Here is a 57,671-nt window from a genome sequence, read left to right on the forward strand (position 1 = left end):
GGCCAGCGCCTCTTCGTACTTGTCCATCTTCCGATAGGTCTCTCCGCGTTGCATGATTGTCCAGGCATCTTTCTCATCGAGTGCGATGGCGCGCGTGAAGTCGGCCAGTGCCTCCGCGTGCTTGCCTATCCCCTGATAGGTTAATCCGCGCCACCAAACATTCTTCTCATCGAGTGCGATGGCGCGCGTGAAGTCGGCCAGCGCCTCCGCGTGCTTGCCCATCTCCTGATAGGTCTCTCCGCGATTCGTGATTGCCCAATCATCCTTCTCATCGAGTGCGATGGCGCGTGTGAAGTCGGCCAGCGCCTCCTCGTACTTGCCCATCAACCGATAGGTCTCTCCGCGATTCGTGATTGCCCAAGCATACTTCTCATCGAGTGCGATGGCGCGCGTGAGGTCGGCCAGCGCCTCCTCGTACTTGCCCATCTTCTGATAGGTCTCTCCGCGTTGCATGATTGCCCGAACATACTTCTCATCGAGTTCGATGGCGCGCGTGAGGTCGGTCAACGCCTCTTCCATTTTCTCCACCGACAGATACATCTCACCTCGCAGGGCATGGATCACGCAGCGAGCGGTAGTCGTCAGATCGTTTCGCCGTTCGAGCAAGCTTAGTTTTTCAATGCCAAGCTGAAACTCATCCTGATCATAAGCTCGATGAATACCCACCAGCGTTTCCGCTAAATCCCGCATTGACTGCGATCCTTTTTCGCGCCCACACTGTTGGCAGCACTCTGCAAGCTTTTCGGAAACTCTCCTACGCCAGCGAAACGCATGAAGAAATGCATTCACTGCTGCACCACTGTTGCGATCCGGCTGGGCGCTGAGGGCGTGATAAACGCGCTCACATTCAGCCTGCCGCCACGTCTCGCTGTCATACGCTTCCTTGTTTTCGAGCTTGAGATCGGCTTGCGTTTGCGCGAAGTAGTCCGCCAAGTGTGCATGCGCTCCGTCCGCATCCTTAGGCGTCGTGTTGCGCAAATGGCGCAACATCAACTCGCGCACTTTCTCGTGATAGAACCAGCCGTCCTCGGTATTCCTGCGCACGAAGCTCTGTGTGGCGAGCCAGTTGAAGGTGACAGTTGCATCACTGCCCAATGCGGCGCTGAGAATGTCGCGATTGAAGCGGCGCGGCACGGCGGCCAGCAAGGCTGCCCGCCGGCGCTCTTCCTGCTCGACCCATTGCAGAAAGCGTTCGACCGCATCCTTGCTGACATCGCGCAGTGGCACGCCGGGTTGCGGATTTGTGGCGGCCAGCAGTTCGACCAGCACCGGCAAGCCGCCGGTGTCTTCGTGAATTTGCGCGACCACATGGTCGTCGGTGATCTCGCGGGTGAGCAGATAGGCGCGCGTCTCTTCCGGCGTGAACGGTTCGAGCGGCATGTGACAGATGTCGCCCGCCAAGTCCGTCCAATGCTGCTCCAGCGGCTCGCGCCCGGCGATGACGAAGCTGAGATTGGTGTTGAAATCGCCATGCTCGAAACCGCAAAGCGCCAACAACCACGGAGTCAACGATGCGCTGGTGCGCTCGAAAACATCGAAGAGCAGTAGCACGCGGCGGGAAGCGGTGGCTTTAGCTATCAGTTCCAGCCAAAGCGGCGTGAGAATGCGTTCCGGCTCGCGCAGCAGGCGGACTTCATCTTTGTTGCCCCAACGATCAATTGCGTAATGAGCAAATTGCGACAGCGTTTCGCCCGCCGCTTTTTCATCTACGTGTTCCAGCAGCGGCGAGGCCCCGGGAAAGTGGCGTGCTGATTTGATGGCGGCATCCGTCACCCCGCGCGCAATCAGATCAATGACACCGCGCGGAGCTTTCGGGTCGCCTTCGACCTCTTGCCGCAGTTTGCGGTATTCCTTGTACCGTTCGTCGAAAGCGTTGTGCGTGAATTTAGCTTTGGCTAGCTCTTCGGCTACGCGCCCCATCACGGCGGCGGGCGACGTGTATTCGTCATCGCAAGTGATGACGATGGCGTTGCGCTTGCCAGCGAGATTCTCGAATTGTTTGAGCAAAGTGCTTTTGCCGACACCGCCTTCGCCCGTTACCGAGAGGATCAAGAGCGGGTCGTCGTCCCGCAGGTTTTCCTCAAATTTCCTGAGTTGCTCGCTGCGTCCGACAAAATTCTCTCTGCGGCGGCGTTCGCGCGCCTCTTTGCGCGATTGTGGTTTGTGATTCATGCGTGGCTCTATGTGAAAGCTGCTGATTGAAAACGCGAAGAGGAATGATTTTGGGGCGGAGGCAATATAGTTTCAGGCTGACGCGATTTCAATGGTTGTCCGGCGATGAGCCAGTTGGCTTGCTTGTGGCGAATTGTCACCTGCCCCAGTACAATGCGATTGAAAGGGGTGAAAACGCTATGTCAGTGCTCACAACTACTCAAATCGAAGTACCCCACGAAACGGCACAATTGCTGATGGCGAAGGCCGCCGTGCGCCAACTCTCGCTGGATGAATACCTGCGCATAATGGCGGAGAGCGATAGCTCACCACGGTTGAAGACGCTGGATGAAATCCTTGCGCCCTTCCGCGCTGAAGTCGAGGCGAAAGGTTATTCTGAAAACGATCTCGATGAACTGTTTACTGAGGCTAGAAAAGAGGTCTCTCAGGCCAAACAGGGGTAGGCCAACTGGCGGTAAAAACAGGAATGACCGATGAACACGCAGCCGAAAGAGATCGAATACTACCAAACGCGGGAGGGCGACTCGCCCTTTCGGGATTGGTTTGACGCTTTGAAGGATCGGGCGGCGCAGATGCGTATAGACGCGCGGTTGGCGCGTTTGCGCGGCGGCAATCCGGGCGATGTCAAAGCCGTGGGCGGCGGAGTCTCGGAGTTGCGGATTGATTACGGGCCGGGCTATCGTGTTTACCTCGCAATGGCGGGAGCGACGCTGGTCATCCTGCTCTGTGGCGGCGATAAACGCACGCAAGTTGCCGACATCAAACTGGCAAAGAAATACTGGGCCGATTATCAAAAACGCGCCCCTGAACGTGAGGAACAATGAAGATGGAAGCGAGAGCGGCTGTGAGTTACAAAGAAGATTTGTTGGTGCGGTTGCGCGACCCGGAATACGCCGCAGGTTATCTGAATGCGGTGCTGGAAGAGAATGATGAGGCGGCGTTTCAATTGGCTTTGCGCGATGTGGCGGAAGCCAAACGCATGCCTTTGCCTGCGGCGCAACTGCAGTGGACGGATGTCACCGGCTTGCTGAACGCGCTCGGCATTCGGTTGCGGCTGGATTGGAAGCGCGCCGCATAAGTCGAGCGTTCCGCCAAACGCCGCTTCGTCGCCACCCGAAGCCAAACTTTTCGATTCATCAACACAGGAGCCATTTATGCAGCCACTCATTCGCCTTTTCCCTTTTGCCCTTTGTCTCGCACTCGCGCCCTTCGTTCACGCCCAGGCGCCCGAAGCCACGCGCACTCTGCTCGCCAACGTCGCCAATGCCGACATTGACCCGACGCCGTATCTGGTCAGCGAAAAATATGACGGCGTGCGTGCGCTGTGGGATGGCAAGGCGCTGCGTTCGCGCGCGGGTAACGTGTTTGCCGCGCCTGCGTGGTTCGTAGCCAAACTGCCGCAACGATCGCTTGATGGCGAGTTGTGGATTGGACGCGGGCAGTTTGAAAAGCTGTCGGGCGCGGTGCGCAAAACTACGCCGCTGGATGAGGAGTGGCGGCAGATCAAATACATGATCTTTGAATTGCCTGATACGCCTGGCACGTTTGCCGAGCGTTACGAACAGATCAAACGCATTGTCGCCGCCGCCAACTTCGCGCAACTTGTCGCCGTGGAGCAGTTCCGGTTGCCTGACAACGCCGCGCTCAAACGCAAGCTCGCCGAAATCGTCCGCGCGGGCGGCGAAGGCTTGATGCTACACCGCGCTGATGCGCCTTACGTCACGGGGCGAAACGATGCGCTGCTGAAATTGAAACCATTGGATGATACCGAGGCGACGGTGATTGGCTACGTGCCGGGCAAGGGCAAATACGCGGGGATGATGGGCGCGTTGCAAGTCGAACTGGCGGATGGCAAACGCTTTCAGATTGGGACGGGCTTCACCGATGCGGTGCGCGCGCAGCCTCCGGCGGTTGGCACGTTGATTACGTTTACCTATCGCGGGTTGACGAAAAACGGCTTGCCGCGCTTTGCGAGTTATCTACGGGTGCGGGAAAAGTTCTGATCGTTTGGATGGAGGGTTGGTACGGTACCGCGCGCGTGAGCAAGCGGTGCGTCAATGTTGCGCCATTGGCTTCATTGTGACAGTTCCGCTTGCTCACGCGCGCGGTACCGTCTCGGCGCGCAACCTTTACGCCGCGCGTGGTTCGACTGCGCGCTCTGACCCAACGAAGACTTCCAGCCCACGCGCCGAGGCTGCCACATAAACCGGTGTGAGCGCCTCTGCCAGCGTTTCCGATCCGCGCCAGAACGGGAAGTTGCCCAGCCGTTGCAAGACAGCGGCGTTGACCGGCGGCGTGCGCGCTTCGCCCAGCCAATCGGGTGGCAGCGGCGCGGCTTGCCAAAACGTGGTGGCGTTGAGCGGTTCGGGCGGCCTGGCAAGCACAGCTTCTTCCGCTGCTGCTGCTGGCGTGGCCGCGCCCAGTAATTTGGTAAACGCCGCGCGTTCCATCCCGCGCAATTTGAACAGCAGAAACGGATCGCGGTCGAACTCTTCGCCAATCAAATAATAGACTGCCGCGATGTGTTTGCACGGATTCGACCAGTCGGGACAGGAACAGTCCGTGTGCAAGTCCCCTGACTTGGCGGGGAAGAGCGCGAGATCGGCGGCTTTGAAAACGTCTTCGATTTCCGGCGGCATCTCGCCCGCCAGCAGCTTGGCGGCGAAGATGGCCTGGGTCGAGAGTGCCTTGGCCAGCTTGCGCCAATCGCTATCGGGCATGGCTTTGAGCTTGATCGAGATTTTGTAGGGCTGCGGATAGGAGCCTTGGACTTTGGCTTTGACTTCGCCGGACGCGATGTCAATCGCGAGCACCGAACCGTTGCGCGCATACGAACGGCCCCGGCCCATGCGCGCGCCGATGTCGAAACTTTCCAGCGTGGCGACCCAGCGTTTGCCCCACCAGGTTTCACCAAAGCTGCCGCGTTTGGATTGCGCGCGGATGCCGCCTTTGGCCTTGATGCGCGGTTTGTAATTGCTCCAGTCGTTCCAATAACCCATCTTGATTCCTTTCTGACTTTTTGAGTTCTCCCACGAAGGCACACGAAGAAGCACTAAGAAAACCAGACAATACTTCGTGCTTCTTGGTGTGCCTTCGTGGGCAAGTTTTTTATTCGCTCACTGCTTCCTGCCGCAACGCAAACAACTCTTTCAACGCCTCGTTGGAAAGCTCGGTTAGCCAGCCTTCACCCGTGCCGACGATGCTGGCGGCGAGGGCTTGTTTGCGTTCGATCATCTCGTCAATGCGGTCTTCGAGCGTGCCCGCGCAGAGGAATTTGTGCACCTGCACGTTGCGGCGCTGGCCGATGCGGAAGGCGCGGTCAGTCGCCTGATTCTCGACCGCAGGATTCCACCAGCGGTCGAAGTGGAAGACGTGATTGGCCGCCGTCAGATTCAAGCCGGTGCCGCCCGCCTTCAACGAGAGGATGAACAGAGGCGGGCTTGTTGCGTCAGCTTGTTGAAAGCGTTCGACCATGCGGTCGCGTTGTTTTTTGGCGACGCCGCCGTGCAGGAACAAGACCTCACGGCCAAAGCTTTCTTGCAGATGTTTGCGCAACAGTTCGCCCATTTCAGAAAACTGTGTGAACACCAACGCGCGATCATCGGCGGACAAAGCTTCTTCCAGCATTTCGGTCAAACGCGCCAGCTTGCCCGAACGGCCCGGCAGCGCCGAATTGTCGCCCAGGAATTGCGCCGGATGATTGCAGACCTGTTTCAGCTTGGTCAGCGTTGCCAGCACCATCCCCTTGCGCTGAATGCCTTCGGCGTCGTTCAGCGACTTGCTCATGTCTTCGACGACGGCGGCATAGAGCGAAGCCTGCTCTTTGGTCAGCGTGCAGAAGACTTTCATTTCGAGCTTGTCGGGCAGGTCGGAGATGATCGTCTTATCGGTTTTCAAACGGCGCAGAATGAACGGCGCGGTCGGCCGTTTGAGTTGCTGCGCGGCATCGGCGTCGCGTTGCGCCTGAATCGGGATGAAGTAGTTGCGCTTGAACGCGGCCTGCGTACCGAGGAAGCCGGGGTTCAGGAATTCCATCAACGACCACAGATCGCCGACGTTGTTTTCGACGGGTGTGCCGGTCAGCGCGATGCGGTAATCGCTCTGGATGGCGCGGGCGGCGCGGGCCTGGTTGGTTTCGGCATTCTTGATGTTCTGCGCTTCGTCTAGGATCACGCCCGCCCATTCGACTTGGTCAAACAGCGTCTGATCGCGGTGCAACAACGCATAGCTGGAAACAACAACGGCGTGTTTCTTCGCTTCTTTTTTGAATGCGGCGGCTTTGCTGCGCGTGGTGCCGTGATGCACCAGCACGGGCAAATCGGGCGTGAAGCGCGTCGCTTCTTTTTGCCAGTTGCCGACGACGGACATCGGACAGATCAGCAAGACCGGCTTCTTTGCAGATGGGCCATTCGCGTGCCAGTCGCGCTCGCTCAGCGCCAGCGTCTGCACCGTCTTGCCCAAACCCATGTCATCAGCCAGACACGCGCCCAAACCCCACTGCCGCAAAAACGCCAGCCACGAATAGCCGCGCAATTGATAAGGCCGCAGCGTGCCGTTGAATTCACCGGGCACCGCTTGTTCGTTGAAAGCCGCGCGCCCGTCCAGTTGCGCCAGAAACTCGCCCATCCAACCTTCGGCTTGCACACCTTGCACCGCAATGCCGCCGGGCAATTGATTTGCGCCCAACGCCATTTGCACGACCTCGCGCACGGTCGCCTCGCCGGTCGGATTCTTCTTCCAGAAGGCGAGCGCGGCCTGAATCTCTTCGGCGTTGAGTTGCACCCATTGGCCGCGAATTTTGACGAGCGGCGCTTTGAGCGCGGCCAGCGCGGCGAGTTCTTTCACCGTGAGCGTCTCGTCGCCCAGCGCCATCTGCCAATCAAATTGCACGATGTCGCTGAGCGTCAGGCCGCCGCCCCCCGCCAGCTTCGGACTTTTGACACTGGCGCGCGCCGTCAGCCGCAGCTTCGTCCCCTTGCGCGTCCACCACGCGGGCAACAGCACGCCAAACCAGCCAGGCTTTTTCGGTCAGGAACTGATGCGCGCCCGTCGCGTCGAGTTCATAACCAGCGGGCGCAGCGGTTTTCAAACTCCCTTCGATTTGCGGGCTGAGCGTGCTGGCCTGACCCAACGCCGCCAGCAAGTATTCACGCGCATTGAAGCCGCCGCGTTTCAGCACCGCCGCCGCGCGCCCTTTCGCTTGCCATGCCTCAGCGACCGGCACCAACAAACTCTGTTCATCGGCGGCTTGCAATAAGTAGCGGACTTGCCACGCTGTTGAGGCGCGGCCACGCGGCGACGGAGCTTCAGTTTCATCGCCCGGCTCTTCCAACCGAAAGCACAGGCGGAAAGGTGTGGCAGTCGTGATGGTCAGCGGACGCTGCCAATCGCGCACCTGCGCGGCCAGTTGCCGCAATTCGGCGGGCTTGCCGCTGAGGATGGCCGATGTGCTGCGCAGCGCGTGCAGCCATTGATCGTGCAAGCTGTCGAATTCGCGTTTGGTTTTGCGCGGCGTTCGTGTGCGTGGTTCAGCAGCGACGCTGAACCGCGCCAGATGATCCACCAGCGTGTCGAGCAACTCTTGCAACACCTCCGTTGCCGCCGGAGCCTGCGCCCCATCTTCTGTCATCGCCCGGCAACTGTGTGGCAACGCGCGCGCCAGTTGTGTCACGCGCTGCGCATCGCTCCCAGTCAACAGCGGTTGCCAGCAAGCGCGATACTCCTCGTCTTCCAAGCGCACGCCCGGCATTATCTGTTGCCGTGCCACCAGCGCGCCCGCGAACCGCAAGACCGAAGCGCAATAGGCCAGGTCATTGCCGATCAACACGCCTGGCACCAGCGTCGTTTGCCCTACGCAATGGCAAAGCAACTCGACGGCTTCAATAGTGGCCAGCGGTAACGCCGTGACCGTCCACTTCGTCAACACGGCTTTCGCCGCGTCCACAGGCGGTTCCGCAATCAACGGACTGGAAGCCAGCGCCGCTTGCCCCAGCGCAGGCAGCCAGATGGTTTGCGGCAACGTGTCTGCCGTTTCCAGTTCCAAGTCCGAAAAGACGTCGCCCAGTGCGGTCAGCAAACGTGCGCTGCCCGCGTCATACGGCCAGGGCGCGGCGTTATCCTTTTTGCGTTTAGCTTATGCCAGAACAGTCTTGGCGGGAACCTCGCCCCACAAGAGCAATTGGCCCTGTTGCAGGCTCGCGTGCAAGATCAGCAAGGTGATGTTTCCTTTATGTTTGGGATTGAACGGATCGTGCGGGCATTTCAACATAGCCGCGCACGGCTGCCAAGCGGGCGGCGGCAAGAAGGTGTAAATACGCAGAAATGCAGCCTGGGTACGCACCGCTTCCAGCGTGCAGACTTGGCGTGTGACGGATGGAGGCCGCAGGCAAACCCTCCGGCATGGTCACATCCGCTGCCAAGCCTGCACGCTGACAGCGGCACGCATCAGATAACACCTACGCTTGGCCAGCCAGCGCCAATCAAGTTTCAAACTATCTCCGAATCAAATGGCCGGAACTCTGCGAGAAGCTGGAAATCGCCTGGATTTTTCGTTTGAACAGTGAAGCCGTGGCTGGCGACGGACATCGCAATCAGCGCGTCATTTGTCAGGCGCGCCCTGCCGACCAGATTGAACCCATACTTCTGCCCGACTTTGGCAAGCACCTGTCCGGCGCTCGTCCAATCGCGGCGGTCTGGCACCAACAGCCGCCCAATCTGCAAGAACTCGCGTTCCATTCGTTGTAAATCCCATCGCACCTTTGCATCCACCGCGCCGACGTAAAGCTCTTCCAGCACGACCACGCTCAACCACAACGGACGTGTTTGCCGATCGCCGGTGCGCACCGCCCGCCGCAGTCCAAGGATGGCGGCATCACCCTGCCGCAGCGCCGAAATATAGACCGAAGTATCAAAGAGGATGCCGGACAAAGCTTATCCCTCCGCTTCGCCAAGTCTGCCAAAGACATCCTTGATGACGGCACCGCTTTTGATGAAGCGCTCCGTGGCCGTCCAGGCGCGCCGCTGGCGTTCGTGCTCGGAGATCACTTCTTCGAGGGCGCGTTCGATGGTTTCAGCCTCGGTCTGGGTGCCGAGCACCTTCTGAGCGCGTTTGATTTTGGTTTCGTCAAGCGCGTAGCGCTTCTGCTTGATCGCTGAATTGCGTGCCATGCTGAAATGCTCCTTTCGCGAGCAGCATACGGCGAAGGGTATGTGCCGGGCAATGAATCTTTTGATGGCTCGTCCGGCTTATTCTTGGCGGCTTAGATCGGTTTTCACTTCAGTGTAGGGGAAATTGCGCCACGAGACGGTACCGCGCGCGTCAGCAAGCGGAGTGTGGGATGGCAGCCAATGATCTGGCAGTGATGCGCCGCTTGCTGACGCGCGCGGTACCGTCTCAAGGCTTCGCCCATCACGTACACGCGATTGCAAACCGATCTAGCGGCGAGGACACCGCTACAGCTTAGGCGGGCAATTGCGCGCAAGTGATGCTGGTAATTCAGCTCCAAGCAAAAGACAATGCCGGCCAATGAAGTAACCACATTCAGTTTTCGGAAGAGAAATAAGGTCATGAACCATTCCAAACGTATTTGGCTGCCCGCCGCCGGACTTGCTCTTGCATTCACCTTGCTGCCGTTTTGGACAGCCGCACAACAACCTCGCCCCCAGCCTCAACAATCCTTGGCGCAAGCTCCCGCTGACGATGTCTTGCGCGCCGCGCCGCCGCTGGCGCGCTTGTTCGCCTTGGATGCCTACACGCAATACGAATTGCTGGATGATCCTGAGTCGCACGCCTTCCGCATCGTCTTCTTGCCGCAGGAGACGCGGGCCGGGGCGACGCTGCTCATCAATGGCACGCGGCACGGGAGTGATGGCGGGGGCATTGAGGTCTACGATCCGCGCACGGGCGAGCCGTTGAAGTTCGAGTATATCGGCGGTGAAGAGGCGCAGGCGCGCAAGCTGCCGGGCCAGTTCGTGCCGGAAGATCATTACATCGTGGCGCAGTTGCCGCGGCCTGTGCCGGTGGGCGGCGAGGGGCGCGTGTTGATTATAAAGACGTACAAGGATGCGCGGACGTATTACGCCGAGGGCGGGCAGATTGTCTGGGTGCGGGCGCTGAGCGCAATGCGCTTTGGTGTCGTGTTGCCGCGCGGGTATGCGTTCGCTTCAGCCAACATCGCATCGCAGGTGACGACGCTGCCGGATGGGCGGTTGAAGCTGTCGTTGACCAATCCGAGCGGCGGCGGTTCGCCGATTACGATTCGGGCGCGGAAGACGGCTGTGACGTTTGAGGGGCTGCCGGATTGGGAGAAGAGCCGCGACAAGGCTTGGGATGACAGCCGGACGCTGTACGATTTGGACGCGCCGGAGACGCATCGGTTCCGCGTTGAGCAAACTTACAGCGAGATGCGCAAGGGCGAGCGCGTCCGGCTGAACAATGCGCCTGCGCTTGATTTGAAGGTCATTGATTTGGACACGGCGCAAGCGTTGAAGTTGGCGAAAGAGGGCCGGGCAGTCGTCGCCAAACTTGAAGTGCCTATCGTGAATGAGCGGCAGAGCGCGCGATTGAAAGTGGGCGGCAGCGTCGCTGATCCGTTGGCGTATAGCGTGGCGAAAGGGACGTTGCGCTTTCAACGCACGGTGACAGGCTTGCGCAATACGATCTTGCTGCCTGCGGGTTGGGAGGTGGCGAGCGTGTCGCAGCCGTGTACATTGGGGACGTATCAGGGGCGTGCGTTTGTGGCTTTGGTGAACATTCAGCAAGAGGATGCGGTGAAAGTCGGTCTTACCGCGCGCCGGGAAGGCGGCGAGGGCCAGCCACGTTAGGTTTCAGGCCGTCGCCCACGCTTGCGCGCCGCCGCTTTTGAGATTTTTGCGGGCGGGCCGTGAAAAATTGAGGCGCATGATTGCGCCGCCGCTTCGCTGCTTGACAGAGATGCGGAGCGTATGGAAAACTCCGCCTCTCAAATTCGGGAATTCACAAACTTCGAGTTTGCCAAGCTAGTCCAGATAACTTAAACGCAACGACAATCCGCGAAGATGGAGGCTTTTCTATGCCGCAACTCTTTCGGCGCAGCAGTAACACGCTTGCGCGTTTGAGTCTTGTGCTCGTCGTGTTGGCGGCGGGCGGCGCCGGGTGGGCGCTACTTGAATTGCAACGTTCGTCCTATATTACACAGGCATTTGTGGCCCGCGATCAGCCGGTTCAGTTTTCCCATAAACACCACGTGGGGGATGACGGCATTGATTGCCGTTATTGCCATCTCACGGTTGAGACGGCGGCCAGCGCTGGTTTGCCTCCGACAAAAACGTGCATGAATTGCCATTCTCAATTGTTTTCCAATACCCAGTATCTGGAGATCGTGCGCGCCAGTTGGAGAAATAATCAGCCCATCAAATGGACCAAAGTGCACGACTTGCCCGACTTCGCTTATTTCAATCACAGCATTCACGTCAACAAAGGCGTCGGCTGTTCGACCTGCCACGGGCGGATTGATGAAATGCCCGGCATTTGGAATGTTTCGTCGTTGCAAATGGAGTGGTGCATTCAATGCCACCGCAACCCCGAAGCGGTGCTGCGTGACAAGAAAGACATCACCAATATGGAGTGGCAGGCCGGACCCGATCAGGCCGTCAAAGGCAAAGAGCTTGCCCAAAAATACAACATTCAGTCGAAAGAAGTGCTGACGAGCTGTTCGACTTGCCATAGATAACAGTTGTCGGTGGGCGGTATTCGGCTGTGTAGGCGCAGCACCGGCTACCGACGACTGAAGACTGACTACCGAGTTGGAAAACAATGTCTCATCGAGAACATCATCCTGAACTTGAGCCGATTCGCGCAAAGCTCAAAGAGGCCAAAGGCCGTGAATTCTGGCGCAGCCTGGAAGAACTGGCCGACACCGAGCGCTTCAAAGAGTTTTTGCACCGCGAGTTTCCCGCTTTGAATGCGCCGGAAGGGGATCCGTCCTGGCTTGATCCGGCTGGTCGGCGCAGCTTTTTGAAGCTGATGGGCGCTTCGATGGCGTTTGCCGGCTTGACCGCTTGCACGGTGCAACCGACCGAACTCGCCGTGCCGTATGTGCAGAACCCGGATGGATACTTGCCGGGCAAATCCTATTTCTTTGCGACGGCGATGCGTTTGCACGGCGTGGCCGAGGGCCTGCTGGTCGAAAGCCACGAAGGCCGTCCGACCAAGATCGAGGGCAACCCCGAACACCCGGCCAGCAAGGGCGGCACGAGCGTGCTGTCGCAGGCTTCGATTTTGAACCTCTATGATCCTGATCGCTCCCGGTCGGTGCTTTATAAAGGTTCGACGGCGCGCTGGGGCGATTTGCTGGATGCCTTGCGCGGTGTGCTGGACACACAGCGTCCGAAGAAAGGCGCCGGGTTGCGCATCCTGACCGAAGCGACGACCTCGCCCACGCTGGGCGCACAGTTCAAAGCGCTGCTGACCGACCTGCCCGAAGCCAAGTGGCACCAGTACGAGCCGGGCGGCCCGAATGAAGCGCGGCTGGGCAGCAAGCTGGCGTTTGGGCAGATGCTCAATACCGTTTACAAATTCGATCAAGCGGATGTGGTCTTGTCGCTCGACGCCGATTTTCTAGTCGAAGGGGCGGGCAATTTGCGCTATGCGCGTGACTTCATCAATCGCCGCCGGTTGGTTGATGGCAAGACGGAAATGAATCGCCTGTACGTGGCCGAAAGCACGGTGACGCGTACCGGGGCCAAAGCCGATCACCGTTTGCCCATCAAAGCCAGGGAAGTCGAAAACCTTGCGCGGGCCGTGGCTGCCGAAGTCGGCGCGCCAGGCGTCAGCGGCAGCTTGAGCGGGGAAGCCGATAAATTTGCCAAGGCCGTGGCCAAAGACTTGAGCGCCCACAAAGGCAAATGCATTGTGGTTGCTGGTCAGCACCAACCCGCTGCGGTGCACGCCTTGGCGCATGTCATCAACGCCGCGCTTGGGAATGTTGGTCAGACGGTAGTGCACACCGCTTCGCTTGAAGCCGCGCCAGCCGACCACGGCGCTTCGATCTCTGAGCTAACCGCCGCCTTGAACGAAGGCAAAGTCGAAGTGCTGGTCATCATCGGGGCGAATCCGGTTTACACCGCGCCGCACGATTTGAAATTCGGCGACGCGCTGCAAAAAGCCGGGTTGCGCATCCATATGGGTTCGCATCACGACGAAACCGGCGAGCTTTGCCATTGGCATATTCCCGAAGCGCATTACCTGGAAGATTGGAGCGATGCCCTGGCTTACGATGGCACTGTTTCGATCATTCAGCCGCTGATCAAACCGCTTTACGAAAGCAAATCGCCGCACGAACTGATCGCGGCGCTGGCCGGGTATGCGACCAAAACCAGTTACGATCTGGTGCGCGACACTTGGAAGGCGCGGCTCGGCGCGGACTTTGAAGCCAAGTGGAAAAAAGCCCTGCACGACGGGTTGGTCGAAAACACGGCCTTGCCCGCCTTGCCGCTCGATCAAGTCGCGCTCAAGAGCGATTGGTCGGCCAACGCCAAGCCCACTGCCCAGAATGACCGCGAAATTGTCTTCCGCCTTGACCCAAGTGTTCACGATGGCCGTTATGCCAACAATGGCTGGTTGCAGGAAACGCCCAAGCCGCTTTCAAAAGTAACCTGGGACAACTACGCGATCATCAGCCCGAAGACAGCCACTGAATTGGGACTGGCCCCCGATAAAGAATGGCATGCCACCAAGGCGAACCTGATCAACCTCAAGCACGGCACTGAAGAGTTGGCGCTGCCAGTCTGGGTTCAACCCGGGCAGCCGGATAATTCGATCACCGTGTTTTTGGGCTACGGACGCAAGCGCGCGGGCAATGTCGGTACCGGGACGGGCTTCGACACCTACCGGCTGCGCACCAGTGCCGAGCCGTGGATTGCCACCAATGGAGTCAGCTTTGCAGCCGCTTCTGGCACTTATGTCCTGGCGACGACGCAAGAGCATTTCAACATTGACACTTCCGGTCTGGAAGAAGGCGACTTGCAACCGCGCCACATCGTCCGCACCACGGTGCTTGAAGAGTACAAGAAAGACCCGCAGAGCGTGCATCACGGCGCGCATAAGCCGGGCAAGGAACTGACGATCTACAAGCCGGAGCAGTACCCATACAATGGTTATGCCTGGGGCATGACGATTGATATGAATGCCTGTATCGGTTGCAATGCCTGCATCGTGGCCTGTGTCTCTGAAAACAACATCGCGGTCGTGGGCAAAGATGTCGTCACACGCGGACGCATCATGCATTGGCTGCGGATTGACACCTATTTCAAAGGCGACACGGTCAACCCGGAAGTCTACTTCCAACCGATGCTCTGCCAGCATTGCGAACAGGCGCCTTGCGAGGTCGTTTGTCCGGTCAATGCCACGGTTCACGATGCCGAAGGGTTGAACGTCCAGGTTTATAACCGCTGCGTCGGCACGCGCTATTGCTCGAACAACTGCCCCTACAAGGTACGCCGCTTCAACTATCTGTTGTACGGCGATTGGGAGTCGCCGAGCTTGAAGAATGTGCGCAATCCGGACGTGACCGTGCGCACGCGCGGTGTGATGGAGAAGTGCACTTACTGCACGCAGCGCATTCAGCAGGGCAAGATCGAAGCCGAGAAACAGAACCGCAAAGTGCAGGATGGCGACATTCAAACCGCCTGCCAAACCGCCTGCCCGACGGAGGCGATCATCTTTGGCGACATCAATGATCAGAGCGCGCGCGTCCATAAGCTGAAGAACGAAGCGCGCAATTACGAAGTGCTGGCTGATTTGAATACCCGGCCGCGTACCAGCTATTTGGCTGAAATCCGCAACCCGAACCCTGAATTAGCCGGGTCGGCGAGTGGCAGCCACGGCTCAGCAACTACGGGCGGGGAGGCAAAACATGGCTGAAGAAGTGATGAGAAACAAAGACGTTGATCCGCGTCCGCCGTTGATCGGGCCGGGACACGACGTCCGTTCGATTACCACGAAGATCATAGATATGGTCTTCATGCGTGGGTTCAAAAAGGGCTGGATTTTCGGCTTCGCCATTTCGTTTTTGGGCGCGTTGATGTTGTTCAACACGATTGCCTACCTGGTGCTAAAAGGTGTGGGCATTTGGGGCAACAACATCCCGGTCGGCTGGGCCTTCGACATTATCAACTTTGTTTGGTGGATCGGCATCGGCCACGCGGGCACTTTGATTTCGGCGATTCTGTTGCTGCTGCGGCAAAACTGGCGCAATTCGATCAACCGCTTTGCCGAAGCCATGACGCTCTTTGCCGTGGCTTGCGCGGGCTTGTTCCCAGCGCTGCACACGGGCCGTCCGTGGGTTGACTATTACCTCTTCCCGCTGCCGAACACGATGGGCATGTGGCCGAACTTCAAAAGCCCGCTGATGTGGGATGTGTTTGCGGTTTCGACCTACGCCACGGTGTCGGCGATTTTCTGGTTCATCGGTCTGATTCCGGATTTTGCCACGATGCGCGACCGGGCGAGCGACAAATGGAAGCGGCTGGTCTTTGGCCTGTTGGCGATGGGCTGGCGCGGCGATGCGCGGCACTGGCATCGTTATGAAACGGCGTATCTGCTGCTGGCCGGGCTTTCGACGCCGCTGGTGCTTTCGGTGCACACCATCGTTTCATTCGACTTCTCGATTGGCATCGTGCCGGGCTGGCACGCGACGATCTTTCCGCCCTACTTTGTGGCGGGCGCGGTCTATGCCGGATTTGCGATGGTGCTGACCATCGGCTTGCCGCTGATCAAGTTTTATCACCTCGAAGATTTCATCACCAAACGGCACATCCGCAATATGTGCAAGGTCATGCTGACCACTGGGCTGATCGTGGTTTACGGCTACGGAATGGAAGCCTTCTTTGCGATGTATGCGGGCAGCACCTGGGAAGATTTCATGTTCAAGAATCGCACGATGGGGCCGTATGGGTGGGCGTACTGGCTGCTACTCTTGTGCAACTTCCTGGTGCCGCAGTTGCTGTGGTTGAAGCGCTTCCGCGACAATCAAGTCGTGCTCTTCGTCATCTGCATGTTCATCAACGTGGGCATGTGGCTGGAACGCTTCGTCATCATCGTGACCAGTTTGAATCGGGACTTTCTGCCGGGTTCGTGGCGGATGTACCACCCGACGCCTTTCGATTTCTCGATGTTCTTCGGCACGATTGGCTTCTTCCTGACGTTGATGTTCTTGTTCATCCGGTTCGTGCCGATCATCCCGATTTTCGAGATGAAGGCGCTCTTGCCTGAAACCAAAGTGGACGAACACACGGTGGCTGAGAAAGAGAAGAGCATCGGTGGCGCGGTTGTGCCGTCACCCTCGTATGGAGATTGATATTTAGTGGTCAGTGGTCAGTGGTCAGTGGTCAGTTCAACCGGCCACTGACCACTGACCACTGACCACTGACCACTGCCTTATGAACAAATCAGAAGAAAAAGGCATCTACGGCGTCATCGCGGAATTCGACGATCCGAATTCGATTGTGGCCGCCGCGCGCAAAGCGTATGCGTCGGGCTATCGCCGCCTCAACGCTTATTCGCCCTATCCGATTGAAGAGTTGTCCGAAGCGATTGGCTTTCATAAAGACCGTGTCGCGCCGGTCGTGTTTGTGTCGGGCCTGCTGGGGCTGATCGGCGGATTTACGATGATCTATTGGATGACGGCGATTGATTATCCGCTCAACGTGGGTGGCCGTCCGTTGCTGAGTTTGCCGGCGTGGATTCCGATTATGTTCGAGTGCACGGTGCTGCTGGCCGCGTTCGGCGCGGTGATCGGGATGCTGGCGATGAACCGGCTGCCGCAACCTTATCATCCGGTATTCAACGTGCCGAGTTTCAACCGGGCTTCGACGGATCGCTTTTACCTTTGCGTGAAAGCTGATGATCCGAACTACAGCCATGACGGCACGCGAGCCTTTCTCGCCAGTCTGGGCGCGCGGGAGGTGAATGATGTCGCAAACTGAGAAAGCAAAAAGCAAAAGTCAAAAGTCAAAAGTCAAAAATGGTTTGCCTTGTGCTGCCCTTTGCCTGGAAGCGCGCGGCCACTTCAGGCGCAAATCATTTTTGCTTTTTGCTTTTTGCTTTTTGCCTTTTGCCTTGACTGCCTGCCGCCAGGACATGCACGACAACCCGAAATACAAAGCCTACCGCGATGGCGGGATGCGCGAGTATCCGGCAGGCGTAGTAGCGCGCGGTTCGATAGCCGCCAACCCGGCTGCGCCGCCTTCCGCGATGGGGAATGCGCAGCAAGTGCAAACCGTCAACGCCGTGGTGGCCGGTGATCCGAGCGCCGCACCGACGCCGATTGTGATTCCCAAAGGCGAAGATGCGTTCCCGTTCAAGGTCACACAGGAAATTCTGGATCGCGGCCAGGAGCGGTTCAATATCAATTGCGCGCATTGCCACGGCAAACTGGGCCGGGGCGACGGCATGATTGCGTTGCGCGGCTTCAAAAAACCGCCGTCCTATCACGATGATCGCCTGCGCCAGGCACCCGCCAGCTATTTTTACGATGTGATGACGAACGGCTTTGGCGCGATGTCGGATTATGCCGCGCAGGTCACGCCGGAAGATCGCTGGAAAATCGCCGCCTACATTCGGGTGTTGCAATTGAGCCAGCGCGCCGATTTCAACACGTTGCCCGAAGCCGATAAGGAGAAGGTGCGCGACGCCGCGACACAGAAACCGGCGGCGACCGGGCACGGCGCAACCGCCGAACACGGCGGGGAAAAGAAAGCGGAAGAACACGCGAAGTAATCGCAGTCCGTATTGAACCCGCATTGAAGAGGACGAATTTAAGCATGAACGAGAACTATGCTCCTCCGGCAGAACTCGGAGGAATTCAAACCAAAGCCTTGATCGTTGGCCTGCTGGGTTTGGTCATTGGGTTGGGCGGCGCGGCGGCCACGGGCGGCAAGGAACTGGCGTTGCAAGCCTATCTGGTCTCTTACGTTTTCTGGGTTGGCATCTCGTTGGGCAGTCTGGGGCTGCTGATGGTGCAATACCTGGGCGGCGGCGGCTGGGGCTTGGTGATTCGCCGCATTTTAGAAGCGGGCGCGAGTACGCTCTGGCTAATGCTGGCGGGCTTCCTGGTGGTGATTTATGGGATGCTCAATGGCGGACTGTATGAATGGGCGCATCCCGTCGGACATCTGGCCGAGTTGATGCAAACCAACAAGCAGTGGGCCTTCAAAGCCAAGTGGCTGACGCCGACCGGCTTCATCGTGCGCGGGCTGATTTACTTCGGCATCTGGCTTTTGTTGACGACGAAGCTGCGCGGCAATTCGCATAAGCAAGACCAGACGGGCGACCGCGCCTATTTGCAAAGCTCGCAGAATTGGAGCGGCCCCGGCTTCCTGGTCTTCGCGTTGTCGCTGACCTTTGCGGCGATTGATTGGGTGATGTCGCTGGATGCCGAGTGGTATTCGACCATTTTCGGAATGTTGATGCTGGCGGGTTGGGGCGTGGCGACGATTGCGTTGATCATCTGGATTTGCGTAACGCTGGCCAAGCGGGATGATCTGCGGCACGTTTATCAATCCAAGCTTTTCCACGATCTGGGCATGCTGCAACTCGCGCTCGTGATGGTCTGGGCGTATTTCTCTTTCTCACAATTGGTCATCATCTGGTCGGGCAACTTGCCGGAAGAGATTCCCTGGTTTCTAGAGCGGTTCAAAGGCGTCTGGCGTTACTTGGGAGTGGCGATCATCCTGCTGCATTTCGTGATGCCGTTCCTGCTCTTGCTCTCGCGCGATTTGAAGCGCCACGCCAACCGCTTGAAGTGGGTGGCCCTGTTGCTGCTGGGCATGCGCTTCTTCGATTTGATGTGGATAATGGTGCCCGAATTCCAGAATCGCCACGACCACGTCAATGACCATTTTGTGGATGGCCTGTGGTGGTATGTCGCCATGCTGTTTGGCATGGGCGGCATTTGGCTCTGGTGGCTGGTGGGGCAGTTGCGGCAACGTTCGCTGTTGCCGGTCAATGATCCGCAGTTGCAGGAAGCGTTGGCAGCGGGCGGTCATCACTAACTCGAACACCAGTGCGGTACCGCGCGCGTCAGCAAGCGGGTGATTTTGCAAGGTAGCCGCTTGCTGACGCGCGCGGTACCGCACCGATCCTGAAAAGTATGAGCACACCTAACGACAAACACGGAAAAGACCTGCTGCCAGAGGATAGTGGCGTAGTCATTAAGCCGATTGCCTGGTTTTTGATCATCTTGACGCTGGCGACGGCTATGGTTTACGTCATCATCAAAGGCATGACGGTGGTTTTCAATCGAGTTGATCAGGCCACCTATCCGGCTGCCCCGCCGCTGCCAGGCGGCGGCCAACGCACGCAACGCGAACCGCTTTTGCAAGGCGCGCCTAAAGAGCCGGGATCGAAAGATGCCTCGCTGCTGCCCCTGGACGAAATGCGTGAGTATCGCAAAAAGACCGAGGCCGATCTCACGTCCTATGGTTTTGTGGCGGGCAAAGAAAATGTCGAAGCGCACATCCCGGTCGAGCGCGCCAAACAGTTGCTGCTCGAACGCGGCTTGCCGGTAAAAGCCGAGGCGGCGGTGTCTGAGTTGGCTACGGCAGAAAAGACGCGCGCGCAATTGTCGAGTTCAGATGCGAGCGCGGGCCGGTTAATCGGTAAGCAATAGTTGTTGGGGTGGCACAGCATCACTGGCTGTGTCTGAAAGCAGATTTAGCAGTATGAAAACCAAAATAGGACTTGCGCAGAGCACGAGCGAGATTGCCACAGAGGCACAGAAGCACAGAGCTTTATTACAAGTCTGGTGGGGTTCTCTGTTTTTCTCCGTGTCTCCGTGCCTCTGTGGCAAACCCTTGCGTAAGTCCTACAAAAGATCATTGTGGATGGTGCGCAGCCTCCTGCTTTCGCTCTTTGTAAATGGAATCGTTTGGGCGCAACCGGCGGGCGTGCGACCGCCGATGTTGCGCGATGTCGGCATTGACCAGTTGCTTAATAACCAGGTGCCGCTCGACCTGGAGTTTGTGGACGAAACCGGCAAGGCGGTGAAACTGAAAGACTATTTCACCGACAAGCCGGTGCTGCTGACCTTGGTTTATTACGATTGCCCGCAGTTGTGCAATCAGGTGCTCAACGGCGCGACAGGCGCATTGAAGACGCTGCCGATGACGCCGGGCAAAGATTTTATATGGCTGACGGTCAGTTTCGATCCGCGCGAGCAACCCGAACTGGCGGCGGCCAAGAAAGATAGCTATTTGCAACGCCTGGGTAAAAAAGAAGCTGCGGCGGGCTGGCATTTTCTGACCGGTAGTGAACCGGCGATTAAAGCGCTGGCGCAAGCGGTCGGCTTCCGTTTCTTGTGGGATCCGGCGAAAAAGCAATATGCGCACGCCAGCGGCATTATGGTGCTGACGCCTGAAGGCAAGGTTTCGCGCTATTTTTATGGGATCGAATTTGCGCCGCGCGATTTGCGCCTGGGTTTCGTGGACGCTTCGCAGGGCAAGGTCGGATCGCTGGCCGACCAGATCATCATGTACTGTTACCAGTACGACCCTGAGTCCGGCACCTACAGTCTGGTGTTGATGCGGGTCTTGCGCATCTTCGCCAGTCTGACCTTGCTCACGTTAGTCGCATTATTTTTTTATCTGCGCCGGAAGACGAAACAGAAAGAGGCGCAATGGGCACAAGCAGCGCACTGAGCGTTGCGACAGTAGTATTTCAAACCTAACGGACATTATGAATCCAGTGGCGTTACTTCAAGTGCAGTTAATTCCCGATCAGGCTTCGACCTTTGCGGTTGAGGTAGACCTGTTTTACATCGCGTTGTGGCTGCTGACCATTGTCTTCTCAATTGGAGTGGCGGCGGCGGCGGCCTATTTGATGCACAAATACAAACGGCAGCGCACGGATCAGATCGGGGTGAACGTGCACGGCGCCATGATTCTGGAAGTTACCTGGACGGTGATCCCGTTCATCATGGCCATGGGCATTTTCCTGTGGGGCGCGAAACTTTACTACGAGATGTACAAAGACCCGCGCGATGCGATGGAGATTTATGTCACCGCCAAACAGTGGATGTTTCGCGCGCAGCATCCCGATGGCCGCCGCGAAATCAACGAATTGCACATCCCGATGGGCCGCCGCATCAAGCTGACGATGACGAGCGAAGATGTCTTGCACGCCTATTTCATCCCGGCCTTTCGTACCAAGGCCGACATCGTGCCGGGCCGTTACACCTCGACCTGGTTCGAGGCGACCAAGCCGGGCAGTTATCATCTGTTTTGTGCGGAGTATTGCGGCACGCAGCATTCCGGTATGGTCGGTACGGTTTACGTAATGGAACCCGCCGAGTATCAAGCCTGGCTGGCGGATGGCAGCGGCAATATCGCTCCCGCCGAAGTGGGCAAAAAAATCTTTGCCACGATGGGCTGCAACACCTGCCACAAAGAAGACAACAGCGGACGCGGCCCCTCGCTCTTGGGCGTTTATGGCAGCCAGGTCAAGTTGACCAGCGGGCAAGCGGTTTTGGCGGATGACGCGTATGTGCGCGAATCCATTCTGCGCCCGCACGTGAAAATCGTGGCGGGGTATCCTTTGATGATGAGCACTTATCAAGGTCAGTTGACCGAAGAACAAATTGTGCAGGTCATCGCCTATCTGAAATCTATCGGGAAACAGGAAGCCAATGCGGCTGGGGCTGCGGCTCCGGCTGCTCCCGCGACAGGCGCGCCAGCACTGGCTGCTCCGGCAGCGGGTGCGCCTGTGCCACCGGCTGGGGCGGCTGCGAAACCTGTGACCAGACCGGCGACCAAACCGGCCAACTAAGCTTGGTCAAGCGGATTGATTCGGGCACTTATGTGGCCTGAGTTTGTATAGTCATTATTTCTTTCAAGCGGATTTGTGCGCTGAACGTGGCAGCCTGAAGAAGAGGCCGCCGCCGCCGCGCTGAAGCACTACAAAAGGGCATTGCTATGGAAATCGCCGCAAACATTGGGCCTGTAAACGCGGAAGCCGAAGAGCGTGTGACATATCTGAACGTCGACCATACGGTTAAATCCTGGTTGTTGACGCTGGATCACAAACGCATCGGTCTGCTCTATCTATTCGGTATTTCGTTTTTCTTCATGATCGGCGGCATCTACGCCAGCATCATCCGGTTGGAATTGATCACCCCGAAGGGCGATTTGTTGACGGCAGAGACCTATAACCGTGTCTTCACCATGCACGGGGTCATCATGATCTTCTTCTTCTTGATCCCGTCCATTCCGGCGACGCTGGGGAACTTTCTGTTGCCGCTGATGCTGGGCGCCAAAGACGTGGCTTTCCCGCGCCTCAATCTGATGAGTTGGTATATCTACATGATCGGCGGCGCGCTGATGATGTACACGCTGATCAATGGCGGCATTGATACCGGCTGGACGTTCTATCCGCCCTACAGTTCGATCTATTCAAACAGTCAGGTCACGCTGGCGGGCGTTTCGATTTTTATCACCGGGTTCTCGTCCATTCTGACGGGGCTGAATTTCATGGTGACGATCCACACGATGCGCGCGCCAGGGCTGACCTGGTTCCGCTTGCCGCTGTTTGTGTGGGCGCATTATGCAACCAGCTTGATCCAGATTCTGGGCACGCCGGTCATCGCCATCACAGTGCTGGCGCTGGCGTTTGAACGCACCTTACAGATTGGCATTTTCGATCCGAAGCTCGGCGGCGATCCGGTTTTGTTCCAGCACATGTTCTGGTTCTATTCGCACCCGGCGGTTTACATCATGGTGTTGCCGGGCATGGGCGTGATCAGCGAGATCATCGCCAGCATGTGCCGCAAGCCGATTTTCGGTTATCACTTCGTCGCCTTCTCGTCGTTGGCGATTGCGGTGTTCGGCTTCCTGGTCTGGGGGCATCACATGTTCACCAGCAGCCAGTCCATGTATGCCGGGATGGTTTTCTCGCTTATCACTTACGCCGTGGCGATTCCGTCGGCCATCAAAACCTTCAACTGGACGGCGACCATCTACAAAGGTTCGGTCTCGTATGACACGCCGATGATCTATGCCCTAGGGTTTCTGGGCTTGTTTACCGTCGGTGGCATGACGGGTTTGTTCCTGGCGGCCATGGGCTTGGATGTGCATTTGCACGATACCTACTTCGTCGTGGCGCACTTCCATTACGTGATGGTAGGCGGTCAGGTCATCGCCTATTTGGGTGGCTTGCATTTCTGGTGGCCGAAGATCACGGGCCGGATGTATCCCGAAGTTTGGGGGCGTATCTCGGCAGTTATCGTTTTTCTGGGGTTCAACCTGACTTTCTTCCCGCAATTCGTGCTGGGCTATTTGGGCATGCCGCGCCGCTATCACGCCTACTCGCCCGAATTTCAGGTGATGCATATTCTCTCGAGCGCGGGGGCTTCGATCCTGGCGGTAGGATTTTTGATGCCGCTGGTTTACCTATCCTGGTCAATCAAGTACGGCGAAAAAGTGGGCGACAATCCCTGGGGGGCCTGCGGGTTGGAATGGGAGACTTCTTCGCCGCCGCCGCCTGAGAATTTCACCTATACGCCCGTGGTCGAACACGAAGCGTATTCCTTCGAGCACGTCAAAGCGATCAAGGAAGCAGGGAACAAAGTTATCGTTTCGGCTTAACTGACGTGCGTTGTACAGCAGGCTGCCAGCCTGCTGCGGCCACCGGCGCTAGTTTTTATCGGTTGCCAGGGCGCACACGTTCCAAGCTGCAGCAGGCTGGCAGCCTGCCATACATTTTCTCAAGGAGAATCACCTTGTCTGAACACGCAGCACACGTACCCGGACTGCAACATCATTTCGCCACGATGGAGCAGCAGAAAGAGGCGGGCACCATCTGAATGTGGGTCTTCCTGCTGACCGAATTGATGTTCTTTGGCGGCCTGTTTCTGGCGTATACCATCTTTCGGGCCACCTATCCGGAAGGGTTTCTATTCGGCAGCCACCTGCTCAACGTCCCGCTGGGCGGCACGAATACGGTCGTGCTGATCGTCAGCAGCTTGACGATGGCGATGGCCGTTTACTATTCGCAACTCGGCGATAAAAACAAAGTCGTGTTTTTTCTGGTCATCACGTTAATCCTGGGCTGCACGTTTTTAGGGATCAAGTATGTCGAATACAGCGCGAAGTTCGAGGATCATCTCTTCCCGGCGCTGACCTGGTATCACCCGCCGACCGAAGGTCCGCACGGCATACCGCTCGAATTGCAGCAGCAGGTGCGGGTGTTTCTCTGGATTTATTTCATGATGACCGGGCTGCACGCCTTGCACATGATCGTCGGGGCGGGGATTCTGATTACCTTGATTGTGATGGCCCAGCGCGGGCGTTTCAGCAAAGAGTACAACATTCCCATCGAGATCAGCGGCTTGTATTGGCACTTCGTTGACATCGTCTGGATTTTCCTGTTCCCGCTGCTCTATCTGACCGGCTTTCACGTCGGCGGGGGACACTAATCAGGCCACTAACCAATTGAGGCTGGCAGAAAGTTTATGGCAGAGCATAGTTCCGCACATTCATCCGAACATCATCTGGTACCGCTCAAATATTACTTTGGCGTATTTGCGCTGTTGATGGCGCTGACCGCGCTGACGGTTTTTGTGGCGAGTTTCGACTTAGAGAAAGTCTGGGGGCCGCTCAACGTCATCGTCGCGATGACCATCGCCGTCATCAAGGCCACCGCCGTTGTGATGATCTTTATGCACGTGCGCTGGAGTTCCAAGCTGACGCAACTCATCATCATCTCAGGCATTTTTTGGCTGGTGATTTTGCTGGTGCTGACCTTTACCGATTATTCGGTGCGCATCAAGCACGGCTGGCCGACGCCGCTGGGGCAGGTGGAAAAGACGGCGCAGCGTTAGCGCACCTTTGCAAGCAAAGTAAAAGCCCGCCGATGAATTTCATCGGCGGGCTTTTCTATTTGGTGTTTGTGAGCATGTTCGCTGCCGCGCCAGCAAAACAAAGCCGGAAATAACCCCGTCCGTCAGGGCGGGGATGCCTGAGCGAACAGACTGACTGCGAGCGGCGCAACGGGGCACCAGTTACATGGAAACCGTTGCAGCTCGAGCATTCTGCCGTCCGCGTCGCCCTGACGGGCGGTGTCATTTCCGGTCAAAGAAAACCAAATTGTGAGGGGGATTGGATGAACCGCATCTTCAATCAGCGGCGCGGAATTGTCAACGTTCCAGTTGCGCTCGGCAGAAGTGTCTTGCTTTAGCAAGTGTTTTTGCTAGACTGCGCGCGCTCGCCAGCACGGGCGTCCTGCCCGTTGCGCAATTTCGCCTGGTTGTAAGGAGTGGTGATGGAGATGAAACAGACAACCCACCTTAAATTTTCGCCCGCCTTGAAACGCTATCTGCTGCTCTTTGCGGTGTTCACGGCCATGTTGTCGGTCAAGCGCATTGTCACTTCAGTGACGACCTTTTGGATTTACAAGAAAGACATCCTCTCCGGCTATTTGCTCGCCAAAGCGATGGTCTCAGGCGTCAATCCGTATCTGCCGTTGACTGACTTGGCCAATCTCTGGCTGCCCGCACATAACATCACCGATTTGAATCATCCGACCCCGCATCCGTTTGCGATTGGCTGGCTCTGCTTGCCACTGGCCTGGTTGCCTTATGAGACGGCGGCGCGCGTCTGGTTGTTATTTGAGTTGTGTTGTTTGGGCATCGCCGTTGCGCTCTTTTTTCGCGCGCTGGAATTGAAGTTTCAATGGCGGCAATGGGCGCTGGCATGCTTTCTGGCGCTCGGTTGGGTACCGGTCTTGGACGACCTGTGGCTGGGTCAATTCAGCCTTTGCCTGCTGGCGTTGTTTATGGGCGCTTGGGTGGCGTTGCGCGAAAACAAAGATTGGCAAGGCGGCTTGCTGCTCGGATTATTGATGACCTTGAAACTGGCGGGTTGGCCGATTGTGCTGTTTCTGGCGCTGCGGCGCCGTTGGCGTAGCGTCTTCGCGGCAGGCGCTTGTTTCGTAGGGCTGCATCTGCTCGCCATTGCCGTCCACGGCTGGGCGCTGGTGCGGGATTACTATTTGAAGATCGGCCCGCAACTGAGTGCGCATTACCGACCGCACGACGCCAACTTTTCGGCCTGGACGATTGGAACGCGCTTGTTTACGGAATCTGGGCTGAACTTTGCCCTGACGCCGCTTTATTCCGCACCACTGCTGGCCAAAGCCGTCAATGTCCTGGTTCCGGTTGTGCTGTTGGCGCTGGCATTGTGGCTGGCGTGGCGGTTGGAAACACAGGCGCGCACGTTCGACGCGGCGTTTGCGCTGCTTTTGGGAGCGGGTTGCGTGCTCAATCCGATTGCCTGGACGCATTACCTGATGCTGACCGCGCCCGCGCTGGCATTGCTCATTCGCCGCTTGCACGAGTGGCGTTGGCCGCGCCGGCTGACTTACCAAGCGTTGTTTTGGGTTTGGCCTTTGTTACTCGCCGAATTGACGTATGTATCTTTGGCGTTGCGCTTTGCCAGCGGTGTCAACGCGGCGGGCAAAGCCATTGTCGGCCCCATGCCAGGTTTGCTGACATTGATTCCCTTGGCGGCATTGTTGGGCTTGCTGTGGTGGTTTGCGCGGTTGCACTTGCAGCCGCAGCCAGCAGAAGCCTTGCATTGGCAGGAGGGGACTGCGCCGGAGAACGCGGTCACGGCGAACTGAAAAGGTCTGACGGCTATTCGACAATCACCAACACCTCGCCAGCATTGACGGTTTGGCCTTCGCTCACACGCAGTTCCGTTACTTTGCCAGTTTTCGGCGACTGCACTTCGTTCTGCATCTTCATCGCTTCGACCACCAGCAAGCCTTGTTCGGCGGCGACCTCCTCGCCCACAGCACAGAGCACGCGGACGACTTTGCCCGGCATCGGGGCCATGAGCGTGGCCTTTCCGCCCGCCGTCGCCGCGCCTGTCTGACCGCGCAAATGTTTTTTGTCGTGTACGGCGATAGGGAAATGTTGGCCGTTGACGACGACTTCGGTCTGGCCGTTTGGCAATTCGTCGAGCACGCAGTTATAGACGCGCTGGTTGAGAATGATCGTGAACAGGCCCGGCTCCGGCGTCGCGATTTGCGCCGCGTAGTTTTGCTGGTCGAATGAAAGCCGCGCTGTGCCGTCGCTGGCGCTGAATTCTGCGTCGAGTGTTTGCCCGCCGATAGCGATTGCAAGTTTCACGTTGAGTCCTCGGAAAAAAAGCACGGCAGGCTGCCAGCCTGCTGATTGACGAAGGCCGTTAACGATTGTTGAGCGCGGCGGCCCGGCCCGCCTGCTTCCAGCGACTTGCCTGCTGATTGGAATTGCCATTGCCCGTCGCTGGCTTACGTGCTCGTTGCGTGAAATTGAATGCTGCCGCCAAGGCTGCCGCAATCTGTTCGTTATTCAGCGAAGCTGTTTCATCTGCCGTCGGCAATTTGTTTCGCTCCAAAAAACGCGCGATGTAGCCGGTGTCGATCTCACCTTTTTTGAACTCTTCGTCTTCCAACACGGCGCGGAAAAAGGGAATCGTCGTGCGAATGCCGCCGATGTGATACTCGCCCAGCGCGCGCTGCATCCGCGCAATCGCCTCGGCCCGCGTCGCCCCCCAGGTCGCCAGCTTCGAGATCATCGGGTCGTAGTAAATCGGCACTTCCCAGCCTTCATAAACGCCGCTGTCGTCGCGCACGCCGGGGCCGCTGGGTATCCGCAAGCGCGTGATGCGACCGGGCGAGGGCAGGAAGTTCTTGGCGGGGTCTTCGGCATAGACGCGACATTCCAGCGCCGAACCCGTCCAGCGCACGTCTTCCTGCCGCAGGCCCAAGCGTTCACCGGCGGCGATGCGGATTTGTTCGCGCACCAGGTCAACACCCGTGACCAATTCGGTCACCGGATGCTCGACCTGCAAGCGTGTGTTCATTTCCAGGAAGTAAAAATTTTTGTGCGCGTCCACCAGAAACTCGACCGTGCCGACGCTGTAATAGTTGGCCGCGCGCGCAATCTCGACCGCCGCCGCGCCCATCCGCGCGCGCAACTCGGCATCGTTGAATGAAGCCGGGCATTCTTCGATGACTTTTTGATGGCGGCGTTGGATCGAGCATTCGCGTTCGCCCAGGTGAATGACGTTGCCGTGGCGGTCGGCGGCGATTTGAATTTCGATGTGGCGCGGCTTTTCGATGAATTTCTCGACGTAAACCGCCGGATCGCCAAACGCGGATTGCGCCTCGGACGAAGCCATCTGAAAAGCGGCATTCATCTCGTCAGCGGCGCGTACCACGCGCATGCCTTTGCCACCGCCACCCGCCGCCGCTTTCAGCATCACCGGGTACCCGACTTCGCCTGCCACACGGCGCGCTTCAGCGGCACTGGTGAGTTTGTCAGTGGTGCCGGGCACAATCGGCGCACCGGCGCGCAGGGCGGCTTCGCGCGCGTTGATCTTGTCGCCCATCAGTTCGATGGTCGCAGGCGCGGGGCCGATGAAGGTGATACCCGCATCTTCGACAGCGCGCGCAAACCATTCGCGTTCGGACAAAAAGCCATAGCCGGGATGGATGCCTTCCGCGCCTGCTTGCTTGGCGGCGTCAATCACGCGCTCGCCAACCAGATAGCTTTCTGCCGAAGGGGCCGCACCAATGAAATAGGCTTCATCGGCCAGCCGCACATGCAGCGCGTGGCGATCCGCTTCGGAATAGACGGCGACGGGCGAGATGCCCATATCGCGACACGCGCGGATCAACCGCACGGCAATCTCTCCACGATTGGCAATTAGGATTTTGCGAAACATAGAAGAAGTAGTCAGTAGTCAGTAGTCAGTAGTCAGTAGTCAGTAGTCGGTAGTCAGTAGTCGGTAGTCAGTAGTCGGTAGTCGGTGGTCGGTAGTCGGTAGTTAGAAATCAGCCGAGAGATGCGGCATAAAGCTTCTTGTGGATCCAAAGCTACTGACTACTGACTACTGACTACTGACTACTGACTACTGACTACTCACTACTCAATCATCGAACTGCCTGGACTGCGCGGGTCATAGCGCACGGTGATGGACGCGCCGGGCACGTATTTGTGTTGGCGTTCCATTTGCTCGTCATTGAGCCGGTAGGAGGTTTCGTATTGCACGTTGGCGAGGCTGTAGTGAAAAAAGATCGTCAGCCCGCCATCCAGTTCCGGCAGCGTTTCCACTACGCGGCCCTCAGTGATACGGCCAAATTGGCGTAGCCAGACTTGGTATTCGGCTTCCAGATCGCGTCCGCGCATGCGTGCGATCAGCCTTTTCAGAAAACTGGTTCGCATGGAAATTCCGGCTTCGTGATATGGGCAACGGAGCGTGCAGTAGTAGAAACGATTGGCCCCAGACACGCCATGCCGGTTGAGCCGCGTCTGAGGCCAAAACTGCTGCCTAAACTTCTCGGAAACGGGCTGCGCAACTAGCGGCGCGGCTTCTTTTCAGGGATGAGCAAACTCGCGGGCAATTCCGCTTCGGCCGGTTTGTCCACCACGACGCCGTCAATCATCAGGATGTCGTCACTCGTGCCGAATTCGCCATCCGGCCCAGCCGAGGTCAGCGTGTAACTGCTGAACGCGGAAACCCCACGTGCCGAGGCAATCGTGCCGAACGGCGCATATTTGAATTGCTGTTCCCAATAATCCGCTTGCGGCGCGGTATTGGTGCCCAACCGCACCAAGTCAGTGCCTTCGCGCGGGAAGGTACCGTATTCGTAGTAGTAATGCTGCAAAGCCTGCGCGTGTTCATACATCAGTGCGCGCGTGGCCGCCGCGTGGCGAATGCGTTCGCGTTCAATGGTGTCCGGGATGCCGTTGAGGCCCGCAGCGCTGAACGCCACAAACAAAACGCAAGCCAGCCCCAGCGAAAGTTGCGCCGTGCGCAGTCCGCCATATTCGACAGGTTTTTCCTTGGCTAGGCGCAGCGCGCGCCAGGCGGCGCGGATGCCAAACAGTGAGAGCGGTACAACAGCGGCGGAAACGAAAAAGGCCAGCCGTGACATGTCCCACGCAAAAATGCGGTAATACGGCAGATGATTATCCGCGTTCAGCAAATCTTTGGTGAACTTGTAACCGTCGCCTAGGAAGGTGACCAAAAGCGCGCGGCCCACTTTCATATTGTTGGCGAAGAGCCAAACCGCCAAAAAGCCAACGACGATCAAGCAGACCAACCCAATGGCCAGCATAGCCGGGCCTAGTTTGGGCAAAATAATGTCAGGTTTCGCCAGCGGTTCGCCGACCGGGCGCGCACCACAATGAAGGCATTCGAGTGCGGCCAAGTCATGCGGATTGCCGCAGCACGGGCAAGGTAAGGAATTGGTTTGAAGAGCGTGAGCAGATGAAGAAAGAGCAGAGCGAGATTGTTCGTGCATAATTTGAATGTCTTATCAATTCAAGCAAGCGCCATCAATTTCTGGGGGAATTTGAACACGCGACAAGCAATAAGACCGGGGCATTAAATTGGATCAGGTCCAAGCCGCAACCGCTGACCTTCTGACTTCTCCTGTTTTTCAGCGGTCTTGATCGGGCTGGGCTGCGTGACCTTTTTCAAGGGTGTATTCGTATCCCGCAACTCAACCCAGGTGTGATAGAGCCGATGGCAAAATGTCCAAAACGACAACACCGCCATCAGCCAGATGGTCGGTTCCAGCTTTGCCAGCAGGGAACCGAGGATGAGCAGCACCACGCGTTCGGGGCGCCGCAAAAATCCCACATCGCATTTCGGAATCAGCGATTCGGCGCGCGCGCTGGTGTAACTCACCATCACCGAACCGATCAGCGCCACGCCCGTGAGCAACACATAAAGCGCACTCTGCGGCGTTCCCAAACGCGTGTAGTAAAACATAATGCCCAGAAAGACGCCCATATCCGAGATGCGATCCAGACTGGAATCCAGAAACGCGCCGAATTTGGTAGTGCGGCCCATCAGCCGCGCCACGCGCCCATCGAGCATGTCAAAGAGATTGGCCAGAATCATCACCAGGCCGGCCTGCCAAAATTGGCCGAAGGCATAGTGAATCGCTGCCCAGACATTGATGCCCAACCCGATCAGCGAGAGCAAGTTGGGATTCGGATTGAGACGCGCCAGCATGCGCACGATGCCGTTCAGCACCCGTTGGCACGCTTCGCCGATATATCCGCCAACCATAGCTTAGATAACTCCTGCTAACCGCTTGAGGCTGGTTCCCGTGCTGTTACCATCTCTTTTCCGCAACGCCTGGTCAGCCCTGTTTGGCAGGCGCAATTGCTGCGGTTGAGTGGTGCGTTGTTGCTTCCGCTCCGGAATTCTTCACGTCCTGCGTGAGTCGCTTTGTGCATGGGAATCTCAAGGGCCGCATCATAGGGTTGGCTCTTGGCGAAGTCAAGAAAGCCTAGATTTGACGGCGATTTCGCGCGGCTATTCTTCCAGCGCACGCTGGACTAGAATCCCCGCCTGGCGCTTTTCCCGAACCCTCTCTGACCAAGGAATGACATGAAAAGAAACATCCTGCCTCTTTTGGTTTTTCTGTTGCTGACCGCTGCGGCCCAAGCGCAAACGGGCGCACTGACGCGCACTGTCCGTTTGAAACTGTCAGCCGGCGACCTCGCCAGTGGTGCGCACGCGGCGGAAGATTACAAGCTGAAAACCGGCGTGGATGCTGAATACCTCGATGCCGTCGGCTGGCTCGCGCGTGGTGCTGAGATGCTGCGGCAATATGACGCCGCCGCCCAATACGTCGCGGAACTGCGCCGCGAAATCAAGGAGGAGAAAAGCGAACTGCTCGCCCCACTCGGCGCGGCCATCGAAGTCGAAGGCCGCCTGTTGGCCGTCCACAAAGGACGCCAGGCCGCGAAGGAGTTTTGGGAGAAAGAATTTGCCGTTGCCAAGAACATCGGATTACGCGCGCGCCTCCGCAAAAACATCAACCTGCTTTTTCTGACAGGCCAGCCCGCGCCCGAACTCAACCCCACCGATTTCGCCGGGCCGCAGCCGCCCACTCTGGCCAGCCTGAAAGGCAAACCCGTCTTGCTGTTTCTGTGGGCGCACTGGTGCGGCGATTGCCGCGCGCAGGCCGCCGCGTTGAGCCGGGTTTATCAAAAATACGAAGCACAGGGCCTGGTGCTGCTCGCGCCAACGCGCTTTTACGGCACGGGTGCACAAGACAAGTCGGCCACCCCTGCCGAAGAGAAAGCGCACCTCGCCAAAGTCTGGGCCGAAAGTTACACCGGGTTAGAAGGCGTGCCGATTCCTATCGAAACCGAAATGATGGTGCGTTATGGCGTCGCGGCAACGCCGACATTTGTGTTGATTGATCGCAAAGGAATCGTGCGGCTATACGCGCCGACGCGTTTGTCCGAGGCCGAGCTTGCGCGGCAGATCGAAGCCATATTAAAGACCTCTCCCTGAATACGGACAGGCTTGGCGTGTGAGAGCTTGGCGGCGTAAGCCAAGACTTATGCCTGTCCTACGCCGCAACCCCTTTCTGCCCACACTGGCGAACGATCCTATTGAGGATGGCAGGCCAGCAGTGGCGTATCGCCCGCCTGCCCGTGCTGATGGACGCGGATGTCCTGATTGCCGCTCAGCCGCACATACCATGTGCCTTCGGGTTCACGCCAGACGGCCAAGTCTGTGCGGCCATCGCCATCGTAATCGCCCGGCACCGGCACATCGCCAACCCGCGCCGCGCCCCAGGCGGTGATTTGATACTTGCCATCCACGCTGCGCAACACGTACCAATTGCCTTCGCCGCCGCGCCAGACCGCGAGGTTGGTTTTGCCATCGCCGTCGTAATCACCCGGCACCGGCACATCCGTCGCGTTGCCCCACGCTTGCACCAGCGCGCTGCCATCAGATGAGCGCCGGATGTACCAGGTGCCGGTGCCGCGCCGGTAAACCGCCAAATCAGTTTTGCCGTCGCCATCGTAATCACCCGCCACCGGCACATCAAAATATGGTGCGTCGCCCGCGCCCCATTGCAGCGTCAGCCGTTGACCGCCACTGCCCTGAATTAGCCACATACCGCGCGCCGCTTGCCACACGGCGAAATCGGTCTTGCCATCGCCATCGTAATCGCCCGGCACCGGCTCGTCTTTGCCCGTGCCGAGCGCTTGCGTGATGACCGCGCCGGTGGCTGAACCCCGGACATAAAACGTCCCGTTACCGCGCCGGTAAACCGCCTGATCCGCCTTGCCATCGCCATCGTAATCGCCCGGCGCGAGCACGTCGTTATATGGCGCGTACTGTGCGCCCCACGGCGTTAGAGCAAGCCGGTCATTCGTGCTGGCGAGTACCAGCCAGTCGCTCTGTTGCCCGCGCCAGACAGCGAAATCGGTCTGGCGGTCGCCGTCAAAATCACCCGGCACCGCTGGCCTGGCCGCATTGCTGGTGGGTAATGCTGAACCGCCGCCGCAAACCACCGTTGCAACGGGCGCATCTTCAATCGCCGGACTGCCGTTCTGGTTGAGCGGCACGCTGACTTTGAATTCCCGCCGCGTGACGTTCCCGGCGGCATCCTGCACGCGCAGCCGCACGGAATAGACGCGCCCATTGCCGCCGCCCGCACGTTCGGCGCGTAATTGCACAGCTTTGCAATCCGGCGCAATCACGATGTCGTTGGCAGTATCGCCATCACCCAGGCCATTGTCCGGCTCGTCGCTGGTGACTTGTTCGATCACCACCTGGCCGGGGTTCAAGCTGGCGCAACTGTCGCTGACGCTTTGCACCATCTGCGCCGTGGTGACGGTGGTGTATTTGTGGTTGGGCGGCCAGAGGCTGAGGGCGGGTTTGAGTGTGAGCGTCGGCGCGGTGTTATCCACAACCGTGACGGTCGCCGCGCATTGACTGGACGCGCCGTTGCTGTCGGTCACGGTCAGCATCACGTTCGTCGTGCCGAGCGGATAAGGGCCAGCGGGCGTTTGCGTGATGGTGATGCCATCACCGTCAGGATCGTAGGAGCCATTGTTGATGGAAGCAGCGGCGGTACAGTTGACTCCGGCTGCGACGGTCACGTTTTGGCAGCTTGCCATGGGCGCTTGGTTTGCCCCAGGCTTGCACTTGCCCGCGCTGCCCGCGTTGTAGATGGCTTGGATTTCTAAAGCAGAAAGGGCGCGGTTATAGATTTCGACTTCGTCTATAAGCCCGCCAAAAGTTAAGTATGAGTTACCGCTGGGATCACAAAAACCTCCAATACAGAAATGATGGTTGTCAGTCCAAGCAGGGTTTGTATTGGTTCCGGAAGCTTCCAGTGTTCCATCAACATACAGGCGTTGTGTCGTACCATCAAAAGTGGCCGCGATAAAATGCCACGCTCCATCATTGATGTTTGAAGTGGAGATCAGTTGCACAGCGTCTGCTGCTAAGGTTGCGCAATCTGGACTACACACAGTTAAATCGACTTTTCTTGGGTCAAATTCGTTCGTTCTTAGCGCCCAAGAACCACCCAATGACCAATTTTTTGCGATGATCGCTTTATTGCCCACCGTAGAGGTAGTTCGAATCCATGCATCCAGTGTAAAACCTCCATTTAGGCCATCCAAGATATCACCAAATTGGACGTAATCGTCCACCCCATCCAGAGCAAATGCCTGCGCCACCCTACCCGGCGCAAACGTCGCCCCATTTTGCAGCGTGCCATGATTGCCATTTGCTATATCCATGGCATTTCCATCTCCCGTCCACCAACTGACCATGCCTGACGGAGCAGGCACGCAAGGAGTCTGGAGATTTGAAGCCGGAGTAGTGCGTTTGACACTCGCCTCATTTAGTACCACTCCACGGCTAGCCGCAGCCTGTTCTCTTCCCATGCCACTGAGCACCAGCAGGGCTGCCACTGCCAGTAAAGTTATGAACTTCATCATCGTTCGCCTCCTTTGACGAGTTGCTGGCTCTTCTCAAAGAGCTATTCGGTTATTCGGATGAACCTGTTATTGCCAGCGGCTGACGGCGATGCTAGATTGCCGACCTCTTCAAAAGTCAGACAATTCATTACACTGCCGCCCGCCGTTTTTTGGCATCACTGGCTTAATGCGCAAAGCGAGGCTGGCATGGTGGTAGCCGGAAAAAAAATATTTTCAGCCTTGAGCGCGCCAGCAAGCCAAACGTGGTTGCCGGAGCGGTTTGTCCGCAGCTTGTCTTTCAACCGATCCCACAAAAAGGAGGCCAAAACCTTTATGTCCACCCAGGAAAATGACGCGCCTGAGCGCAAAGAATTCGTGCCCGAACAGGAAAACCAGCAGCCTGGCGAAGTGACGCGCCTGCTGTTGAAATGGCAAGCCGGCGATACCGAGGCTTTCAATCAATTGACAGCCATCGTGGGCGGCGAATTGCGGCGGCGGGCGCATCACTATCTGCGCCGCGAACGCGCCGGTCACACCCTGCAGACGACGGCGCTGGTTGATGACGTCTGGCTGCGCTTGGGCGGCGGTAAAGAAGATTTGCATTGGCAAAACCGCGCGCACTTTTACGCCATCGCCGCCGATGTAATGCGGCGCATCCTGGTCGAAGCAGCGCGCCGGCGCAAAAGTCAAAAACGCGGCGGCGGCCTGACACAGACTCCGCTTGAAGAGGGGCTGACCGTGACCGTCGAGCTTGATCTTGATTTGCTGGCGCTCGACGAAGCTTTGGCATGGTTGAAGCAGCGTTCAGAGCGCAAGTATCAGGTTGTGGTGCTGCGCTTTTTCGCCGGGCTGACCAACGAAGAAATCGCCGCTGTGCTGAAGATTTCCCCCCTTGCCGTCAGGAGCGATTGGGAGACGGCGAAACGCTGGCTGTTTGGCAGGTTGAATGGGAAGGAGGCCGTCAATGGAGCAAAAGCGTTTTGACGAAATTGACGAAAGGCTGGCAGCCGCCTTGCAAATCGAGCCTGAAGCGCGCGCCGCTTTCCTGCGACAGGTTTGCGCCGGCGATGACGAATTGCGCCGCGCAGTTGAATTTCTGCTCAGCCAGGGCGGGCCGTCTGAAAAGCTTGAAGTTACCGCCGTCGCTTACCTGGCCGAAGTGCTGGCCGGACAGGCGGGCGCAGTTACAACGGGTCAGCGCATCAACCACTACACCATCAAAGCGTGCATTGGGCGCGGCGGGATGGGTGAGGTCTGGCGCGCTTGGGACGAGAAGCTCGAACGCGACGTGGCGCTCAAGCTGTTGCCGCTGGAATTTGCCGCCGACCCGGAGCGGGTAGTGCGCTTCCGGCAGGAGGCGCTCACCATCTCGGCGCTCAACCACGCGAACATCGTGGCGATTTACGACTCCGGTCAGGTGACAGAGCAGTTCGGCGAGTTGCATTTCATCGTGACTGAATTGGTTGAAGGGGAGACGCTGCGCGCGCAACTCAAACAGTCAGCCCTGGACTGGCGCAAGGTTGTGCCGCTGGCTACGCAGATGGCCGAGGCGCTCCACGCCGCGCACACCGTGGGCATCATTCACCGCGACATCAAGCCCGAAAACATCATGATGCAAGCCGACGGTCGCTTGAAGGTGCTCGATTTCGGCATTGCAAAACTAAGGGATGAGGGCGGAGGGATGAGGGATGAAAGCGGCCGTCCGCTTCATCCTTCATCCTTCATCCCTCATCCTTCACTCACCGCAGCGGGCGCGATGCTGGGCACGCTCAAATACATGTCGCCCGAACAGGCGCGCGGCGAGGTGCTGGAGGTGCAGACGGACATCTTCTCGTTGGGCTTGGTGCTTTACGAAATGCTTGCGGGGCGGCATCCCTACAGCGGCAAATCCGGCGCGGAACTTAGCGAAGCTTTGCAGAGCGCTGATGAAATTCCGCCGTTGAGTGCGTTGAACGCTGCGCTGCCAGCGGCGCTTGAACGCAGCGTGACGCGGGCGCTCAAGAAGCGGCGCGCGGAACGTTACGAGTCGGCGGGCGAGTTGCTGGCCGATCTGAAGGAATTGAAGTCGCTGATCGAGGTCGGGCGCGACGCGCAGCAAGAGCAGTTGCTCAAGGCGCAAAATGCCGATCAATTGTTGACGCGGTATGTGGTCTTTCACGAGGCTGACCGTCAGACGCGCATTCCGCTTGGCAGCTTGTGGAGCATCTGGCGCTTTGCCAGCTTGAAGCGCGGCAGGTTGGAGCGCGAACTGATCCGCAAGAGCTTCTTCAGTGGATTGCTGGGAGCAGGCTGGCGGATGCTGTTGATAGCGGCGGTGACGATGCTGGTGGCGGCGTGGTTGTCGGTGACTGATGTTTGGGAAGAGCGGGTGTTGCGCGACGGACACACGGCGGCAGTGCGGCGCGCGGTCTTTTCGCCGGATGGCAAGCTGCTCGTTTCGGTCAGCGAAGACAAGCAGGTGATCGTGTGGGATTTTGAGAAGCGCGAACGGCTGGCGACACTGAACGAACACAAGGCCGAAGTGGTCAGTGTCGCTTTTGCGCCGGATGGCAAACGATTTGCCACGCAGAGCCGCGACGGCGTGGTGATCGTGTGGGACACGGCGCGGCGCGCGAAGATCGCGGAATGGCGTGATTCTCAGGAATCGCCCCTTGATGGCTTGGCTTTCTCGCCCGATGGTCGGCTGCTGGCTTATTCGGTGTACGACGGCAATGCCAACACATACAACACGCGGTTGCGGGAAACCGTGCGCTGGGAGCAAGTCAGCGAACTGCGCGATGCTAGTGGCCGCAGCTTTATCTTTTCCCACAACAGTCGGCAACTGATGCCAGCAGGTGAATGGAAAATCTTTGATCCGGCGACTGGCCGACAGTTGGCTGGCGCGCGCTCTGACGGCGGAAACTGGATCGCTCTCTCGCCGGATGCGGCGCGGCTTGCGAAGATCAATTCAGCAGGCGAAGTTTCGGTGTATCAACTGACGCGCCCCGGCGACCTGACGCGAACGAAGCTGTTGCACCGCGAACGCGCGCACGACGATCACGGGCGCACTGTTGAGTTCTCGCCGGACGGACGCTTGATTGCTTCGGGCGCAGAGCACGTCGTGCTGTGGAATGCGGTGACGCTGAAACGGGAAGCGGTGCTGGAACACACCTCCATCGTTTGGAGTGTGGCCTTTGCGCCGGACGGGCGCTGGCTGGTTTCGACGCACGGCGACGGTTCGATCCTGGTCTGGGATTTGGTCACGCGCACACGCGCGGCAAATTTCAATGAACACAGCGGCCCGGTGCGCGCCGTCGCCTTTGCCAGTGACGGCCAGCGCATTGCTTCGGCCAGCGAAGATCGTTCGATCATTATCTGGAACGCCGCAACCGCCCGCAAAGAAGCGGTGCTGGCCGGACACGAAGCGCGTATCAACGGCGTGGCCTTCGCGCCCGACGGCCAATCGCTCGCCGCCGCCGCGCAGGATCACACCCTCCGGCTCTGGGATGTGGCGCAACAGCAGCTTCGGTGGCAGGTAACGGATGTTGATCTTCCCGGTTATTGTGCCGCACTCTCGCCGGATGGGCGCTGGGTGGCGACGACGGTTGGCGTCTACGAACGCGCATCAGGCCGTCAAAGACTGGATTTAAGATCGTCGGATCCAAATCCGCGAGGGCAAATCTATGGCGCGGCGTTCTCCGCCGACGGGCGACGGCTCGCCTGCGTAACAGAAGGCGGCTGGCTGCTGATTTGGGAGGTCGCGACGTGGCAATTGCGCGCCCGGCAGCAAGTGCCCGCCACCCACCAGATCAGCGTCAGCTTTGCGCCCGACGGCCAAACTCTGGTCACGGGCGAAGACGAAGGCGCGCTGCGGCTCTGGCGCACCGAACCGCTCACGCAACTCGCCGTCATCGGCCAACATCAGGCGCGCATCAAGTCGGTTGCTTATGCGCCAGATGGCGAGACGGTCGCGTCAGCCAGCGATGACAAGACGCTGGCGTTATGGGATGTCACCCGCCGCCGCCTCATCACCCAAATCGGCACGCATACCGCGCCCGTGCTGGCGGTCGCCTTTGCGCCGGATGGCAAGCAGCTTGTCGCCGGTGGACACGACCGCACGGTGCGGCTTTATACGCGGCGGCGCTCGTTGTGGGGGTGGCGCGCGCCCACTGAATTGCTTAACTATCGAATCTTGCGATGGCGCATTGGCAAACCAGGTTACAGCCGCTCTGGCCGTTGCCCGCCGACCAGCAACGAACCCAGTCGCACTGCATTGCCGCTGCTTTTCGCGTTCTTCTCGCCCAACACGCGAATCGTCAGCTTGTGCTCGTTCATCCCTAGGCCGCCGGGGACGATGCGCGTTTGGATGTGCGCGGTCGTGTCGTAAGCGTCAATCCGGTTGAGCGGCGCGGGCGCGGGCTTGCCGTCAATCAGGCACTCGAACGTGCCGCCATCTGGGCCGACGCGATAGCTCAGACCCACCACAGAACCTTCAAAGTAAATGTCCAGCTGGGCGTTGGCTCGGTCGCTGCTGAGCAGCAGGGAAGGGAGCGCGCGGTCGTTATTGGCTTCGTTGCGCCAGGCGGGATCATGTTTGAATTCGGTGATGGCTTTGAGTTCGCCGTAATTCATCTCGTCACTGACGAGCGGATTGGGCAGCACTTTTAGCAGCGGTGACGGCGCGAGTTTGGCTTGTTCTTCCAGGAAAGCCGTGATGAGGTTGGCATAGGCTTTATGCCCTTCATCACTCGTCCACGACGCATCACGGCCAGCGAGGCCCGGCCAGAGAGCGTTGGCTTTGAGCGTACCCGCTTCGATCTGTTTCCAGATGTCGTTTTGCAGGTTGAGCGTCGGCACCTGGTAATGCGCGGCGATGGCGTCGAGCCAGGTGGTGCGGGCGGCGCGTTTGGGATTCGTCGTCTGCAACAGCACGATTTGCGGCGGCGAAGGCACGATCAGCAGTTGGCGCAACATGCCTTCCAACGTCTTTTTGACGCTCTCTTCCGCTTCAGGCGGATCGTTGGCTTCGGGGACGGCAAACTCGATAAACACCAGATCGGGTTTATACGCGATCACATCGCGCCGCACGCGCATAACGCCGTAAGAGATGCCGGTGCCAGCGACGCCCGCGTTCAATTCATTGATCTGCGCTTCTTTGAAATTTTGCCGCAGCCAATTGGTGACTTGCGAGCGGTAGCTGACTTTATTGGCTTCTGCCGCCGTCAGCGAACCGCCAAGATACGCGACGGTGATGGCTTTGCCCGCGCGCATTTTATTGAAAAAGATGCCGATGTTGCGCGGCGGCAGTGGCTGGGTTGAGCCGTTGATGACACGGATGGTGCCTGGCGTTGAAGTGGAGATTTGTACCTGCGCCAAGGCCGGTGATGCCAAAAGAAAGGCCAGCCGACCCCGCGAACTGGGCCACGGCTGGCCTATGAGCATGATGAGAAGGAGTAAAACCAACGCACCCAGGAGCGTGCGTCGTATGGACAGGAAATTGTTTGTGGTCGTCATCGGTTGGTTACCTGCGTCGGTTGTGCGTCACAAAGCCCTTGTGTATGCGCCCGGCTAGCGGCCACCGATTACCGACTCAATGTCAGTGGCCGGAAGCGAGCGCGTATTTCGGTTTGGCATCCTGCTGCATAGGCTTCCAATGTTGGGAGCGGAAGCCGATGCCCATCGCCGTAAAGATGCGATAGATTTCTTCTTCGTCGCCTAACTCAGAGGCCAACACCAAACACCGGACCCATTCGTCCAAGCGCTGGAAATCATACTGCAAGGGCGGTGCCACGAAAATCTTTTCGTGCAAAGTCGCCTGCGTGCCTTCTTCGGCGATCAGCAATTCCTCTTTCAATTTCTCGCCGGGACGCAGGCCCGTGAATTCAATGTCAACGTCTTCGCCCAGCGTCAGCCCCGACAGTCGAATCATATCCTGCGCCAAGTCTAACATCTTGACCGGCTCGCCCATATCCAGCACGAAAATCTCGCCGCATTTGCCCAGCGTGCCTGCTTGCACGATCAGTTGAGCGGCTTCGGGAATGGTCATGAAATAACGTTCGATTTCGGGGTGCGTGATGGTGAGGGGGCCGCCATTTTTGAGCTGTTCGCGGAAGATCGGCACGACGCTGCCGCGCGAACCGAGCACGTTGCCGAAACGCACGCACGAATAATGGCGTCCGCCATTGAGCCAGAGCGCCTGCTTTTGAAAGAGCAATTCGGCCACGCGCTTGGTTGCGCCCATGATGTTGGTCGGATTGACCGCTTTGTCCGAAGACACCAGCACACAGCGCTGCACGTTGAATTCCGCGCAAACTTCCAGCAGGCGCTGGGCACCCGTGATGTTGTTGTAGACGGCTTCGGCGACGTTGTGTTCCATCAGCGGCACGTGTTTGTGCGCGGCAGCGTGGAAGACGACTTGCGGCAGGTGTTTGCCAAAAACGTTTTGCAAACGATGCGCGCTGCGCAAATCGCAGATCACCGGGACAACTTCCGTGGTGTGGTTGGCATTCAGTTCCAGCGCGGCGTGCAATTCGCGCTCGGCCTCAAAGACCGAGTTCTCGTCTTTGTCGAGCACGATGATCGAAGCCGGTTTGAGAATGCTCAACTGGCGGCACAGTTCGCGTCCGATTGATCCGCCCGCGCCGGTTACCAAGATGCGGCGTCCGCTGTAACTGCTCTGGCTGGCTTCCAGCCAGGCTTCCACATCAATCGCATCGCGGCCCAAAAGGTCTTCGATTTCGACCGGACGCACGTTGCTGATGGTGACGTGATTGCCGATGATTTCGTACAGGCCAGGAATGATGCGCACCGGTACACTGACTGATTCGCAAAGTTCCAGCACGCGGCGGATGGTTTTGCGGTTGGTGTTGGCGATGGTGATGATGACCTGGTCTACCTGCATCACGTCGGCCAAGCGCGGCAGGTCTTCTGTCTTGCCGAGGACTTTGACGCCTTGAATGATGGTGTTGCTTTTGGCGGTGTCGTCATCCACAAAGCCGCAGACGCGCAAGCCCAAATCGGGGCGGCGGGTGATTTCGCGTGCCGCCATCACCCCGGCATCGCCCGCGCCCACCAGCAAGGCGCGTTGATGCAAGGTCGCGCGCCGCGTCGTCGCGCGCGAGGCGTTTTCGCAGGCGACGCGCCAGAACAAACGCACGCCGAGCATACCGCCTGTCGCCAAAATGAAATCAATGACGATGGTGCCAATCGGCACGGTGAGCAGCGGGTTGACATCCTCGAACAGCAATCGCAGCGCCAGCAGAATCGCCGAGACGACGCCCACGGCGCTGGCCAATTGCGAAGAGTCGTTGATGCTGACATAGCGCCAGACGCGCCGGTAAATCCCAATATAGAAGTTGACGAAGATGCGCGCGGCAATCACATACGGCAAGATGAACAGCAGCCGATGCGCGTCTTCGGCCGGCGGCCAGCCATCAAAGCGCAGCACGTGCGCCAGGACGAACGACCCTGCGGCCAGCGTGCCATCAATAGTCATTTGAACTTGCCGGCTCAAAATGTAATTCGAGACCCAGCGTTTTGGGACGCGGGCGACCAGGGCGTTGGCCAGCCGCTGCCACAAGGAAGGCGCGCTTTCAAGATGCTCTGGCCGGGCCGCTAATGCAGTGGGACGAAATTGCAGGATTTGTTTGTTCAGGCTCATTACAGTTCCAAAGCTTGTGTGTACGTGCCGCAGCAACGCTGTGTCGGCAGGTGAGGTGCTGAAAAGCGTAGGATGCAAGCTGCAACGAGGTTTTATTCACCGGGTGACCGGCGGGAAAAAAACGTCCGGCGTTTTCCCAAGTTCCCGCGGCCACCGGTGAAAGCTAATTACAGTTCTAAAATATCAACTCAAAATATCTCTCACGGTTTGTGCCATGACGCCGAAATCCGTCAGCCAGTTCGCGCGTTGCGCATACGCCAGATCGGCGCGAATTTTGGCGGGCATGACTTCGGTCAGATAAAACTGTTCGGGGTCGGACTGTTGCGCTAACAGTTCGCTCTCCGACTTAAAGGCTAACGATGCGGGGCTGGTGATACCCGGCGTCAGGAGCAGAATGGCGCGTTCCTGCTCGCTGTACTGCGCCACATAATGTGGCACTTCGGGGCGCGGCCCCACCAAGGTCATTTCACCCAGCAGCACATTGATGAGTTGGGGCAATTCATCGAATTTATAGCGCCGCAAAAACTGGCCGCAGTGCGTGATGCGCCGATCCTCGCCCACCGTTAATTGGGTGCCGCGTTGGTCTGCATCCGCCACCATCGTGCGGAATTTGAAGATGCGGAACGGCTGCCCGCGCCGCCCGCTGCGCACCTGCCGAAAGAAGACCGGCCCCGTTGAATTGAGCTTGATCCAGAGCGCGATTAAGCCAAAGAACGGTGACAGCACCAGCAGCGCCGGCAGCGCCAGCGTCAGATCGCAGGTGCGTTTGATGATGCGCTGTGCCGCCGCTTGTTGAGGGAAAGCAACGGGCGCAACGAGTCGGAGATTCGTTTCGGCTCTAGTGGTCACCATTGAAATTGTACGCGCCTAGCTTGCTTGGGTAATTGGCTCATCCACACCGAAAACCGCAAATGGTGGAACGGCCTGGGCCGTGATGGTCGGGGTTACGGCAATGAAAGATGGAGTTGGACGGTCTATGAAGGAGGAGGATGAAAGCCAGCTCGCGGGGGCTTTCTCCGGCCATCCATTCGGGGGCACCTCCCGAAGGAACGAACGCGTAATCGTGTGCGGTCTCGCGCCGCCTTAGAGATCAACGTTCAGCGATTTCGTTGCCTCGCACCAAATCTGCTGGAAGAATCTTCTTCCTCAAAAAACTACGCTGTTCTCGCACTGCTGGTCAGGCGCGCCGCTTGGGGCGCTTCCACCTGCAACAATTCGGTGACGGCGTTAATCACACGCTGCTGATCGGCTTCAGTCATACGTGTGTAAAGCGGCAAACTTACGGCACGTTCAAACGCTGCCTGGGCCGCCGGGAAAGCTGCGGGTTGCAACTGATACGTGTCGCGCCAGTACGGATGCAGGTGCAGCGGAATGAAATGGACGCTGCAACCAATGCCGCGTTCGGCCATGCGTTGAATGAATTCATCGCGTCGAAGCGGCGCGTCTTCGCGCAAACGAATTACATAAAGATGCCAGGCGTGCAGATCGCCGGCTGCGGCTTGGGGCGGCAACAACACGGGCAACGCCTCGAAGGCCGCATTGTATCGCTCAGCCAACGCTTGCCGCTGCGCCTGAAAGCGCCAGGCCTTTTTCAATTGTTGAATCCCGACCGCCGCCGCCAGATCGGACATGTTGTATTTGAAACCCGGCGCGACGACTTCGTAATGCCAACTCGGCTTGGTCGAAGTGTAGCGGTCGAATACATCGCGGCTGATGCCGTGCAAACGCATCGTGCGGCAACGGCGCGCAATTTCGGCATCGCGTGTGACGATCATCCCACCTTCACCCGTGGTGATCGTTTTGGTGGCGTAAAAGCTATAGACCGTCGCATCCGTCTCGTGCGCGCCGATCAGCTTGCCGCGATAACGTGTCGGCAAGGCGTGCGCGGCGTCTTCGATCACGTGCAACTTGTGCTGGCGCGCAAGCGCGATGATGGCGTCCATCTCGCAAGCAAGCCCGGCGAAATGCACCGGAATGATTGCTTTGGTGCGCGGCGTAATCGCCCGTTCGATTTGTGCGGGATCAAGATTGAAAGTCAGCGGATCAATGTCCACCAAGACGGGATGTGCGCCGAGATAGCGAATGACTTCGGCAGTGGCTGTGAACGTGTAAGTCGTCGTGATGACTTCATCGCCCGCGCCGACGCCCACGGCTTCGAGCGCCAGATGCAAGCCTGCTGTGGCGGAATTGACGGCGAGCGCTTGCGCCTCATCACCGATAAACTCAGCGAAGTCGGTTTCAAAACGTGCCGTTTTCGGCCCGGTCGTCAACCAACCGGAGCGCAAGGCTTCCACGACTTCAGTGATTTCTTCCTCGCCGATGTCCGGCAGGGCAAAAGGCAGAAAATCCATAACGCAAATTGCGCTGTCATTGCGCAGACTAAATAACTAAGGGGATGTCGGCTCGGCTTTACGGGGAAGCGGGAGTTTTTGATTATCTAGGAATGGGCACCAATGAATGTCACTGCGTCCGAATTGCAGGGGCATATAAACCATACTTGGCCGGGCGAAAGCAAGTGAATTGTTAGAAGCAATGCTACGGCAATTCGCGCACGCGAAGGTGTTTGAATTCGACCGGCGAGCCTTCCGCTTCCAGGCACAAATACCCTGTGCGCGGGTCAGCGCCAGTGCCCCCCGAAACCTCTTCGCCATTGACCCAAAGCCGCAGTTCGCCGTTGATGCCGCGCACATAATAGTGATTCCATTCGCCCACGCCTTTGCTGAGATTCTTGCGTGGGAAGCTGCGCGAACCGTTCGGCGAGAGCGGCGGGAAGGGTGTCAGTTTGGATTGACCCACCGCGAAGATGTCGCCGTGGGTGGTGAACCAATCGGCTTTCTTGCCGGATTGCTTTTCATATTGCGCCGTATAACCGTGATCGAGCATCTGCACCTCGATGCCGAATTTGGGCAGCGTATCGGGTTTCAAATCTTTCAACGCTTCGTCCGGCACCCACACGAAACAGCCCGAATTGCCTGCCACGCGCAGGTGCCGCCATTGCACGACCAATTCAAAGTTGGTGAATTTCTGTTGCGTGCGATAGACGCCAATCGGCTTGCCCGTACTCGTCAGCAAACCGTCCTTCCACGTCCAGGTGTCGGGCAGGTCATTGACGCGGGCGAAATCGCTCGCGCCCAGCGTGCGCCAGCCCGGCCCGGTGCCGTCAATGAAAGCGCGCGGCAGATTTTGCGGCTCTTGGCTGGCGCTGAAGCTCGTCAGCGCCAATATGGCAAAAAGACAGACGGGAATTATCACCAGGTTTTGTTTCAGCATGGATTCCTCTCTCAGTTGAGCCACTCGCGTCGGATCATGAAGGCGGCGCGCGCGGCTGCGCCGGTGTTTGAACACGGATGGCGCGCTTTCGCTCTTACCCTGGCAGCCGCACGCGCGCGCGCAACGTTGCAAAGCGCGCATCCGAGTGCAAGCAGTCAAAGAGCGGATCAAGGTGCAAAAACAACAGCCAGACGCCGCGTTCCTGATACGCTTTTTCCAACCAGACAAAGGCCTGTTCACGCTCGTCCAGGGCTGTATAAACACTCGCCAGATGGAAGGGCTGCACGTGCTGTTGCGCATTGAGGCGCAGCAACTCGGCCAGCGTTTGGCGCGCCGCGTGTGTTTGCCCGGCAAGTGCTTGGGCCACGCCGAGGTTTGCCAGATAGCGCGGTCTGCCGCCTGACAATTCCAGCGCGCGGCGGAATTCGGCCAGGGCTTGCGGATAGCGGCCTTGTTGCTGGTAGGCCAGCCCTAAATAGCCGTGCGCGGGCGTGAAGTTCGCATCCATCTCAAGGGTTTTTAGCAATTGCTCAACCGCGCGTTCCGGTTGGCGTTGGTTCAGATAAACCCAACCGCCCACCGAATTGACGATCAGTGACAACGGGTCAAGCTCATGGGCACGCTTGATCTCGGCGTGAGCTTCGTCGAAACGGAGCATGCGCGTCAGGAATTCGGCGTACCATTGATGGGCCGGGGCATAGTTCGGATTCAATTGGGTGGCGCGTTTGAAATCCTGCTCGGCCCCCGGCCAATCCCAGTCGTATTCATGTTTGACCACTGCCAACGAGGCATAGGCCGCGCCCAGCGCCGGGTCCAGGGCGAGCGCGCGCAACGTCGCGGGCCAGATAAACTTCGCCCATGCCGCCGCGCCCCAGCAAAGCTTCGATTTCGAAATGGCCCAACGCTTCGCCGGCACGCAACGCTCCCGGTTGCGCCGCAGCCACAGCGGCAGCCAGTTGGCTGGGCGGCTTTTCCAGAAAGCCGCTGTCAGAGTCTTCGGCAGCTTGCAGGGCGGCGAGCATGGTTTCGACTTCGCGGCGCAATTCGTCATCCGCGCCGCAGGCTTGCGTTAAGTACGCGGCACGTTCCTCTGACGGATGATCTAACACTGACTCGAAAATTTGGCGGATTTGTTACCAGCGCTCAGGGGTCATCGTTGATTACAAATTTGATTTGAGCTTGCGGATTTGAGCTTGCAGATTTGGGCTTGGGGAAAGGGTTCGTCAATCCGCAATCCGCAATCCGCAATCAGGAGCCTTCGGTGATGCGTCGCCGCAGCCAGCTTTTGGCTGTCTGCCAGTGGCGTTTGACGGTGGCGGGCGAGAACGACAGAAACTCGGCGGTTTCTTCGATGGACAAACCGCCGAAGTAGCGCAGTTCAACCAGCCGTGCCAGCGGCGGATCGCGCGCCGCGAGTTCCGTCAGGGCTTGATCAAGCAAGATCACGTCAATGTCGGGTTCGGTATCAGTCACGGCGGCAACGTCGGCGAGCGAGACTCGCACGGCGCCTGCCCCGCGTTTGTCCGCCAAATGGCGGCGCGCGTGATCAACCAGCAAGCGGCGCATGATCTCGGCGACTGCGCCGAAAAAATGCGCGCGATTCTGCCAATTGACCTGCCGCTGATCTACCAATTGCAGATAAACTTCGTTGACCAGCGCCGTCGGTTGCAGCGTGTGATCGGCGCGTTCTCGCTTTAACCGTCCCGCTGCCAGATGCCGCAATTCGTCATAAACCACAGCCATCAATTCATCCAGCGCCGCAGCTTCGCCATGCTGCCAGGCGAGCAGAAGTTGGGTGACGTTTTGCGGAGCGTGTTCTACCAAGATGTTTTTGCCAGTGTGAGAAGAGGAGCCTGTCGAAACGGCGCGGAGCATAAGCAAGCGCGTTTGGGCAACGAAGGTTTGGCGCTGGTAGGCTGAATCACTCGCGTAAGGCTTCAATCTCTGCTTCGCTCAAGCCGGTGGCCTCGGTGATGAAACTCAGCGGCAAATTTGCTCGTAAGAGGTAGCGCGCCACTTCAAGAGCTTTTTTCGTCGCTCCCTCGATAACCGCCGTTTCCACGACGTTCCGTGAATCGCGGTAATGCTTCAAGCTGTTTTCATACGCCTGTAATTCCTCGTGGTCGAAGTTTTCCACCGCCGCCGCCGCCAGCAATTTGCCGAAGATGCGTTCCTGCAATTTGGCCGGACGCGCGGTCAGTTTGGGCAAGTGCTTGAGCACGTACAGCCATTTGTCGAAGGGCGTTTCCAACTCGTCTTCGGTCTTGGTGAACTTCGGCATCTCCAGATAGATCAGCAGCAGTTTGTCGTAAAAGACGCGATTGGTTTGGTCTTTCAACTGCACGCGATGGCAGACCTCGGTGTCGTCTTTGTTTTCGGTGAAGACGAAATCGAGGATGCCGATCAGATAGACCGGCGTCAGTTGATAGTTCCAGTCATCGCCGCGCCGCCCTTGTTCGCGGATCGGCCAAGTGGCGTAAAAGACGTTGCGGTCTTTGAAAAAAAGCTGCCTGGCCTTCTGCATTTCGACGATGAAGTGTTCGCCGCTGGGGCTGACGCAATAGATGTCGAAGACCGCGCCGCGATCCAGCCGCGTGTCGCCCAGCAGTTCGTTGCGCGCGTAGGTCAATTCCTGAATCTGATGTTGCGGCGGTAGCAGTTGGTTAAGGAAGTCAATCAAGAGGTCTTTGTTCGGCTCGCTGCCAAAGAGCCGCTTGAAGCCGAAGTCGGTGAAGGGATTGAGATATTTTTCGGTGACCGCCATAGCGGGGGCATTATCACGTCACTTAGCCGTCGTCGCCAACACCGGTCGAAAAAAATCTTTATTGCTCGTGAGCCAGTTTTCCGTCCGTTTGCGCGATGTGGGTCGAGCGGCGAATGACTCGTCGCTCTATCAACCCAAGGTTCACAAACACGACTATGAAAACTCTACCGATCACTCACCAGCGAAACCGTCAAACCCTGTTTATTTTTGCGCTGGCACTTTGCCTGTTTTCAACCGGAGCATGGTTCACCGTGTTTCGTGTACAGGCGGCCACGCTCACGGTGACCAATACCAATGACAGCAGAGCCGGGTCGCTCCGGCAGGCAGTTGCCAATGCAGCCGCCGGAGACACGATTGATTTTACCGGACTCAGCTTACCGGCCACCATCACGCTGACTTCAGGGCAGATTGAAATCACAAAAAGCCTGACCATTGCGGGGCCGGGAGCCAGACAATTGACCATCAACGGCGGCAATGCTTCGCGGATTTTTCTGATCAATGACGGGAATAACGCTGTTGGCTCGAACGTTTCCATTTCGGGGTTGAGTCTGGTGCAGGGAAACGGTGTCGGCGGCACGCAACCGGGCGGGGGCAGTCCGCAGATGCAAGGCGGGGCGCTGTTTTGCCTGGAAAACCTTACGCTCACCAATTGCACCGTCAGCGGCAATACCAGTGTCGAAAGCGGGGGCGGCGCGGTCTTTAACAACCAGGCGACCAGCACCATTCAAGGATGTACCTTTTCCGGCAATACCTGCTCGTCTAGTGGGGCGGACGGAGGTGGCTTGTTGATTGACACCGCTCATGTGACGGTGGTGAATTCCACCTTTTCCGGCAATACCGCCGGAAATTGGCGCGGCGCGGCGCGGCTCCAACAGGGAGCGTTTGCCTTGTTCCTCAATTGCACAGTGGTAAGCAACACCGCCAACGGGGGTACCGGAGGCGGCGGAGGCGGCGCTTTTTTAGCGAGCGGAGCCGGTGCGCAGTTGCTGTTGCGTAACACCATCGTGGCAGGGAACACCGCTGTCATAGCGCCATCAGCGAATGACCTGACCGTCTTTTCCCCTGCCGTGCTGACGGCCAACAACAGCGTAATTGGCGACGCCGGTTCAGCGGGCGGGCTGACCAACGGCGTCAACGGCAACATTGTGGGCGTAAATGGAAGCGGCGTCCGCGCCCTCAACACGATTATCAACACCACCCTTGCCAATAACGGCGGCCCTACCAACACCCATTTTTTGGCTGCGGGCAGCGTCGCCATTAATGCCGGGAACGACCCCACTGTTGCAGGTATTCCCTACGACCAGCGTGGTGCTGGCTTTGTTCGGCTTTTCAACGGAACGGTGGACATCGGAGCGATAGAATCCCCACTCGAATTTCCCGGCGTGGCTCCGTTGGGGCTGCCGGCTCAGGTAACCGGGAGCAACTCACTGGACTTCACTGTGCCACCGGGAATCAATCGGTTGTTAGTGGTTACGGCTTCGAACGCCACCAATCCGAACTACAGCGGAGCGAGCTTTGGCGGCGTTTCCATGCTTCACACCCGCGCCGCAGGCAATGGCGGTGGCTCTGATTCAATCTTCTTTCTGGTATTGGGAACCAGCACGTCTTCCACCAGCGGGACAATCACCGTCTCCGGGTATCTCAATACAAGCGACACGTTTCTGACTGCTCAGGCATTCCAAAACGTAGACCAAACATTGCCGATTGATGGGGGCAGAAACCAGGCGTTGCAGGGCGCCAATGTGAATTCACTCCTGCTTCTTACCACACCACCGCTGGCGACGCAGTGTTCGATATTTCGGATTGCTTTCTTTACGGCGCAGTGACTTCAACTCCTGGCAGCGAACAGCAAATCGTGCATGAGACGTCCTTGAATAACTCACTTGGCGCTATGAACCGGTTCGCGACCAGCGTCAAACCAGCTTTAGGCAGCGGCACGAGTGTCGCCTGGAGTTCCAATGCAAGCTTCATCGTGCATGTGGCGGTGAATCTAAATCACGCGATGCCGCTGGTATCTTCCATCAACACGGTGGGCGGAAATTTCGCGTGCAGCGCAGCCAATGTCAGTTGGACGGTGACCTTTGCAGATTCGGTCAGCGGCTTGAGCGCCAGCAATTTCAGTCTGGCGAACACCTTCCTGAATGGCCCAACCATCACGAATGTCAGCGGCTCGGGAACGACCTGGACGGTGACAGCGAACACCGGCACGGGCGGCGGTTCGTTGGGTTTGAACATGGTCAACAGCACTGGCGTTACGCCGACGATTCTCAATGTGCCATTCACCGGACAGGTTTACACGGTCGGCGATTGCCCGCCTCCGACACCAACACCGACACCGACACCGACACCGACACCAACGCCGACACCAACACCGATTCACCGTGCGCGCGACCAATGCCAACAACTGCGCGGGCGAACGGCAATACATAATGAACATTAGCTGCGGTACGGTCACGATCAATCCGGCGACTTTGCCAGGCGGCGTCATCGGCACTGCTTATAGCCAAACGGTTTCGACGACACCGGCGGGCGCGTACAGCTACAGCGTGAGCAGCGGCGCATTGCCGATAGGCTTGATGCTGAACGCCGCAACTGGTGCCATCACCGGCACACCGACGGCCAGCGGAACATTCAACTTCCGCCTCACGGTAACGGCAGACAATTGCAGCGGTGCGCGTGATTACACCGTCATCATTGCCTGCGCAAACGTGACCATCACCACAACCACCTTGCCTGCCAGCACGGTTGGTAATGCCTATTCGCAAATCATCGGCGTCAATCCGGCGGCCCCTGCTGGAAGCTATACCTTCGCGTTATTGATGGATAATTTGCCCAGCGGCCTGACGCTCAACGCGACGACCGGCTTGCTCAGCGGCCTGCCCAGCGTGACCGGTAGTTACAATTTCACGATCAAGGCCACGGCAGCCAATGGTTGCACCGCGACGCAAAGCTACACCCTTCAGCTCAACTGTCCGAGCGTGACGCTCTCTGCGCTGTCCACGCCGGTTTTGAATTCAACTTACAATCAAAGCGTCAGGGCGTCGCCAGCAGGTGGCAACTACAGCTTTGCGGTGACGGCGGGAGCTTTGCCTGCGGGTTTGTCGCTCAATGCGGCCAGGGGGGTGGTGAGCGGCACACCAACTTCGGCGGGCGCTTATAACTTCACCATCACGGCGACAGGCTTCGGCGCTTGCACGGGCAGCCGCGCCTACACCGGGACGATTGCTGGCAGCACCTGTCCAACCATCACAACGCCAGGGTTGCCCGGCGGTCAACCGGGACAGCTTTACAGCAATTCCGTCGCGGCTACGCCCGCTGGCACTTATAGCTACGCCGTGACGGCGGGCAGCCTGCCGCCTGGATTGACGTTGTATGCCAGTGCTGGCTTGCTCTTCGGTTATCCGGCGACGGCTGGGACTTACAACTTCACCATCACGGCGACAGATGGCAACAATTGCACGGGCACGCGGGTGTATTCCTTAACGGTCAGCACGGGTGCGTTGGCGGCGCGCACGGCGTTGGCGCAGATCGCTGACTATGACGGCGATGGCAAAAGCGATCCGGCGTTGTGGTCAGCCAAGGATGGTATGTGGCGCATCTTTGAGAGCCGCAACCAGCAAGCGGTGACGCGCGCTTGGGGGATGGCGGGCGACGTGACGCTGCTCGGTGATTACGACGGCGATGGCAAAACCGATCTGGCGGTTTTCCGGCGCGCAACGGGCACGTGGCTGGTCAAATTAAGCAGTGGGCACAGCGGCGACGGCCAATACCTGATCAAACAATGGGGCCTCGGCACGGATGTGCCCGTGCTGAATGATTATGACGGAGACGGCAAGACCGATTGCGCCGTCTGGCGCGGGGCCACAGGCACTTGGTACGTCTGGCAAAGCGCGACCAACACGTACCGCACGCAGGCCTGGGGTGCGGGGTACGACCCCACACAATGACCTGTCCGCGCCGGGCGATTATGACGGTGATGGACAGGCGGATTTAGCTATATGGCGCGCGAGTGCGCAGATGTAGTACGTGCTGCGCAGCACTGATCGAACCGCGCAGATGCAGGCGCAAGGGCAGGCCGGTGATCAGCCGGTGCAAAAGCGATAAGCGGCACAGTGCCCACGCGCTACCGTTGCCGCAACAAGTTCAAACCCAAGCGGCGGGCGCTGCTACCGCGCCCGCCGGCACGCGTTCCCAGGTGAACGTCTTGATCAAATCCGCCGCTTGGCAGGCTGTGGGTTGAGCTAAACAGCCGAGGCTCCAACCCAGCCAGCTAATGATTTCCGGCAAGCTTACGCCGCGCGCTTGCAACGCGGTCAAACTCGCGGCCCCTGCGCGTTTGCCTAGGCGTGTGCCATCCGGCGCGGTCACCAAGCCCAAATGCGCGTAGGCCGGGCGCGCGTAAGCGAGCAATTCCTGCAACCGAATTTGCGTCGCCGTCACTTCGCGCAGATCAGCGCCGCGCACGATTTCTGTCACGCCCTGTTCACCATCATCCAGCACGACGGCCAAGTGGTAAGCAAAGCAGCCATCGCGCCGATACAACACCGGATCGCCCGTCAGCGCAGCCGGATCATCGGTTTGCGCGCCCAACAACAAGTCCTTCCATTCGACCACGCCCGGCGGCAATTCCACGCGCAACGCGGTGTGGCAGAACGTGGCGACTTTGCCCGCGCGGCAACGGCCCGGATAGGGGCGTATGCCTTCGTTTGTATGCGGAGCCGAGGCCAGCGAGGCCAGGTCTTTGCGCGAACAACGGCATTGATACAACCGGCCTTGTTGCGCCAAGCGCTCCAGACTCGCGCGATACCACGCGCCGCGTGCGGATTGCCAGACAAGCGGGCCATCTGCTTCCAAACCGAGCGCCGCCAGATCGCGCAAGTGCGCCTCGGCCCATTCGCGTTGGCAACGCGCCCTGTCTACGTCCTCGATGCGCACGAGCCAGCGTCCGCCCTGTGACCCTCTTTGTGATTTGACCGAGAGCCACGACGCCAGCGCCGTGCGTAGATTGCCCAGATGCAATGCGCCGGTTGGAGACGGCGCAAACCGTCCGACTGTCATGGATTGTGGATTGGATCGGATTTGGGAGTGAAAACCATTTGCCAGAGCGTCATCACGATGGTGCCCGCGCCTGTGCCCCACAGCACTGCGGGCACGCCGTACAAACCCGCGCCGCCCGTCCCTCGTTCGAGCACGAAGGTCACGGTCACCGAGACGGCAATCGCCGCCAGCGCGGCATTCGCACGCACGCGGCGTGTGTACAGCCCGGCCAGCAAGGGCAGCAACAGTGCCGCCGACATCAGCGTATAGAAAATTTTCAGCGCATCAATCACGCTGGGCAATAACATGCCCAGCACCGCGCCTAATGCGCCGCACACCAGCGCAGTCCCGCGCACCATACGCAGCATCTGCCGGTCATCCGCCGCCGGATTGATGAAAGTCTTATACAGGTCTTTGGTTAACGAAGTGCTCAGCATAAACAGCACCGCATCCGCCGAACTGACTTCGGCGGAAAAGATCGCGCCCAGTAACAGGCCGCCCAGCCAGAGCGGCAACGCCTGCACGAGCAGCGTCGGCAAGGCCAATTCGCGATTGGCCAAAGCGGGGAAGTGCGTGCGTGCGATCATCCCTAACAACGCGGGCACGATGGCGAAGGCCAACAGGCCTAGTGCATTCAACGCGACACCGCGCCGCACCGCGCGTTCATCGCGTGCGCCAAAAACCTTTTGCAACAGCCCCGGCGAAATCACGAACGAAGGCGCGAGCAACGCCAAATACCGCAATACGCCTGCCGCGCCAATGCCGGTCAGACTGAGATAAGCTTTGGAATCTTTGACGGCATCGCCCAGGTCGAGGGACATCTGTAACGCGTAAAAGCCGCCGCTCTGCCGCAGCAGAAACCACAGCGCCAAGACGAAGCCGAGCAGCTTGACGAACAATTGCAAGGCGTTCACTTTGGCCGTGCCCAGCAACCCGCCCGCCGTGAAATAGAGCGTCGCCACGCCCGCGCCGATCACACAACCCACCGGTTTGCTGACGCCCGCCACGACATTCAGTATCCACGCCACCGCGATCAATTGCCCCGCCAGAATCGCCAGCGAGCCAACCCACAACAGCAACGCCACGACACCGCGCACGCGCCGGTCATAGCGGAATTCCAGGTAATCACCGACCGTGAACAAGTTTTGATCGCGCGCCACCCGCCAGATGCGCGGCCCCACGGTAAAGGCCAGGATCATTGAGCCGATGCCCGCCGAGCCAACCCACCACCACGCCGACATTCCATCGCGATAGCCCAACCCCGTCGCGCCCACCGTCGAACCCGCGCCGATATTGGCCGCGAGCAAGGTGGCGAAGACCAGCCCCGCACTCAATTCGCGTCCGGCCACGAAGAAATCACTGGATTGGTGAACGCGGCGCGAGGCGTATGCGCCGATGAAGATCATGGCGAGGGCGTAGGCGATGAGAATGAGTAGGTAGGTCATACTTACTTTTGCATTTGCTCAGCGTTTGGCAATCCGGGCAATGCTTGCGCAGCTTTGACAGCTCGCACTACCGCCTGCGCCAGCACATCTGCTGCCAACGCGCCAATCAACGTCACATTACCGGTGCGATTCGACTTGCCCGTTGCCAGCGCAAAGAGCGTGTCGCCATCGGACATGGTGTGCACCGGATTGATCGTGCGCGCCAGGCCGTCGTGCGCCATCTGGGCGACTTTGCTGCATTGGGCTTTATCGAGTTTGGCATCCGTGGCGACGACGCCGATGGTGGTCGCCGTGCCGCCCAGACTTGGCGGCAACGCTTCGCCGCGCAGGATCGCCTTCATCGTGCCCATGATCGCTTTGCCATCGGCGGTGCGCGCACCAGCCAGGATTTTGCCGGTCGCCGGGTCAAGCACATCACCGACGGCGTTGACGGCAACAATTGCGCCGACGGTCAGGGTCGCGCCCGTCTTCTGATCCTTCAACTGAATCGAGGCCGTGCCCAGGCCGCCTTTCATCGCACGTGCAGCGCCGAAAAGCTTACCAACTGTCGCGCCCGCGCCCGCGCCGACATTGCCTTCGGCGGGCGCGTTGGTGGTTGCGGCCTCACAAGCCTTGTAGCCAGCGGCGGCATCGGGGCGGATTTTGGCATCGCCGACACCGAGGTCATACAGGATCGCGGCGGGCACGATGGGGACTTTGGCCGGGCCGGTGGGGAAACCGAAGTTGTGTTCTTCCAACCAGCGCACGACGCCGGTGGCGGCTTCGAGGCCAAAGGCCGAGCCACCCGCGAGCATGATGGCGTGGACTTGCTGCACCAGGTTGCGTGGATCGAGCAGATCGGTCTCGCGCGTGCCGGGCGCGGCGCCGCGCACGTCTACGCCAGCGGTCGCGCCTTCTTCGGTGAGGATGACGGTGACGCCGGTGGGGCGACGCGCGTCGGTGAATTGGCCGACCTTGAGGCCCGCGACATCGGTGATGGCGGAACGGTTCCCAAGAGCGGATGAAGCTTGCATTGCGAGTTCGGAAAGCATGGTGCTGGGCAGCATGGTGATCGAAGCGGCGGCCAGCGTACCGCGCAGGATGTCGCGGCGCGTTGGTTGCGTGGCCGACGAATCTCCAATTTCAAATTTGAGATTTGAGACTCCGGCTCTGGTGAGTTGATCGTTCATCGGTCTAACGTAGCGTTACGTTGACGTTGAATACCGGCTGCTGTGCCGTCAGTTCCAACGTCTGTTGTTGCGGCGCGTGTTGCGCGTGCGTGACCAGCAAGAGTTTGCGTGACGGTCGCACGTGCTCGAAACGAAACGTGCCATCAGCCTGACTGACCGTGAATTGATGGCGCTGCTGCAAAACTTCAAAGGGCAGGAAGCGTTGCAATGCGGGCCGTTCGTCAGCGTCGCTCAATTCCACTTGGGCATTGGCGAGGGCGTTGCCGGTCTGATCGCGCGCTTCGCCCGTGAGCGTGACGCCTTTGCTCAGCCGCAGTGTGACGGTCGGCGCGGCAGGGTGGAATTGCAATGGCGCGGAAACTTCGCTCAGAAATTCAGGATGAATGGCTTCGATGATGAATTCGCGGTTGGGGTGGACTTCGACCTCAAAGCGGCCTTGCGCATCGGTGCGCGCGTCGCCGGTTTCCCATTGATAGCTGTTGGCGAAAGCTTGTTTGCCCGCGTCAGCAGCGGCGTAATGCGTTTTGACGTGCACATCCGCCAGCGGCTGCTGGTGTTCGTCGCTGATGAAGCCGCGCACGATTTTGCTTTTGAGCAGTTGGAATTCGAGCGTTTGTGTTTCCTGTTCACCGAGCGTCAACGCCGCGTGTTCGACCGCATAACCGTCGTGTTTGGTCGAAAGATCAACTGCGCCGCTAAGCAAGTCGGCCAGCATGAATTGGCCCGCTTCGTCGGCACGGGCGTGTTTGAAAATAACGCCCTGGCGGGTGCGGATCGCAATGCCGAGTTCGGCGGCGAGCGGCGCGCCGGTGTCGCGATCTACGATGCGACCCATCAGCTGCGCGGTTTCGGCCTGGCGCGCGGTCAGCGAGACCAGCGGCAGCAACAACGCCAGGGCGCAAAGCAGGGCGGCGAGCGTGAATTTGAGTTTGGGGGATAGCATGGTCATCAATGATTGGCCCTAGTTGGTGAAGGTTCCTAACACACGTCCCAGGCGAATCGTAGCGTCAATGCGTTTGGCCGGAACGTGGCGGTCAGTGGCGCGGCTTTGGATGTATTGCGGATTTTCATAAAGCGTGGGCCACTGATAATCGGGACTCCAAAAATCGGTCACATCGTCGTGCCAGCCGTCCAGATTGCGGTCGCCGGTTTGAAAGCAGGCATTCGGCGTGCAGCGCAACACCGTCGTCAAATCGGGGAAGAGCATCGTTTGAATCCAGTCGTCCGGGTCAGGCGAATCGAGTTCGTAAAGCGTCATGAAGTTGTTTTGCAACGTGACTATTTTGCCATTCAGATCGGCGCAGCCGCCTTTATCAAAGATGCCGTCGCCATCGCTATCAACACGGGGGGTGACCGTGAAAGTCAGCGTCGCCTCGCCATAACCGTTCCAGCCGCAGGGCGAAA

General features: G+C 58.6%; 46 protein-coding genes and 2 pseudogenes (1 of these 48 running past the window's edge). 25 read left to right on the plus strand and 23 right to left on the minus strand.

Going from position 1 to position 57,671, the window contains the following annotated elements; genetic code table 11:
- On the minus strand, positions 1-2,172 hold a 2,172-nt coding region (locus HY011_01495), incomplete at its 3' end, for a tetratricopeptide repeat protein (GenBank protein MBI3421590.1).
- 179 nt (positions 2,173-2,351) lie between these two features.
- Here HY011_01495 and HY011_01500 point away from each other — a divergent pair.
- The 4 genes from HY011_01500 (at position 2,352) to HY011_01515 (ending at position 4,175) form a co-directional block, all read left to right on the plus strand.
- Positions 2,352-2,615: a hypothetical protein gene (locus tag HY011_01500; protein ID MBI3421591.1), complete on the plus strand. Its 264-nt coding sequence runs from the start codon at positions 2,352-2,354 to the stop codon at positions 2,613-2,615.
- Positions 2,616-2,645: 30 nt separating this feature from the next.
- Positions 2,646-2,996 carry a type II toxin-antitoxin system RelE/ParE family toxin gene (locus tag HY011_01505; protein MBI3421592.1) on the plus strand — a complete coding sequence of 117 codons (351 nt, stop codon included), beginning with the start codon at positions 2,646-2,648 and terminating at the stop codon, positions 2,994-2,996.
- A 2-nt stretch (positions 2,997-2,998) separates the two neighbouring features.
- Positions 2,999-3,250: a hypothetical protein gene (locus HY011_01510; GenBank protein ID MBI3421593.1), complete on the plus strand. Its 252-nt coding sequence runs from the start codon at positions 2,999-3,001 to the stop codon at positions 3,248-3,250.
- A 76-nt stretch (positions 3,251-3,326) separates the two neighbouring features.
- Positions 3,327-4,175, plus strand: a complete 849-nt coding sequence (locus tag HY011_01515; protein MBI3421594.1) for a DNA ligase — start codon at positions 3,327-3,329, stop codon at positions 4,173-4,175.
- 126 nt (positions 4,176-4,301) lie between these two features.
- Here the strand turns inward: HY011_01515 and HY011_01520 are convergent, their stop codons facing one another.
- From HY011_01520 to HY011_01535, 4 genes and pseudogenes are all read right to left on the minus strand, one after another.
- Complete coding sequence (locus tag HY011_01520; GenBank protein ID MBI3421595.1) at positions 4,302-5,171, minus strand: SWIM zinc finger family protein; 870 nt, start codon at positions 5,169-5,171, stop codon at positions 4,302-4,304.
- Between the two features lie 109 nt (positions 5,172-5,280).
- Positions 5,281-8,386: pseudogene (locus HY011_01525) on the minus strand (DEAD/DEAH box helicase).
- A 272-nt stretch (positions 8,387-8,658) separates the two neighbouring features.
- Entirely contained in the window at positions 8,659-9,099 is a 441-nt protein-coding gene (locus tag HY011_01530; GenBank protein MBI3421596.1) for a type II toxin-antitoxin system VapC family toxin, read from the minus strand.
- 3 nt (positions 9,100-9,102) lie between these two features.
- Positions 9,103-9,339 (minus strand): hypothetical protein, encoded by a 237-nt coding sequence (locus HY011_01535; GenBank protein ID MBI3421597.1) that lies wholly within the window; start codon positions 9,337-9,339, stop codon positions 9,103-9,105.
- 399 nt (positions 9,340-9,738) lie between these two features.
- Here HY011_01535 and HY011_01540 point away from each other — a divergent pair, with 399 nt between their 5' ends.
- The 14 genes and pseudogenes from HY011_01540 to HY011_01605 all read left to right on the plus strand — a co-directional run bounded on the left by HY011_01540 (position 9,739) and on the right by HY011_01605 (position 26,821).
- Entirely contained in the window at positions 9,739-10,995 is a 1,257-nt protein-coding gene (locus HY011_01540) for a hypothetical protein (GenBank protein ID MBI3421598.1), read from the plus strand.
- Positions 10,996-11,222: 227 nt separating this feature from the next.
- The gene (locus tag HY011_01545) at positions 11,223-11,882 is read left to right on the plus strand and encodes a cytochrome c3 family protein (protein ID MBI3421599.1); all 660 of its coding nucleotides are present in this window, start codon (positions 11,223-11,225) and stop codon (positions 11,880-11,882) included.
- An 83-nt stretch (positions 11,883-11,965) separates the two neighbouring features.
- Positions 11,966-15,073: a TAT-variant-translocated molybdopterin oxidoreductase gene (locus HY011_01550; GenBank protein MBI3421600.1), complete on the plus strand. Its 3,108-nt coding sequence runs from the start codon at positions 11,966-11,968 to the stop codon at positions 15,071-15,073.
- A complete protein-coding gene (gene nrfD, locus HY011_01555) occupies positions 15,066-16,508 on the plus strand; it encodes a polysulfide reductase NrfD (GenBank protein MBI3421601.1) in 1,443 nt (480 codons plus the stop codon). The genes HY011_01550 and nrfD overlap by 8 nt, the downstream gene beginning before the upstream one ends.
- A gap of 82 nt (positions 16,509-16,590) precedes the next feature.
- On the plus strand, positions 16,591-17,136 hold the full coding sequence (locus HY011_01560; protein MBI3421602.1) for a DUF3341 domain-containing protein: 546 nt from the start codon (positions 16,591-16,593) through the stop codon (positions 17,134-17,136).
- A 154-nt stretch (positions 17,137-17,290) separates the two neighbouring features.
- Positions 17,291-17,929, plus strand: coding sequence for a cytochrome c (locus tag HY011_01565; protein MBI3421603.1), 639 nt, complete (start codon positions 17,291-17,293; stop codon positions 17,927-17,929).
- 44 nt (positions 17,930-17,973) lie between these two features.
- A complete protein-coding gene (locus tag HY011_01570) occupies positions 17,974-19,203 on the plus strand; it encodes a hypothetical protein (GenBank protein MBI3421604.1) in 1,230 nt (409 codons plus the stop codon).
- Between the two features lie 98 nt (positions 19,204-19,301).
- The gene (locus HY011_01575; GenBank protein ID MBI3421605.1) at positions 19,302-19,820 is read left to right on the plus strand and encodes a hypothetical protein; all 519 of its coding nucleotides are present in this window, start codon (positions 19,302-19,304) and stop codon (positions 19,818-19,820) included.
- 214 nt (positions 19,821-20,034) lie between these two features.
- The gene (locus HY011_01580; protein ID MBI3421606.1) at positions 20,035-20,847 is read left to right on the plus strand and encodes an SCO family protein; all 813 of its coding nucleotides are present in this window, start codon (positions 20,035-20,037) and stop codon (positions 20,845-20,847) included.
- A 46-nt stretch (positions 20,848-20,893) separates the two neighbouring features.
- Positions 20,894-21,973 (plus strand): cytochrome c oxidase subunit II, encoded by a 1,080-nt coding sequence (gene coxB / locus HY011_01585; GenBank protein ID MBI3421607.1) that lies wholly within the window; start codon positions 20,894-20,896, stop codon positions 21,971-21,973.
- Positions 21,974-22,119: 146 nt separating this feature from the next.
- Entirely contained in the window at positions 22,120-23,787 is a 1,668-nt protein-coding gene (ctaD, locus tag HY011_01590; protein MBI3421608.1) for a cytochrome c oxidase subunit I, read from the plus strand.
- A gap of 185 nt (positions 23,788-23,972) precedes the next feature.
- A pseudogene (locus tag HY011_01595) lies at positions 23,973-24,617 on the plus strand (cytochrome c oxidase subunit 3 family protein).
- A gap of 36 nt (positions 24,618-24,653) precedes the next feature.
- Positions 24,654-25,022 carry a cytochrome C oxidase subunit IV family protein gene (locus tag HY011_01600; GenBank protein ID MBI3421609.1) on the plus strand — a complete coding sequence of 123 codons (369 nt, stop codon included), beginning with the start codon at positions 24,654-24,656 and terminating at the stop codon, positions 25,020-25,022.
- Positions 25,023-25,468: 446 nt separating this feature from the next.
- The gene (locus HY011_01605; GenBank protein ID MBI3421610.1) at positions 25,469-26,821 is read left to right on the plus strand and encodes a DUF2029 domain-containing protein; all 1,353 of its coding nucleotides are present in this window, start codon (positions 25,469-25,471) and stop codon (positions 26,819-26,821) included.
- 13 nt (positions 26,822-26,834) lie between these two features.
- On the opposite strand, the gene HY011_01610 is transcribed toward HY011_01605, so the two are convergent.
- The 5 genes from HY011_01610 to HY011_01630 all read right to left on the minus strand — a co-directional run bounded on the left by HY011_01610 (position 26,835) and on the right by HY011_01630 (position 31,272).
- Positions 26,835-27,461 carry a biotin attachment protein gene (locus HY011_01610; GenBank protein ID MBI3421611.1) on the minus strand — a complete coding sequence of 209 codons (627 nt, stop codon included), beginning with the start codon at positions 27,459-27,461 and terminating at the stop codon, positions 26,835-26,837.
- Positions 27,391-28,914, minus strand: a complete 1,524-nt coding sequence (gene accC, locus HY011_01615; GenBank protein MBI3421612.1) for an acetyl-CoA carboxylase biotin carboxylase subunit — start codon at positions 28,912-28,914, stop codon at positions 27,391-27,393. The genes HY011_01610 and accC overlap by 71 nt, the downstream gene beginning before the upstream one ends.
- 200 nt (positions 28,915-29,114) lie before the next feature.
- Positions 29,115-29,414, minus strand: a complete 300-nt coding sequence (locus HY011_01620) for a hypothetical protein (GenBank protein ID MBI3421613.1) — start codon at positions 29,412-29,414, stop codon at positions 29,115-29,117.
- 134 nt (positions 29,415-29,548) lie between these two features.
- On the minus strand, positions 29,549-30,310 hold the full coding sequence (locus HY011_01625; protein MBI3421614.1) for a hypothetical protein: 762 nt from the start codon (positions 30,308-30,310) through the stop codon (positions 29,549-29,551).
- 269 nt (positions 30,311-30,579) lie between these two features.
- Positions 30,580-31,272 carry a CDP-alcohol phosphatidyltransferase family protein gene (locus HY011_01630; protein MBI3421615.1) on the minus strand — a complete coding sequence of 231 codons (693 nt, stop codon included), beginning with the start codon at positions 31,270-31,272 and terminating at the stop codon, positions 30,580-30,582.
- A gap of 324 nt (positions 31,273-31,596) precedes the next feature.
- Here HY011_01630 and HY011_01635 point away from each other — a divergent pair, with 324 nt between their 5' ends.
- Positions 31,597-32,511: a TlpA family protein disulfide reductase gene (locus HY011_01635; GenBank protein MBI3421616.1), complete on the plus strand. Its 915-nt coding sequence runs from the start codon at positions 31,597-31,599 to the stop codon at positions 32,509-32,511.
- Positions 32,512-32,609: 98 nt separating this feature from the next.
- Here the strand turns inward: HY011_01635 and HY011_01640 are convergent, their stop codons facing one another.
- A complete protein-coding gene (locus tag HY011_01640; GenBank protein MBI3421617.1) occupies positions 32,610-34,763 on the minus strand; it encodes a VCBS repeat-containing protein in 2,154 nt (717 codons plus the stop codon).
- 513 nt (positions 34,764-35,276) lie between these two features.
- Between HY011_01640 and HY011_01645 the strand changes: the two genes are divergently transcribed.
- Both HY011_01645 and HY011_01650 read left to right on the plus strand, forming a co-directional pair.
- Positions 35,277-35,927 (plus strand): sigma-70 family RNA polymerase sigma factor, encoded by a 651-nt coding sequence (locus HY011_01645; protein MBI3421618.1) that lies wholly within the window; start codon positions 35,277-35,279, stop codon positions 35,925-35,927.
- Positions 35,908-39,309 carry a protein kinase gene (locus HY011_01650; protein ID MBI3421619.1) on the plus strand — a complete coding sequence of 1,134 codons (3,402 nt, stop codon included), beginning with the start codon at positions 35,908-35,910 and terminating at the stop codon, positions 39,307-39,309. Before HY011_01645 ends, HY011_01650 begins: the two co-directional genes overlap by 20 nt.
- Before the next feature lie 1,209 nt (positions 39,310-40,518).
- Here the strand turns inward: HY011_01650 and HY011_01655 are convergent.
- The 5 genes from HY011_01655 to HY011_01675 all read right to left on the minus strand — a co-directional run bounded on the left by HY011_01655 (position 40,519) and on the right by HY011_01675 (position 46,768).
- A complete protein-coding gene (locus tag HY011_01655) occupies positions 40,519-42,582 on the minus strand; it encodes a polysaccharide biosynthesis protein (GenBank protein MBI3421620.1) in 2,064 nt (687 codons plus the stop codon).
- A gap of 183 nt (positions 42,583-42,765) precedes the next feature.
- Positions 42,766-43,434 carry a sugar transferase gene (locus HY011_01660; protein MBI3421621.1) on the minus strand — a complete coding sequence of 223 codons (669 nt, stop codon included), beginning with the start codon at positions 43,432-43,434 and terminating at the stop codon, positions 42,766-42,768.
- A 302-nt stretch (positions 43,435-43,736) separates the two neighbouring features.
- Positions 43,737-44,933: a DegT/DnrJ/EryC1/StrS aminotransferase family protein gene (locus tag HY011_01665; GenBank protein ID MBI3421622.1), complete on the minus strand. Its 1,197-nt coding sequence runs from the start codon at positions 44,931-44,933 to the stop codon at positions 43,737-43,739.
- 184 nt (positions 44,934-45,117) lie between these two features.
- Complete coding sequence (locus HY011_01670) at positions 45,118-45,852, minus strand: DUF1080 domain-containing protein (protein MBI3421623.1); 735 nt, start codon at positions 45,850-45,852, stop codon at positions 45,118-45,120.
- Positions 45,853-45,946: 94 nt separating this feature from the next.
- Positions 45,947-46,768, minus strand: coding sequence for a tetratricopeptide repeat protein (locus HY011_01675; protein MBI3421624.1), 822 nt, complete (start codon positions 46,766-46,768; stop codon positions 45,947-45,949).
- On the opposite strand from HY011_01675, the gene HY011_01680 reads away from it, so the two are divergent.
- Positions 46,746-46,925, plus strand: coding sequence for a hypothetical protein (locus HY011_01680; GenBank protein MBI3421625.1), 180 nt, complete (start codon positions 46,746-46,748; stop codon positions 46,923-46,925). The genes HY011_01675 and HY011_01680 overlap by 23 nt on opposite strands.
- A 175-nt stretch (positions 46,926-47,100) precedes the next feature.
- On the opposite strand, the gene HY011_01685 is transcribed toward HY011_01680, so the two are convergent.
- Positions 47,101-47,727: a sigma-70 family RNA polymerase sigma factor gene (locus HY011_01685; protein ID MBI3421626.1), complete on the minus strand. Its 627-nt coding sequence runs from the start codon at positions 47,725-47,727 to the stop codon at positions 47,101-47,103.
- A gap of 46 nt (positions 47,728-47,773) precedes the next feature.
- Entirely contained in the window at positions 47,774-48,616 is an 843-nt protein-coding gene (locus tag HY011_01690) for a PD-(D/E)XK nuclease family transposase (protein MBI3421627.1), read from the minus strand.
- Positions 48,617-48,729: 113 nt separating this feature from the next.
- Here HY011_01690 and HY011_01695 point away from each other — a divergent pair, with 113 nt between their 5' ends.
- The 3 genes from HY011_01695 to HY011_01705 are packed head-to-tail and all read left to right on the plus strand — an operon-like array spanning position 48,730 to position 52,563.
- Positions 48,730-50,442, plus strand: coding sequence for a hypothetical protein (locus HY011_01695; protein MBI3421628.1), 1,713 nt, complete (start codon positions 48,730-48,732; stop codon positions 50,440-50,442).
- A gap of 44 nt (positions 50,443-50,486) precedes the next feature.
- The gene (locus tag HY011_01700) at positions 50,487-51,056 is read left to right on the plus strand and encodes a hypothetical protein (GenBank protein MBI3421629.1); all 570 of its coding nucleotides are present in this window, start codon (positions 50,487-50,489) and stop codon (positions 51,054-51,056) included.
- Positions 51,046-52,563: a putative Ig domain-containing protein gene (locus tag HY011_01705; protein MBI3421630.1), complete on the plus strand. Its 1,518-nt coding sequence runs from the start codon at positions 51,046-51,048 to the stop codon at positions 52,561-52,563. Before HY011_01700 ends, HY011_01705 begins: the two co-directional genes overlap by 11 nt.
- Before the next feature lie 196 nt (positions 52,564-52,759).
- On the opposite strand, the gene gluQ is transcribed toward HY011_01705, so the two are convergent.
- The 5 genes from gluQ to HY011_01730 all read right to left on the minus strand — a co-directional run.
- Positions 52,760-53,674, minus strand: a complete 915-nt coding sequence (gene gluQ / locus HY011_01710) for a tRNA glutamyl-Q(34) synthetase GluQRS (GenBank protein ID MBI3421631.1) — start codon at positions 53,672-53,674, stop codon at positions 52,760-52,762.
- A complete protein-coding gene (locus tag HY011_01715; GenBank protein MBI3421632.1) occupies positions 53,671-55,098 on the minus strand; it encodes a sodium:solute symporter family protein in 1,428 nt (475 codons plus the stop codon). The genes gluQ and HY011_01715 overlap by 4 nt, the downstream gene beginning before the upstream one ends.
- Positions 55,099-55,100: 2 nt before the next feature.
- Entirely contained in the window at positions 55,101-56,111 is a 1,011-nt protein-coding gene (locus HY011_01720; GenBank protein MBI3421633.1) for a P1 family peptidase, read from the minus strand.
- A 160-nt stretch (positions 56,112-56,271) separates the two neighbouring features.
- On the minus strand, positions 56,272-57,216 hold the full coding sequence (locus tag HY011_01725) for a carboxypeptidase regulatory-like domain-containing protein (protein MBI3421634.1): 945 nt from the start codon (positions 57,214-57,216) through the stop codon (positions 56,272-56,274).
- A 12-nt stretch (positions 57,217-57,228) separates the two neighbouring features.
- Positions 57,229-57,671, minus strand: partial view of a hypothetical protein gene (locus HY011_01730; GenBank protein ID MBI3421635.1) — the 3' portion only. 442 nt of this gene lie beyond the right edge of the window; the window shows 443 of its 885 coding nt (coding positions 443-885); the start codon falls outside the window, past its right edge; the stop codon is at positions 57,229-57,231.

The organism is Acidobacteriota bacterium, from assembly GCA_016196035.1.
GTDB lineage: Bacteria > Acidobacteriota > Blastocatellia > RBC074 > RBC074 > JACPYM01.

Bases quoted from the DNA above. Each gene is read 5' to 3' on its own strand.
- HY011_01500 (MBI3421591.1), top strand. From the start codon at position 2,352: ATGTCAGTGCTCACAACTACTCAAATCGAAGTACCCCACGAAACGGCA.
- HY011_01505 (MBI3421592.1), top strand. From the start codon at position 2,646: ATGAACACGCAGCCGAAAGAGATCGAATACTACCAAACGCGGGAGGGC.
- HY011_01510 (MBI3421593.1), top strand. From the start codon at position 2,999: ATGGAAGCGAGAGCGGCTGTGAGTTACAAAGAAGATTTGTTGGTGCGG.
- HY011_01515 (MBI3421594.1), top strand. From the start codon at position 3,327: ATGCAGCCACTCATTCGCCTTTTCCCTTTTGCCCTTTGTCTCGCACTC.
- HY011_01520 (MBI3421595.1), bottom strand. From the start codon at position 5,171: ATGGGTTATTGGAACGACTGGAGCAATTACAAACCGCGCATCAAGGCC.
- HY011_01535 (MBI3421597.1), bottom strand. From the start codon at position 9,339: ATGGCACGCAATTCAGCGATCAAGCAGAAGCGCTACGCGCTTGACGAA.
- HY011_01540 (MBI3421598.1), top strand. From the start codon at position 9,739: ATGAACCATTCCAAACGTATTTGGCTGCCCGCCGCCGGACTTGCTCTT.
- HY011_01545 (MBI3421599.1), top strand. From the start codon at position 11,223: ATGCCGCAACTCTTTCGGCGCAGCAGTAACACGCTTGCGCGTTTGAGT.
- HY011_01550 (MBI3421600.1), top strand. From the start codon at position 11,966: ATGTCTCATCGAGAACATCATCCTGAACTTGAGCCGATTCGCGCAAAG.
- nrfD (MBI3421601.1), top strand. From the start codon at position 15,066: ATGGCTGAAGAAGTGATGAGAAACAAAGACGTTGATCCGCGTCCGCCG.
- HY011_01560 (MBI3421602.1), top strand. From the start codon at position 16,591: ATGAACAAATCAGAAGAAAAAGGCATCTACGGCGTCATCGCGGAATTC.
- HY011_01565 (MBI3421603.1), top strand. From the start codon at position 17,291: ATGCACGACAACCCGAAATACAAAGCCTACCGCGATGGCGGGATGCGC.
- HY011_01570 (MBI3421604.1), top strand. From the start codon at position 17,974: ATGAACGAGAACTATGCTCCTCCGGCAGAACTCGGAGGAATTCAAACC.
- HY011_01575 (MBI3421605.1), top strand. From the start codon at position 19,302: ATGAGCACACCTAACGACAAACACGGAAAAGACCTGCTGCCAGAGGAT.
- HY011_01580 (MBI3421606.1), top strand. From the start codon at position 20,035: ATGGTGCGCAGCCTCCTGCTTTCGCTCTTTGTAAATGGAATCGTTTGG.
- ctaD (MBI3421608.1), top strand. From the start codon at position 22,120: ATGGAAATCGCCGCAAACATTGGGCCTGTAAACGCGGAAGCCGAAGAG.
- HY011_01600 (MBI3421609.1), top strand. From the start codon at position 24,654: ATGGCAGAGCATAGTTCCGCACATTCATCCGAACATCATCTGGTACCG.
- HY011_01605 (MBI3421610.1), top strand. From the start codon at position 25,469: ATGAAACAGACAACCCACCTTAAATTTTCGCCCGCCTTGAAACGCTAT.
- HY011_01610 (MBI3421611.1), bottom strand. From the start codon at position 27,461: ATGGCAATTCCAATCAGCAGGCAAGTCGCTGGAAGCAGGCGGGCCGGG.
- accC (MBI3421612.1), bottom strand. From the start codon at position 28,914: ATGTTTCGCAAAATCCTAATTGCCAATCGTGGAGAGATTGCCGTGCGG.
- HY011_01620 (MBI3421613.1), bottom strand. From the start codon at position 29,414: ATGCGAACCAGTTTTCTGAAAAGGCTGATCGCACGCATGCGCGGACGC.
- HY011_01625 (MBI3421614.1), bottom strand. From the start codon at position 30,310: ATGCTGGCCATTGGGTTGGTCTGCTTGATCGTCGTTGGCTTTTTGGCG.
- HY011_01630 (MBI3421615.1), bottom strand. From the start codon at position 31,272: ATGGTTGGCGGATATATCGGCGAAGCGTGCCAACGGGTGCTGAACGGC.
- HY011_01635 (MBI3421616.1), top strand. From the start codon at position 31,597: ATGAAAAGAAACATCCTGCCTCTTTTGGTTTTTCTGTTGCTGACCGCT.
- HY011_01640 (MBI3421617.1), bottom strand. From the start codon at position 34,763: ATGGATATAGCAAATGGCAATCATGGCACGCTGCAAAATGGGGCGACG.
- HY011_01645 (MBI3421618.1), top strand. From the start codon at position 35,277: ATGTCCACCCAGGAAAATGACGCGCCTGAGCGCAAAGAATTCGTGCCC.
- HY011_01650 (MBI3421619.1), top strand. From the start codon at position 35,908: ATGGAGCAAAAGCGTTTTGACGAAATTGACGAAAGGCTGGCAGCCGCC.
- HY011_01655 (MBI3421620.1), bottom strand. From the start codon at position 42,582: ATGAGCCTGAACAAACAAATCCTGCAATTTCGTCCCACTGCATTAGCG.
- HY011_01660 (MBI3421621.1), bottom strand. From the start codon at position 43,434: ATGGTGACCACTAGAGCCGAAACGAATCTCCGACTCGTTGCGCCCGTT.
- HY011_01665 (MBI3421622.1), bottom strand. From the start codon at position 44,933: ATGGATTTTCTGCCTTTTGCCCTGCCGGACATCGGCGAGGAAGAAATC.
- HY011_01670 (MBI3421623.1), bottom strand. From the start codon at position 45,852: ATGCTGAAACAAAACCTGGTGATAATTCCCGTCTGTCTTTTTGCCATA.
- HY011_01680 (MBI3421625.1), top strand. From the start codon at position 46,746: ATGGCCCAACGCTTCGCCGGCACGCAACGCTCCCGGTTGCGCCGCAGC.
- HY011_01685 (MBI3421626.1), bottom strand. From the start codon at position 47,727: ATGCTCCGCGCCGTTTCGACAGGCTCCTCTTCTCACACTGGCAAAAAC.
- HY011_01690 (MBI3421627.1), bottom strand. From the start codon at position 48,616: ATGGCGGTCACCGAAAAATATCTCAATCCCTTCACCGACTTCGGCTTC.
- HY011_01695 (MBI3421628.1), top strand. From the start codon at position 48,730: ATGACTCGTCGCTCTATCAACCCAAGGTTCACAAACACGACTATGAAA.
- HY011_01705 (MBI3421630.1), top strand. From the start codon at position 51,046: ATGAACATTAGCTGCGGTACGGTCACGATCAATCCGGCGACTTTGCCA.
- gluQ (MBI3421631.1), bottom strand. From the start codon at position 53,674: ATGACAGTCGGACGGTTTGCGCCGTCTCCAACCGGCGCATTGCATCTG.
- HY011_01715 (MBI3421632.1), bottom strand. From the start codon at position 55,098: ATGACCTACCTACTCATTCTCATCGCCTACGCCCTCGCCATGATCTTC.
- HY011_01720 (MBI3421633.1), bottom strand. From the start codon at position 56,111: ATGCAAGCTTCATCCGCTCTTGGGAACCGTTCCGCCATCACCGATGTC.
- HY011_01725 (MBI3421634.1), bottom strand. From the start codon at position 57,216: ATGACCATGCTATCCCCCAAACTCAAATTCACGCTCGCCGCCCTGCTT.